Source organism: Glycomyces niveus, assembly GCF_017592475.1.
GTDB classification, from domain to species: domain Bacteria; phylum Actinomycetota; class Actinomycetes; order Mycobacteriales; family Micromonosporaceae; genus Glycomyces; species Glycomyces niveus.
In genome coordinates, this window is the sequence record NZ_JAGFNP010000008.1 from 111,764 (window position 1) to 168,188 (window position 56,425).

Genomic DNA, 56,425 nt, shown 5'->3' on the forward strand with positions numbered 1-56,425 from the left:
TCGAGCTGCGCCTGCACGACCCGCTCGACCGCGACGGCGACCCGCTCCTCGAGCGCATGGTCCTCCCCGCCGACCCGCCCCGGTACATGATCCGCCTCCCGCGCGGCACTCACATCGCGGCGATGGCGGCCGTCAAAGCGCGCGTCCCCGAACCCTGGCTCGAAGCGCCCGACGCCGACTCCTAGGCGGTACGCAGCCACACAGCCGCGTCCGGCGGGAGCCGGTCCCCCTCGCGCCCTTGCAATGCCGCGCTGGCGATGAGCGGTTCGCCTGCGGGGAGCTCGATCTCGTCGCCGGTGAGGTTGACGACGCACCGGAAGCCCGGGTCGCGCTCGAACGCGAGCACGCCCGGCTCGCTCTCGAGCCACCGCATCCCGCCGTCGCCCAGCGCGGGTTCGCTGCGGCGCAAGTGCAAAGCGAGCCGGTAGAGCGACAGCATCGACTCGGGGTCGCCCAGCTGCCGTGCGGCCGTGAGGTCGCGCCACTCCGGCGGCTGCGGCAGCCATGCGCCGCCGGGGCCGAACTCGAACGGCGGCGCGTCGCCGCCCCACGGCAGCGGCACCCGGCATCCGTCCCGGCCCAGGTCGAGCCCGTCGGTGCGCGCGAAGACGGGGTCCTCGCGGAGCGCATCGGGCAGGTCGAACACCTCCGGGAGCCCGAGCTCGTCGCCCTGGTAGACGTATACGCCGCCCGGCAAGGCCATGCTCAGCAGCGCGGCCGCCCGCGCCCGCCGCGTGCCCAGCGCGAGGTCGGTCGGGACGCCGTGCTCGCGTTTGAGGAACGAGCTGTGCGCGCGGCCGTAGCGGGTCACGTGCCGCGTCACGTCGTGGTTCGACAGCACCCAGCTCGGGGGTGCGCCGACACCGGCGTGCGTGGCGAGGGTTCGGTCGATGACCTCCCGCAGCGCCCCGGCCTCCCACGCGCACTTGAGGAACTCGAAGTTGAACGCCGTGTGGAGCTCGTCGGGGCGCAGGTAGCGCGCGAACCGCTCGGGGTCGCGCACCCAGATCTCGCCCACGAACACCCGGTCGGGCCCGTACTCGCCGAGGACGATCCGCCAGTCCCGGTAGATCTCGTGCACCTCGGGCCGGTCCTTGTCCGGCTCCTCGTCGAGGTCGGCGAAGGTCGGCACGCCCTCGAACCGGCCCCGCTTGTCGGGCAGCCCGGCCTGCTTGACCAGGCGCGCGGCCACGTCGATGCGGAAGCCGTCCACGCCCCGGTCGAGCCAGAACCGCAGGATCGACGGGAACTCGGCCCGCACCTCCGGGTGGTCCCAGTTCAGGTCGGGCTGGGAGGCGTCGAACAGGTGCAGGTACCACTGCCCGTCGTCCACTCGGGACCAGGCGGGCCCGCCGAAGCGCGACTGCCAGTTGTTCACCTCGTCGCGGAAGTGGAACCGCTCGCGCGCAGGCGAACCGGGGCCACCGCGCAGCGCCTCCTGGAACCACGGGTGCTGGTCGGAGGTGTGATTCGGGACGAGGTCGACGATGATCCGCAGCCCCGACGCGTGCGCCGCCGCGATGAGCCGCTCAGCGTCGGCGAGCGTGCCGAACGCCGGGTCGATCGCCCGGTAGTCGGCCACGTCGTAACCGCCGTCGGCCATCGGCGAGGCGTACCACGGGTTGATCCAGAGCGCGTCGACGCCGAGGTCCCGCAGGTAACCGAGCCGCGATTCGAGGCCCGCGATGTCGCCGATCCCGTCGCCGTTCCCGTCCGCGAAACTGCGCAGGTACACCTGGTAGATCGCCGCGCCCCGCCACCACGTCACATTGCCTCCCAAGGGATCGTGCGTCGCTCGAGTCGCGAACGCTCGGCCGCGAACGCCATCCGGTGGCTGTCCAAGGCGGCCTCCAGGTCCGTGGCGGCCGCCTCGCCGCCCTCGAGCGCGGTGACGAACGCGTCGACCAGCGCCTCGTCGCCGCCCGAATGCCCCCGGTGGTCCGGCGCGCCGCCGCCCGGCGCTTGCGGGCCGTGGCTCGGCTCGTCCTCCGCCGGTCCGGCGTGGATCTCGAACACCCTGTGCCCCATGGGAGGCCGCGTGAAACGCCGCCCGATCCGCGCCCCGGGCAGCACCGGCAGGACGGCGGCCGGCGAGAACAGGTCGACCTCGAACGTGCCCGTCCGCAGGTTCCCGGCGATCTCCCCCGCCGTCCCGGTGAGCCGCACGGTCCGCGTGTTCTGCCCGGTGAACGCCGAGGTCGAGAGGGTCGCGGTGAGTCCGCCGGGGAAGTCGACGACGGTCTGCTGATGGTCGACGACGTCGTTGTCCGAATGGAACACGCACCGCCCGTACGGCCCGCGCCGCAGCGCCTCGAGGCGGCCCTCGGGGCTCGTGTCGTCGCCGAGGAGCGCCACCGGCCAGCCGTCCCGGTCCGCAAGGGCCTCAACGTAATAGCGGGGCGCATAGAACGGGCAGGAGTCGGCCGCCGGGCAGCCGTCGAGGCAGTGGCCCGGCGCGCCTTCGGGCGCGTTCTCGGTCCGGAAGTAGGTCAGGGACCCCGCGCTGGCGACCGACGCGGGGGACTCGCCGGCGAACCAGCGGATCATGTCGAGGTCGTGGCAGGTCTTGGCGAGCACCATCGGGCTCGAGGTGGCGAGGTTGCGCCAGTTGCCGCGCACGTACGAGTGCGCGTAGTGCCAGAACCCGATGTTCTCCTCGACGCGCATGGTCACGAGCCGGCCGATCGCCCCCGAGTCGACGAGCCGCCGGATCGCGATCCAGAACGGCTGGTAGCGCATCACGTGGCTGATCCATATGCGGGCCTTGCGGTCCCGGGCGGCGGTCGCGAGCGCTTCGAGGTCGCCGGCGGTGGTCGCGGCGGGCTTCTCGAGTAGGACGGGGAGGCCGGTCTCGATGGCGGCGAGCGCGGCGTCCAGATGGAGCCGGTCGGGGAGGGCGATCACGAACGCGTCGAGGCCGATCGCCTCGGCGTCGGCGATGAGGTCGCGCCACTCGGCGTAGCGGTGCGCGCCCGGAACGGTCCCGGCGTCGGCGAGACGGTCGCGCCGGTGCGGCACGGGATCGGCGACGGCCGCGACGGCGGCGCGATCGGGCCGCTCGATCGCCCAGCGGCCGTAGGTGTCGGACCCGCGCGCTCCCGCGCCCAGGATGCCCAGTCGGATTGTCATGCGTCTCAGCCTTTCTCCGCGCCGGAGGTGAGTCCGGTGACGAGCAGCCGCTGCGCCAGGAAGAACCCGGCGACCACGGGGACGGTGATCGCGATCGACCCGGCCATGAGCACTGTGGTGGGCACCGAGAACTCGGTGAGCTGCGCGATGCCGAGCGAGACCGTCCAGCGGTCGCGGTCGGCGACGAGGAAGAGCAGCGCGAACAAGTACTCGTTCCAGGCGATCATGAACACGTACAGGGCGGTGGCGGCCACGCCGGGGAGGGCGAGGGGGAGCACGACGCGGCGGATGAGGGCGAGGCGGCCGCACCCGTCGATCATCGCCGCCTCCTCCACTGAGGACGGGACGGCGACGAGGTAGGTGCGGAGCATGTACAGGGCCACGGGCACGGTCTGCGCGACGTACACGAAGACGAGGCCGACGAGCGAGCCGGTGAGTCCGACCCGGCTCAGCAGCACGAACAGCGGCACGGCGAGCACGATGCCGGGCAGGAGGTAGACGCCGAGGAAGACGACGTTGACCGTGTCGCGGCCGAGGAAGCGCAGCCGCACGGCCGCGTACGCGCCGAGGACGCTGAAGAGGATGGCGAGTGCGGCGGTGGCGAGCGCGACCTGGAGCGAGTTCCACATGTTGCCGCCGAGGCCGTATTCGGCGAGGGCGGTCGGGTAGGAGTCGACGGTGATCTCGTCGAGCGCGGGGACCAGGTCGAGCGGTTCGGAGACCACGGACTGGAAGGGCCGCAGGGAGAGCAGGACCCCGTAGAGCAGCGGCCCCGCGGTGGCGACCACTGCGACGGTGATGACGGCCCACCGGAGGACGCCGAGCACGCGGTCCTCGGCGGTGAGGCGGGCACGCCGGAAGCTCCGCGCACCTCTGGGTTTGGGTCCCCGGTTTCCAGAGTCGCCGACGGGTACGACATTTTCGCCGCCGTCCGACACGATCGAGTGAGTCGAATCTTCCGTGCGAGTCTCGCTCATGCCCGCTCCCGCTTGATCATCCACGCGTAGACCGCGACCACGACCACGAGCATTCCGGTCATGAGCAGCCCGGTCGCCGAGGCGGTGCCGATGTTCGCGCGCACCACCAGCTCCGAGTAGACCCGCACCGCCAGCACCTCGGTGCCGCCCGCGCCGCCGGTGAGCAGGTAGATGTCGTTGAAGTTCTGGAACGACCACAGGAACCGCAGCACCGCGAGCAGCGCCATCACCCCCGCGAGCTCGGGCAGCAGCAGGTGCCGGAAGATCCGCGTCTTCCCGGCCCCGTCGATCTGCGCGGCCTCCTCGATGTCCTCCGGCACCACCTGCAACCGCGCGGTGATGAACAGGAACGCGAGCGGGAAGGTCTTCCACACCTCGAACGCGATCACGCACATGAGCGCCACCGGCACTTCGAACGGCCCGAGGTCGCGGCTCGTCGTCGTCAGGAACGCGATCGGCTCGGCCCACCCGAGCCACTCCACGCCGACCGCGTTCACCAGGCCGTACCCGGGATTGAGCAGGGTCTTCCAGATCGTGGCGGCCGCGACCACCGGCAGCACGTACGGCACGAGCACGAGCGCCCGGATCAGCCCGCGCCCCCGGAACGGCCGTCGCAGCGCCAGCGCGACCCCGAGCCCGACGAGCACCGCCCCGGCCGAGGACGCCGCCGCGTAGGCGACGGTGGTCGTCGCGGCCGACCAGAACCGGGGCGAGTTCCAGACGGCCGCGATGTTGTCGCCGGTGAAGACGAGGTTGTCGATGTACAGGCGCGGGATGTCGACCAGCCGCACGTCGAGGAAGGCGAACAGCGCCACCGCCAGGAACGGCAGCACCGCGAACAGCAGCACCACGATCACGGTGGGCCCCACGAGCAGCCGCCCGTGCAGGTCCTCGCGCCGCGAGAGCGTCAGCGGCTTGCGGCGCCGCAGACCGGTGTCGCTCATCCGCCCAGGTCCTGTTGCGCCGCTTCGACGCTCGCGGCCATGGCGGCCGCGACCTCGGCGGGCGGGGCGCCGTCGAAGAGGGCTTCGGCCTCGGTGGCGAGGATCGTCTGCGAGAAGACGATCCCGGCGAGCTCGGCGTCCGGCGTCCCCCAGCCCCACCGCGTGAACTCCTCGGCCCCGGCCGCGAGCCGCTCCACGAGCGCCGGTCCGTAGACCTGCTCGATCGAGAGCTCCTGCGTCCGGTCGTTGCCGAACGGCAGCGCCGACCACGCGTCCAAGTACTCGGTCGACCCGGCCTCGGGGCCCGGCCGCACCGGGATGCGGCCCTCGGTCGCCGAGGCCAGGTTCTCCACATACCCGTCGCTGAGCATGAACTTCACGAACTCCTTGGCGTCGGCCGTGTTCGCGCCCGCCGGGATGCCGTAGTTCGTCGTCTGCCCGTACTCGACGGGCGCCTCGGCGCCGGTCCCGGTGAAGGTCGTCAGGTACGCCGTGTTCTCGGCGAGGAACCGCGGATTGTCCGCGCACTCGGCGCAGGTCACGGGGTTGTCCACGTCGAGGCCCGCGACCTCGTCGACGATGTGCGAGGAGAACAGCACCATCGCGGCCGATCCGGAGAGGTACGCCGCCCGCGCCGCCTCGACGTCCACTTGCGCCGGTCCGGCCGCGGCCGCGAGCCGCTGGTAGTGGGCCAGGCCCTCGACGCACTCGGGCGAATCGATGGTGACCTGCCCGTCCGTCGCCAGCCGGCAGCCGAACGGGAGCAGCATCGACTCGATGCCCTCCTGCGTGTACACGTCGCCAGGGGTCGTGCCGATCGCGATGCCCGCCAAGCCGTCCGCATCGAGCGCCTCGGCCGCCGCCGCGATGTCCGCGACGGACGCGGGCGGCTCGAGCCCGGCGGCCTCGAACAGGTCGGTGCGGTAGGCGATCGTGTGGCCCCACCCGTCCGAGGGCACGGCGTGCAGGCTCCCGCCGATCGTGACCATGTCGAGCGCCGCCCGGCTGAACGTGTCCGCGCCCAGCTCGTCCACGACCTCTTGCGGCGCTTGGTCGTCGAGCAGGCCCTGCGCGGCCCACGCGGCCGTGCTGGACGGGTTGTGCGCGATCACGTCGGGCACGTCGCCCGACGCGGCCGAAGTGACGAGCGTCTGCCCCGCCTGGTCCGGCTCGAGCGGCACCATCTCCACCTCGATACCCGTGGCCTCGGTGAACGCGTCGATCACGGGCTGCTGCGCCGCGATCCGCTCCGGGGTGGTGTACGGCGTCCAGAAGACGATCGAACCGTCGCCGTCCTCGGACTCCTCTGGGCTGCAGGCGGATACGGCGAGCAGCAGCATTGCGGCCGCCACGCAGGTCGTCATTGTCCTCATAGCCGCTCCTAAGGGGCGAATCGGCGCGAACAGCGTCCAATCCGCACTATAGCGGCGATGAGTGGCCGCGCGGTACCCCTCCGTGTGGGCGAACCGCGGTTCGCCCGAAAACCCCCGGCGTCAGGGGCGGCCCGTACGCTGGCGCGGTGATCGTCTGGCTCGCTTCATATCCCCGCTCTGGCAACACCTTCTTCCGCATCGCCCTCCACCGCCTCTACCAGGTGCCGACCTACGTCGTCTACGACGTCGACGGCGTCGCCGCCCGGATCGGCACCGACCTCATGGACGCCCGCGAACGACCCGCCAGCTTCGACGAGATGCGCGCCTCCGACGAAGTCCACTTCGTCAAGACCCACCGCCAGCGCGGCGACGACGTGATCGCCGAGGACGACCGCGCCATCTGCCTCGTGCGGGACGGCCGCGACTCGGTGGTCTCCTGGGCGCGCCTGAACACCGCCCACCTCTCGGGCGAGCCCGACTACGAGGACCGGTTCGCCGCCGAGGCCCGCGCGATCATCACGCGCCGCACCGGCGGCACGGGCGGCTGGGGTCAGAACGTCCTCTCATGGCGAGCCTCCACCAGTCCCGAACCGGTCTGGATCCGTTTCGAAGACCTCATCGCCGACCCCCGCGCCACCGTCGAGGCCGCCGTCGGCAAAGCCGCCCCCGGCCTGCGGCCCGCCCCTGACGCCCCGATCCCCGCCTTCGACGAGCTCAACGCCCGCGAACCCGGCTTCTTCCGCGCCGGCACCACCGGCACCCACCAGACCGAACTCCCGCCCGACCTGCACGACCTGTTCTGGGACCAGCCCGACAACGCGACCGCCATGCGGCTCAACGGCTACCGGTAATGCGCTGGCGGCCCGAAGCCGCGGGCTGCCACACTGCGACCGTGATCGAGATGCGCGCGCTCAGCGCCGATGACTGGCGCTTGTGGAGGGACCTGCGGCTCGCGGCGCTCGCCGACGCGCCCGACGCGTTCGGCTCCCGCCTGGCCGAATGGCAGGGCGACGGCGACCGGGAGGAGCGCTGGCGGTCGCGTCTGACGATGCCGGGGTCGCACAACCTGGTGGCCGAGGTCGACGGCGCGCCGGCGGGGATGGCGAGCGGCGTGCCCGCAGAGGATCCGGCGGTCAGGGGGCTGATCGCGATGTGGGTGAGCCCCGCCGCGAGAGGCCTCGGCGTCGGCGACGCTCTGATCGGGGCGGTCGCGGACTGGGCGAAGACATCGGGCGCGTCGGAGCTCCGGCTCGCGGTGTATGAGCACAATGCGGCGGCGCTGCGCCTGTACGTGCGCAACGGCTTCGAGGTCGCCTCGGAGTCCGGTGTCGAGCGGTTCATGGTCAAGCCGCTCGGCGATCGCCGCTGACCGGACGGACTCAGATGAGGCCGCGCTTTTCGCGCTCGGCGTCCATGAGTTCCTCCATGAGCGTCCCGGGGTCCACTGTGAACTCCGGTTCCGGGACGGCGTCGTAGTCGTCCGCGTCGAGGGGCAGGCCGAGTGCCGCGAGCCGGGCCGCCAGTCGGGTGAACGCCGCCCTCTTGTCGTCTTCGTACTGCACCGCTTCGACGGCGCACGCTTCGGCGAGGGTCCGGCCCGCCAGACTCCAGAACGTGAACTCGGTGTCGAGTTCGAGCAGCGGCACCGGCTCGTCCGCGGGCTGGTCGGGGTGGAACCAGTAGCCGATCCAGCCTTTGCCGCCTTCGGCGATGAGCTTGGCGTACTCGGCCGTCGCCGCCGCGCCCGCATTGACCGCCTGCATGTCGGGGTCGGCGAGTTCTTCGGGGCGGAGGTAGCCGGTGTCGAGGAGCGGGTTCAGCTGGTCGGGTTCGAGGAACTGGAGGTCGAGCAGGTCGCGGAAGTCGGTGCGGGCCTCCCACTGCGCCAGCAGCATCACGCGCAGGTCCGCGGGGACCGGCCGGCCTCCCAAGTGCCGGTCTGCGAATGCGGTGAGCCGGTCTTCGAACATGTCCACTCCTCGGATCGCCTTGCGCACCACGATAGGCCGCCGGTGCCGACGAGTCGCTGCTCACTCGGCTTCGGCGACCGGCCGGACCTCGTTGACGTGCAGGGTGACCTGGATCGGCTCGCGGTCGGGGTGGTCGTCGAACTCCACGAGGACCGTTCCCGGTACGGCGGGCAGTTCGACAACGGTGCCGACGGCGCCGACTTGCAGCCCGATGCCGTCGATGCTTTCGGCCAGTTCGACCTGATCATCGGGCAGGAACGGCTCCGGCGGGGCGAGCCCGAGCGGCGTCTCCGCCGGGCCGAGGTCGTTGCACCAGGCCCGCGTGTTCCGTCGGGTGAGGAAGTAGAGCAGCAGGATCGAGAGGCCGAGCCCCGCGCCACCGGTGCTCGGGGCGCCTTCCGCCGCAGCGAGGAGGAGGTCGAGGAGGCTGAGCGCGATCGAGGCGGAGCTCAGGATGATGCCGGTGAGGCGCGCCCAGGGCTGCTGCTTCGTGATGCCGATCGCGATGGCGGTGTGGAGGAAGCCGACGCCGAGCAGTACCAGCGCGAACGGCAGGGGGATCAGCGAGAGCGAGAGCAGGACGAAACCTGCGCCCACGGCGATGATCGCCTGCAGCCCGAGGAAGACGACCGCGAGGATCGCGGAACCGGGCATGCGGGGAAGCACAGGGTCAGGGGGACGATTCACAGGATGCTCCTGAATGGACTGGGTCGTGAAGGCTCAGGGGCAAGCGCTTCGGAAACCCAGTTCTAACAGGAAGCCGCCGGGAGGGGTCCCGGCTTCGTCAACTACTTGTCGCTCAGGTGGAACCGCCCTTTTGAATCACCAAGCTCCTGGCCTGAACCTGCCAAGGGCGGGAGACGGCGCTCGGGGACTCATTTCCAACGTTTCGGTTGGTAATCTATGGCTACGCAGCGTGATCCGGATACGTTCGACTTGTCTGGAATGCCGCTGTCCGGCAGCACCGCACGAGGAGTCCCCGAATGGCTGTGACCGACCCCAACGGTTCCACCCCCTTCACCGAGCGCCAGATCGCGATACTGGAGCACTTGGCCGCAGGCCGAACCGATCGGACGACCGCCGCGCGGATGGGGACATCCGAGCGCCAAGTCCGCCGGGAGTGGCGGCGATGATCGCCGCGACCGGAACGCGAGGCCGGATCCCGCTGGTGCTGTGCGCCTGCCGGAAAGGAGTGCTGCCGGCTGCGGCCACGACTCCGCGACCAGGGGATTGACGGCTGTCGGTTCGCGTCAGGAGCGGTGTCAGGGCGGTGTCAGGGGCGTGCAAGGCGGCGCCGACATAGTTGCTTCATCAACGAGGAACACCTCACCGAAACGCTTGAAGGAGCACCGAAATGACCGCCAGCCTCTCCGCCCAGGACCAGATCGCCATCCGCACCGCCGCCTATGGCACCGTCTCTTTGCTGTCCGCCGCCGGGATCGCCGGGTCCGCGCACAAGATCGGGACCGACGCCTCGCTGGCGCTGGTCGCCGCGACGGGGACCGTCGGGCACATCGTCGCCGACGCCAAGGGCCTCAAGCTCAAGGGCAAGTCCACCGCTGAGCTCGCCGACCAGGTCTTCCCCGCGATCACCGAGTCCGTGCGGGTCCTCGAAGCCCACGACCCCGCCGAGGCCGAGAACTTCCGGACCACCATCAAGGTCGTGATCGACGCCGCCAACCGCGCCCACAAGGGCGAGCCCAGCCCCGTCATGGCCGACATGGTCCGCAAGATCGAGGACGCCCTCAACGCCTAGCCCCACCGAACGCCGCCGCGCCACCAGACCCCCGGGCCTGGTGGCGCGGCGGCGTTGCGCCCCAAGACAATGCCGCGAGCGTCCCCGAAGCCGTGACCAAATACCGGGACCGGCGCGCGGCGCGACGCGTGAATGCCGGATTTGCCCGCTTCACCCTGCGATCCTGTTGCGAGCCCGCATCATCGACATGGGAGCAGAGCATGACCGACGACATCCTCACCGCCAAGATCGCGCACGGCTTCGACTACCTCGACGCGAACGGCGACGGGCGGCTCGACGAGCACGACCACGTCGTCCTCGGCCGGCGCACCGCCGCCAACCTCGGATACGCCGCCGGCTCCCCCGAAGAGGCGAAGATCGTCGACGCGTACGTCGCGATCTGGCGCGACCTCCACCTCCCGCACCTGCCGGAAGGCCAGGCGCACATCGACAAGGCGACGTTCGTCGCCGCCACCAGGTCCCTCGCCGAAGACCCGGCCGCCGCCCAGTCCACCGTGGGCGCGCTCGCGCGGGCGTTCCTGTCGATCGCCGACACCGACGAGAGCGGCACGGTCGCCCTGACCGAGTTCGCCGCCTTCCATCGCGGCCACTTCCCCGACATCGACCGCGACGACATCGAGAAGGCCTTCGCCCACCTGGACGTCGACGGGGACGGCTTCCTCTCGGACGAGGAGTTCACCAGGGCGGTCGTCGAGTACTGGTCGAGCAGCGACCCCGACGCCCCCGGCAACTGGTGGATGGGCCGGCCCGTCTACGACCGCTAGCCCGGGGACAGCGAAGGGCGCCGGCCGGAGGCCGACGCCCTTTTCGCTTGCGTCCCTGGATCATCGGGTGGCGGAGATGCTCTCTCCCCGCGACCCTAGATCATCGGGTGGCGGATGATGTTCTCCTCGCGGCCCGGCCCGACGCCGACGACGCTCACGCGGGCGCCGCACAGCTCCTCGAGCCGCTCGATGTACGACTGGGCCGCCGCGGGCAGCTCGTCGAACTTGCGGCAGTGGGAGATGTCCTCGAACCAGCCCTCGTGGTACTCGTAGATCGGCTTCGCGTGGTGCACATCGGTCTGCGTCATCGGCATCTCGTCGACGCGCTCGCCGTCGACCTCGTACGCCACGCAGATCGGGACCCGCTCGAGCTCCGAGAGCACGTCGAGCTTCGTCACGAACAGGTCCGTGACCCCGTTGACGCGCACCGCGTACCGGCCCAGGACCGCGTCGAACCAGCCGCAGCGGCGGCGCCGGCCGGTGGTGACGCCGTACTCGCCGCCCTTCTTGAGCAGGAACTCGCCGAACTCGTCGAACAGCTCCGACGGGAACGGGCCCGAGCCCACGCGGGTCGTGTACGCCTTGATGATGCCGATCGCGGTCGTGATCTTCTGCGGGGCGATGCCGGTGCCCACGGCCGCGCCGCCCGTGGTCGGGTTCGACGAGGTCACGAACGGGTAGGTGCCGTGGTCCACGTCGAGCATGGTCGCCTGCGCGCCCTCGAGGAGCACGTTCTTGCCCTCGTCGAGCGCCTTGTTCAGGATCAGGCGGGTGTCGGCGATGTACGGCTTCAGGCGCTCCGCGTACTGCAGGTACTCCTCGACCACGGCCTGCGGGTCGATCGCCTTGCGGTTGTAGACCTTCACGAGGATCTGGTTCTTCTCGCGGAGGATCTGCTCCAGCTTGATGGAGAGGATCTTGGGGTCCAGGAGGTCCTGGACCCGGATGCCCTGGCGCGCGACCTTGTCGGCGTACGCCGGGCCGATGCCGCGGCCGGTCGTGCCGATGCGGGCGCCGCCGAGGTAGCGCTCGACCACGCGGTCGAGGGCCCGGTGGTGGGGCATGATGAGGTGCGCGTCGGCGGAGAGCTTGAGGTTCGAGACGTCCACGCCGCCCGCGGTGAGCTCGTCGAGCTCGGAGATGAGGAACTTCGGGTCGACGACGACGCCGTTGCCGATCACCGGGATCACGCCCGGTGTCAGGATGCCCACGGGCACCAGGTGGATGGCGTACTTGGTGCCGTCAGGGACGACGACCGTGTGCCCGGCGTTGTTGCCGCCCTGGTAGCGCACGACGTAGTCCATCTCGGCGCCGAGCAGGTCGGTGACCTTGCCCTTGCCCTCGTCGCCCCACTGCGTTCCGACGACCGCGATCGCTGGCATCTGCCCATCCTCCCGGGAAGTTGATCACCCGATTACTTGGTAAGCCTACTGGCATGCGGTGACCTCGTGTCTCACCAGGCCCGAGCGCTATGAGTTGGACCCTCATCACACCGTAGTGTGGGCTCCTGTGAACGTCGTCGTACTGACACTCGTGGAAGCCAACTGCGCGAACCCCGGGCCGCGCACTCAGGCGCTGCACCTGGTGGACGAACTCAAGGCGCGGGGCGCGGTCGTGCGCACCGCCGAGGCCTCCACACCCGAGGAGGTCGACGAGGCGCTGAGCGACCCGGACGAGCGAATCGTGCTCGCCGCGGACACGGACGAGCAGGTCAACGCCGTGATGGCGCGAATCGTGCGCCGGGCGATCCCGGCCCCGAGCAAGCGGCCCGAGGGCCTGCCGGACGGGCGCACCATCCCCGACCTGCCCGCGGTCGCGATCCTGCCATTGGGGACAGTGCCCGGGATCGTGGCGCGGCTGGGCCTGCCCGAGAAGCCGGCCGAGGTCGCCGCGGCGGTCGCCGAGGGAGTGGTGAAACGCACTGATCTGCTTCGTCACGACGGCGGCGGCGTCGCCGTCGACGGCGTGCGGCTCGGCGGCGGGGACCGGCCCTGGCGCGGGGTCGTGAACATCGACGACGTGGTGCTCGCCGACGGCAGCGAGCAGATCCTGGCGTGCGTGGTCGCGAACGCCGACGGGTACGCGGCGGCCGACGACATGGTCCTGGCCGAGCCCGACCCGGCCGACGGGAGGATCGACGTGGCGGTCGCGGTGCCGGTCACGGTGGGCCGCTTGCGCAAGCGCCTCCGCATCGAGGTGCGGCGCGCGCGCGGGCGGGCCGTCGCCGTGCACCCGGAGGACACGGTCACCTTCATCCAGGACGGGCTCGTGAGCGAGCTCGGCCGCAAGCGCACCTGGTGGATCGAACCGGGCGCGGCCGGTTGGTACGCGGGCGCGTAGGCGCCCTGGAACGCACGGCATCAGGCTCGGTTTCGCCTGGTCAGGCCGTCGCGATTGAAACGTTTCGAGAGCTTCGCCACCCGCCTGGAAAACTTTTTAAGATGGGGCGAAAAAGCTGGTCAATAGGGTTGATGCCGTCTGCGGGTTCCCGTAGCCTGGAAGGCGCACCCAAACCCTCCCCCAGCGAAGGAGCACCCCGCATGGCGATCGTCTATGGCGGTGACTACAACCCCGAGCAGTGGCCCCGCGAGACCTGGGCCGAGGACATGCGCCTCATGCGCGAGGCGGGCGTGAACCGCGTCAGCGTCGGCATCTTCTCGTGGGCCCTCTTCGAGCCCGAAGAAGGCCGCTACGAGTTCGCCTGGTTCGACGAGGTCCTGGACCTCCTCGCCGCCAACGGCATCGAGGCCTGCCTGGCCACCCCGACCGCGTCCCCGCCGCCGTGGTTCGCCGCGACCTACCCCGAAGCGGTCATGGTCGACGCCGACGGCCGCCAGCTCACGCACGGCTCCCGCCAGGGCTTCGACCCGTCCTCGGACGTGTACATCGCCAAGGCCCTCCAGATCGCCGAGAAGATCGCCGAGCGGTACGCCGACCACCCCGCGGTCGGCCTGTGGCACCTCCACAACGAGTACGGCTGCCACAACACCCGCTCCTATACGAAGGCCGCCACGGCGAAGTTCCGCACCTGGCTGCGCGACCGCTACGGCGACCTCGACGGCCTCAACGCCGCGTGGGGCACCGCGTTCTGGTCGCAGGCCTACTCGTCCTGGGACCAGGTGTACGCGCCGCTGCCGACCCCGACGATCCCGAACCCGGGCCACGTGGTCGACTGGAAGCGGTTCTCGTCCTGGCAGCTGGTGCAGAACTACCGGGCCGAGGCCGCGGTCATCCGCAAGTACTCCGACAAGCCGATGACCACGAACTTCATGACCGGCTCGCACCCGGAGATCGACCTGTGGGAGTTCAGCGGCGCCGTCGACATCGTCTCCACCGACCACTACCTGGCGGGTGAGGACCCACAGGCGCACGTCAACCTCGGCTTCGCGGCCGACTACGCGCGTTCGCTCGGCGCCGGCAAGCCGTGGATCCTCATGGAGCACTCCACCTCCGCCGTCAACTGGCAGGGCCGCAACCGCGCGAAGGCCCCGCGCGAGATGCTGCGCAACTCGCTCGCGCACTTCGCGCGCGGCGCGGACGCCATCATGTTCTTCCAGTGGCGCGCCTCGAAGCAGGGCGCCGAGAAGTGGCACTCGGGCATGGTCCCGCACGCGGGCACCGACTCCAAGATCTGGCGCGAGGTGTGCGAACTCGGCGCGACCCTGAAGAGTCTGGCCGAGGTCGAGGGCTCCCGGGTGCAGGCCGAGACCGCGATCCTGTGGGACTTCCCGAACGCGTGGGCGCAGGAGCACGAGGCCCGCCCGACGAACGAGTTCACCGCGCAGGGCATCTTCGACGCCTACTACGCGGCGCTGTGGCGCGCCGGCATCACCGCCGACGTGGCCGAGCCCGAAGGCGACCTCTCCAAGTACAAGTTCGTGGTCGTCCCCGCGGTATACCTGCTCTCGCGCAAGGGCGCTGAGAACCTGCGCCAGTTCGTGAACGGCGGCGGAACGGTGCTCGTGACCCCGTACTCGGGCATCGCCGACGAGACCGACACGGTCTACCTGGGCGGCTACCCGGGCGCGTTCCGCGACGTCGTGGGCGTGCGCAGCGAGGAGTTCTACCCGCTGATCGGCGGGAGGGTCGAGCTCGCCTCGGGCGGGCACGGCACGATCTGGAGCGAGGCGGCCGAGCCGGCGGGTGCCGAGGTTCGCGACACGTACGCCGACGGGACCCCGGCCTGGCTGGTCAACCGCTTCGGCGCGGGCACCGCGCACTACCTGACGACCTTCCCCGACCCCGACACCCTCGACCGCATCGTCGCCGCGGCCGCGGTGGACGCGGGCGTCGCGGCGGTGGCCGAGGCCCCCGTCGGCGTCGAGGTCGTGCGGCGCGCGCACGACGACGGCCGCAGCTGGCTGTTCTGCATCAACCACACGGACGCCGACGCGACGGTCAAGGCCGCCGGCGTCCTCATCGACGTGCCCGCGGGCGAGGTCGTCGTCCACCGCGAGCACGCGTAGACGCGACCAGTGAGCGCGCCCGGCTGGACCGGGCGGAACGCGGCGGCGGGAAGCGGTCGGCCAGTCTCGGGGCCGGCGGCCTCCCGCCGCTCTCGCTTGCGGCAGAAGGGCGTTCGCGCAGCGTGCGCGGGCGTCCGATGCACCGCCTGGACGGCTGTGGCCGTGCTCGCCACCTGATCGAAATCCGATCGTTATCTGGGTGAGGCATGCTGGTCAGCGCCCGCGCCGTCACCGCGGCTGAGGGCGTGTCAGTTGGGGACGGCTCAGACGGAGGTGGGGTGCAGTGGCGGCGGAGTACTCGAGTTTCGTAGCCATCGGCGACAGTTTCACCGAAGGCGTCGGTGACCCCGATCCCGGCGGCGACCGCTACCGCGGCTGGGCCGACCTGTTCGCCCACCGCGCCGCCGAGCAGTGGCCGTCCTTCGCCTACGCCAACCTCGCCGTACGCGGGCGCCTCTTCGACCGCATCGTCGACGAGCAGGTCGTCCCCGCGATCAAGCAGAGCCCCGATCTCGTCTCGTTCGCCGCCGGCGGCAACGACGCCCTCCGCCCCGGTTTCAACGCCGTGCAGCTCTCCACCCGCGCCCACGAAGTGGTCCGCCTCCTCAAGGCCTCCGGAGCCGAGGTCATCCTCTTCACCTGCGCCGACATCACCCCGCACATCCCCGGCATCGCGGTCCTGCGCAAGCGCTTCGTCGCCACCAACGACGCCTACAAGCGCGTCGCCAAGCGCCACAACGCGATCCTCGTCGACCTCTGGAACGACAAGGCCTTCGAGGACCCGCGCCTGTGGTCCGAGGACCGCCTCCACCTCAACACCTTCGGGCACCAGCGCGTCGCCTACGACGTGTGCGAGGCCCTCGGTGTCGAGCCCGACCCGGCCTGGAGCGAGCCCCTCCCGCACCTGCCCCGCCCCCGCCGCGAGATGAACGGCGTCCAGTGGGCAGGCAAGCACCTCGCCCCCTGGGTCAAGCGCCGCCTCACCGGCAAGTCCAGCGGCGACACCGTCGATCCCAAACGCCCCGAACTGACCAAGGTGAAGTGATCTCAGATGGCCCTGCTCTTCAAACTCCTGGCCGTCCTGGTCATCATCCTGACCTGCGCCTTCTTCTTCGGCCTCCTCTTCAAGAAGGGCCGCGGCAAGTAGCGTCCCCAAGCGCTTCTCGCTTTTCTTCTCCGCCGCTTCGGGGGTGGGCGTGGCGCTCGCGGGCGCGACAGGGCATCATGGAGAACTGTGGGACTCCTCCAGCGTCTGTTGGGGCGCCGGGACACACCTGATTCAGTGCCAGATCCCGCCGCCCAACCCGAACCTGCCTCCGTGCCCGAGGCCGCGCCCGAGCCGGCCGCCTCTTCCGGCGCCCTTGACGATGCCGCCCCCGGGAGCAGCCCGGCCCCCTCGCCGGACGCCGCCGAGGAGGACAGCATCGCAAGCCAGGCGCCAGTGACCGGCCTGCGGCTCGTGCCCGCGCTCGAGCCCGAACACGAGTCGGAGTCCGAGCCCGCGGGCCCGATCCTCACGGCCGTCCCGGATCTCGAGCCCGGGGAGTCCGCGTCCGAAGCCGACGAGGCCCCCGCGGACCTCGAGCCCGAACCAGAGGCGGCGATCTTCGTGCCCGAGCGGCCCCGCCGCGAACTGCTCACACTGGACAAGCCCGTCCCGCCGCGCCCGCCGACCACCGGCCGCGACGAGATGATGCCCCGCATCGAGGACGACGAGTCGCTCGACATCGCGGGGTCGCCCCGCGCGGAGCTGCGCGCCGCCGGGCTCGCCGTCCCGAAGATGCACCAGCTCGTGCGACGCGGCGACACCGCCATGTGGGCTTTCGCCGTCCGGTCCTCCGAGGCCCTGCGCTGGTGGCTCGACATCCGCCAGGCCGCCGAGCAGACCGGCTGGATGCCCGTCCTGCTCGGCGCGGCCGAGGAGTGGCGCGACAACGGCGAGGCGATCATCCACGAGGGCGACGACGAGCTCACCCGCGCCGACGAGATCGACGCCGCCGAGCTCCTGCACGACAAGGCCGCCGAGGCCGGCGAGCCCGCGCGCGGGGTCCCGATCCTGCCGCGCCGCGGCGACACCGACTTCGCCACGCCGCACGAGCAGCACGGCCTCCTCGGGCTCGTCCGGACCGACGCGGGCTGGAAGATCCCGGCCATGTTCCCGTGGAAGGGCTCCACGAACTGGGAGCTCTACGGCGCCGAGCACGCCGCGGTCCTGCACGGCTGGCACCGCCGCTTCGAGGCCGAGCTGGTCGCCATGACCTACGACGTGATCGAGCTGTACGTCCCGCACCCGCCGGGTGCCGAAGAGGCCCTTGCGGTCGCGAGCGAGGTCTACGCCTACTGCCCGGACCTCCTCGACTCCGGCGTCCCCACCCTCGAAGACCTCGCCGAGCACATGATCAGGTCCAAGGCCTGGTATTTCCGATGGACGTAGTCCCATCGGAACCGGAGGCACCGCCGGTGGACTGAGCGCGGACGGCCTCAGGCCCTGCGGCTGGACTCCATCCGCGGGGCGAGGCCGTCGAGGAAGCGGTCGACGGCGTAGCGCATCGCGTCGTGGCCGGTGATGTCCCAGGCCTCCGGGTCGGTGAAGCGCGCGATGCGCCGGTACCGGCCGGACGCGACCGCGCGTTCGAGGTAGGGGCCCTGCGCCGACCACCACTCCTCTTCGGCGGTCTCGGGCTGCTCGTCGGCGCTGTCGCGGATGAGGTACTGGCGGGCCGTGCCGGTGACGATGTTCATCACGGCCGTGGTGACGAGGTTGACCTCGCGGTCGGGCAGGTCGTGCGCGTCGAACGCGGCGAGCACGAAGTCGTAGCCGTCGAGCGAGTCCGGGCCGAGCACGGGCCGCTTCTGGTTGATCTCCAGCAGCCACGGGTGCTCGACGTACACCTCCCACGTGCTCTCGGCGACCAGTTCGAGGCCCTCGCGCCAGTCGAGTGAGCCCAGGTCGGGCGCCCCGGGGCCGATCTTGGAGAGCCGGTCGACCATGAGGTCGATGAGCTCCCGCTTGCCCGGGACGTACCGGTAGATCGTCATCGCGCCGACCCCGAGCTCGGCCGAGACGCTGCGCATCCCGAAGCAGCTGCCCTCGCGGTCGGCCACCGCGATGGCGGCCTCCACGATCCGGTCGACGGTGAGCTTCGGTTTCGGCCCGGGTTTGCTGAGCCGCGGCCCGAACTCGCGCCAGAGCAGCTCGAGGCTTCGTTTGGGGTCGCCCGCCCCCGTCTGTGGTGTCGCCATAGGGGCCTCATCGTATCGCGCTTGCTAATCGGGTACAGCGTATGCTATTACTGAGTACAACGTACCCGATTGAAGGGCGACCGTCCATGGGAACCACCACCGTCGAGGCCAGCAACCTCGGCAAACGATTCAAGGACACCGCCGCGCTCGACGGCTTCGACCTCACCGCCGAGGCCGGCACCGTCCTGGGGCTCCTCGGCCCCAACGGCGCGGGCAAGACCACCACCGTCCGCATCCTCACCACGCTGCTGCGCTTCGACACCGGCCGCGCCGCGGTCGCCGGGTTCGACGTGGCCCGCGACGCCCGCCAAGTGCGCCGCCGCATCGGCCTCACCGGCCAGCAGACCGCCGTCGACGAACTCCTCACCGCCCGCCAGAACCTCGTCCTGTTCGGCAAGCTCTTCCGCCTCAACAAGACCCGCGCCGGAGAGCGCGCCGACGAGCTCCTCGCCCAGTTCGGCCTCAGCGAGGCCGCGAACCGCCAGGCGAAAGGGTTCTCCGGCGGCATGAAGCGCCGCCTCGACCTCGCCGCCAGCATGATCCTCGCCCCGCAGGTGCTCTTCCTCGACGAACCGACCACGGGCCTCGACCCGGCCGGGCGCCGCGAGGTCTGGGACGCCGTCGAAGGCCTCGCCGCCGACGGCACCACCGTCGTGCTCACCACCCACTACCTCGACGAGGCCGACCGCCTCTGCGACCGCATCGCCGTGATCGACCACGGCCGCAACCTCGTCGACGACACCCCCGCCGGACTCAAGCGCCGCATGGGCGCCGACCGGCTCGAGATCATCGCCGCCGACCAGTCCGACCTCCCCGTCCTGCGGGAGATCATCGCGGTGGTCGCCGACGGCGAGACCGCCGTCGACGAAGGCGCCTCCAGCGTCTCCGCGCCCGTCAAGGAACCCGTCGCGGCCCTCACCGCCGCCGCGACCGCGGTGCGGGACAAGCGCCTCACCGTCGCCGACATCGGCCTGCGCCGCCCCACCCTCGACGAGGCCTTCCTCGAACTCATCGCCAAGGAGGACCAGTGACCACGATCGCCCCGCTCCCCGACGAGACCCTCGCCGGACGCGTCAAGTGGACGCTCCACGACTACCGGGCCATCGTCGGCCAGGAGTTCACCCACCTCGTGCGCCAGCCCGCCAATTTCGCCTGGGGCCTCGGGTTCCCGATCGTCATGGTGCTGCTGTTCGTGTACGTCTTCGGCTCCGCCATGGACGTCACCGGCGAGGGTGCCGGCGTCGACTACGTCGCCTACGCCATGCCCGGCATGTTCGCCATGACCATGGCCTTCGGCTTCACCAACACCGCCTGGGCCGTCGCCGAGGCCAAGCAGAAGGGGTTCATCGACCGGGTCCGCTCCATGCCCATGGCCTCCTCCGCGGTCGTGGTGGGCCGCAACATCGCCGACACCATGCACGCCGCGGTCGACCTGGTCGTCCTGGTCCTCATCGCCCTCGCGATCGGCTGGCGCTCCGGCGGCACCTTCGGCGAGACGCTGGGCGCGTTCGCCCTCCTGCTGTGGCTCCGCTTCGCGCTCATCTGGGTCGGCGTCTGGATGGGGCTGCTCGTCAAGAGCGTCGAGCAGGCCGGGAACCTCTTCGCCGTCGCGTTCCCGTTCGGCATGGTCTCCTCGGTCTTCACCCCGCCCGAGCTCATGCCCGGCTGGCTCGGCGCGATCGCCGCATGGAACCCCGTGTCCGCCACCGCGACCGCGATCCGCGAGCTCTTCGGCAACCCGAGCTCGGCCGGCACCTCCTGGCCCGAGCAGCACGCGATCGCCGCCGCCGTCATCTGGCCCGTGATCATCACGGCGATCTTCTTGCCGCTGGCCGTGCGCAAGTTCAAGAACCTCGGCCGCTAGAGCCTGCAGGAAACAGGAAAGGGGTCCGCGCCTCGGCGCGGGCCCCGCTCGCATACCGGGGCGTTCTCCCGCATTCGCGGCGAACCGCGACCGCCTCGATAACCGTCCACTGTCTCAATTTCATATCGAAGTCCACGGATGAGGGGGAGCGATTCCACCGCTGTGCACGTTATCTGGCTTTTGCAAGGGCGCCTTGGGTGCTCATGCCGGAAATCGGTGTTCTGCGCACCCCGTTGGGCTGCGATAGCTTGAACCCATGCGAGGCCGCGCACTGCAGCGCGGCGACCCCGTACGCACTCGCGTCCTCGCGCACCGGCATCCGGAGCGTTCTCGCTGGGAAGGCTCCTCACGGTCTGTGGTCGGAACCCGACTGTCCAGGACCGCCCAGAATGACCGCGCCTCCTTGGCGTCGCTGACTGGACGCGAATGCCGTCCCTCCCGGCCTTCGATCCCTGCTCCAGCATTCGACGAGGCGCGTCATCCCTCGAATCGAAAGCAGTCTGAACATGACCAAGAGGCGACATCTGCCCGCGCTCTTCGCCACGGCAGCCCTGGCCACCGCCGCCGCCTGCACCGACGACGAGAACCCGGTGGACGGCGACGCGGGCGACGAGTTCCCCCGCGCCAAGACCCTGTACTCGACCGGCACCGCCTGGGGTCCGCCCGGCGACTTCAACCCGATCTCCGCCGGCGGGGTCACCGGCCTCAACGGCCTGGGCTACGAGTACCTGTTCGTGTTCGACACCGTCGAGCAGCGGCTCACCCCCTGGCTCGCCGAATCCGGGGAATGGACCGGCGCGCGCGAGTTCGAGGTGCGCCTGCGCCAGGGCGTGGAGTGGAGCGACGGCAAGCCGTTCACGGCCGAGGACGTGGTGTTCACGTTCGAGCTCGGGAAGATCGAGGGCGTGCCTTACGCGAACGTGTGGGACTGGCTGGACGCGGCCGAGGTCGTCGACGAGCGCACCGTCAGGTTCCGCTTCTCCGAAGCGCGCCAGCAGGAATGGGACAACTTCCTGTACACGCACGTGATCGTGCCGAAGCACGTCTTCGAGGCGTACACCGCCGACGAGCTATTGAGCGGCCCCCTCGACGCCAACCCCGTCGTCACCGGCCCGTACTCCGTGCACGGCTTCGACGAGACCCAGGTCGCGTGGGTCAAGCGCGAGTCCTGGTGGGCCACCGAGGCGCTCGGCCTCGAGGTGCGGCCGAAGTACATCGTGGACCTCGTGACCCTCGGGAACGACGAGATCCTCAACAGGCTCATCGAAGGCCGCCTCGACCTCGCCAACAACTTCATGCCCGGCATCGCCGACTTCCTCACCGGCGAACCCGAGATCACCACCTTCTACGACAAGCCGCCGTTCATGGCGCCGGTCAACACGGCCATGCTCGTCCCCAACACGACGCGCAAGCCGCTCGACGACCCCGAGTTCCGCCGGGCCATGGCCTACGCGATCAGCCCGGGCGAGATCGTCGACTCCGTCTACGCCGCCATGGTGAGCGAAGCCCACCCGACCGGACTCCTCCCGATCTGGGAGCGCTACTACGACGCCGGGGCGGTGAGCGAGCACGGGTTCGTGTTCGAGCCCTCCAGCGCCGTCGAGATCCTGACCGCCGCCGGTTACCAGGACGAGAACGGCGACGGCTTCGTCGAGGACCGCGACGGCGAGGCGTTCGAGCTGCAGCTCGTCGTCCCGGCCGGCTGGACCGACTGGGAGGCCGCCGCCCTCGCCATGGCCCGTGACCTCAGCGACGTCGGCATCAACACCACCGCGGTCTTCCTCGACGCCGCCGAGGTCGACGCCGCCCGCGAGAGCGGCGACTTCGACCTGCAGATCAACAACCGCAGCGGCCTCACCAACTCGCCGTGGAGCCACTTCCGGCACCTGTTCGAGCTCCCGGTGCGGGACACGCAGCGGCTGTCGAACTTCTCCCGCTGGGAGAACGAGGACGCCTGGGAGCTCACGCAGGAACTCGCCACCCTGGCCACCGAGGATTCGCGCTACGCGGAGGTCATCTCCGAGCTCCAGCGCATCGCCATGCGCGACCTCCCCGCCATCCCGGTCTGGTACAACGGCGCCTGGTCCCAGGCCTCCAACGCCGTCTGGACCGGCTGGCCCACCGGCAACGAGGGCGAGCCCGGCATCTACCCCTCCTTCTGGAACGAGATGTGGGGCCTCGGCGCCGTCCGCATGCTCACCGAGATCCGGAGGGTCGAATAGCGCGAGCGGCGACGACGCGGGCGAAACCGCGGGTCGCGGGCGGGGCGTTCGCCCGGCCCGCGACCGAAGCCGCCAGATCCCGGTGATTTCAGGACGGATCGATGAGTCTCGGCAGTCCGCATCGTCATAACCGGCAGCGGCGGGACCAACCGGCGCCCTTCGCGGATCGGAGCGATCATGAGCAAGATCTTCAGCCACATGACGATGTCACTGGACGGGTACATCGCGCAGCCCGACGACCAGATCGGCGAGCTCTTCGACTGGTACTCGGCCGGAGCGGTCGATGTGCCCAACCCCAACGAGACCGTCACCTTCGCCGTCGACGAGGCCAGCGCCCAGATGCTGCGAGACTTGACCGAGAACACGGGCGCGCTCATCGCCGGGCGGCGACTCTTCGACATCGCAGACGGCTGGGGCGACAAGCACCCGGCCGGCGCATCGGTCGTCGTGGTCACGCATGTCCCCCCGGAGGACGCGGCCGAGCGTTGGCCGACCACGACGTTCGTCGACAGTGTCGAGTCCGCGGTCGCCCGGGCGATCGAGATCGCCGACGGCAAGGACGTGACGATCGCCAGTGCGAACGTGACCCAGCAGGCGCTCGCGCTCGGCCTGGTCGACGAGGTGTGCGTCAGTCTCGTCCCGGTGCTGTTCGGCGAGGGCATCCCCTATTTCGGCGAGCTCGGCGGCAAGCACCTGCTCTTGGAAGACCCGGTCGTCGTGCAGGGGAAGCGCGCCCTCCATCTCCGGTATCCGGTCCGCCGATAGGCGGGCGTTGCGCTGCGTGCGAGGAGGCTGGCGGCTGAGCGAGACGGGTCTCGTCTCCGATTCAGTACTGGGACCCTGTTCCGCTCAGCCTCTCAACGAGGCGCCAAACGCCAGTCGACGGGTTCTGGTGGTTCGTCTTGTGCCCAGCGTCCAATGTCCTGGCCCGACGGATCGCATCCGCTTGATGCGGCTGGAAGTCCTCGCAGCGCAGTGCGCTCTTGTCGTAGTCGGGGAGGTGCTTCCGGAGGCGTCGGCGCGCCTCCTTCTGGTTGAGCTCGGAGCCGCACTCCTCGAAATGCAGCAAGAGCCACAATTCGAAGCAAGGGCATGACACTGCCAGCCGGAGGCGTTTCCCGGCAGTCGCGATCGCCTTTTGAAAGGTGCCGCCGTCCTTGTAGTCGTCCTCGTCGAAGACGCACCATGCCTCATCGAAGTCGCCGCTGTCGAACAGCCGGATCGCATGATTCACGACCGTGAGCGGGTCCTTGTTCTTGGTGACGATCTTGACATGTGGGATGGTCGGCGATGACTTGCCTTTGAACTGCTCGAGGTATTGCCGCTCGGTCTCCTCGGCGTCGATGACGACCAGGATCTTGTCTCGGCGCTCACGCTGCCGCCAGTGGTCGGGGCGGGTCCTGTTCCGGGGCAAAGGCCTACTCCGTCTTGTTCGCCGCCGCCACGATCTCGACCAGCGACTCCGGATGAATATCGGGAACGCCGCCATAGCTGCCGCCGAGATAGTGGCGCTCGAGGTTGTGCTCCTTGCGGGGCTTGAAGGAAGTCAGCGGGTACAGCTCACTGGCGCCGTCCTCCTGTTTCTCCACGAACCAGACTTCATCGCGCTTGAGGATCGGCTCCCCGAAGCTGGTCCCGAGCAGTGTCGCATCATGGGTCGAGAAGATCAGCTGTGCGTTCTTGGGGTTGGTGCGCTTGTCCTGGAACAGCTCGATGATCCGAGGGATGATCCGCGGGTGGAGGCTCGTATCGAACTCATCGATCACCAGTGAGGCGCCATCTTGAAGCGCATCAAGGATGCGCGCCATGTACAGCAGGAACGAGATGGTCCCGCGAGACTGATCGCCGGCGGCAAGCGGCTGACCGTGGGACTGGTGATAGAACTCGAGATGGCGGAAGCTGAGAATCTGCTGCCGGATCCGGTTCTGGTCCAAGTCCTCTTCTTCTGAGGCGACCTCGCTCAACAACGATTTAGTCAGTGCCTGGTGCCGCTGATCTCGCCTAGTCTCGAGGAACTCCGTGAGGGCTTCAAGGAGAGTTTCATCTTTCAAGGCAGCAAGGTCCACTACCCGTATGTCAGCGATACCGAGGTCGGCGACCTTGGCGAGTTCAATCAATACCGGATGTCGCTCTATCGCATCAGGCAGTTCGGTAGTAAAGGAACTCAAATAGCTGTGGTCTAGGTTGATTGAGCGGAGCCCACGCTGAAGCCACTGCCAGAAGGGTTGCCACTCAGTGGCTCTGAACATCTCGGCCATGCTCAACGTCGGCGTGTTGGACGGCGTTTCCGATGAGAGTTCCTGAAGAGCCGAGCGGTTGGTCATGGTCGCACCGATCGTGATCCTGTCGCCTGTGCGGTCGAGCAGGATCCGCTTCCGATGTGCTGGGTAGGAGCTCAGGCGCTCATTCACGATGCCTACGCTGGATACTGAGAGTCGGTATTCGTAACGCACCCCGTCAAGCTCGCACTCGATCTCGTAGCTAGTCGAATGCTTCCTTGACCTGCGATCCAGGCGGAAGGGTCGGTGTAGCGGTTCGGTCCAGGCGCCCGCGAGGTTGTCTTTGAAACACAGCGCTTCGATGAGATTCGACTTCCCGGAGGCATTCGCGCCGTAGATCGCGGCGACCGGAAGCGCCTCGAACTCGCTGTCGCGGCGGCTTGGGAGCATCGAGAGTTCCTGCGGGTCGCGGAGCGACTTGTAGTTGGACACCTTGAAGCTGATCAGCATCCCGAACACCTCCTCTTTCAGAGGCTATCACGCAGAAAACCTGCATAAAGCCAGTCGAAGGCTCGGTGGGTCGAAGGACGGGCCCGCACCGCCACCCGAAAGCAGTGCGGGCCCGATCTTTTCTCCTCCCGGCTCCGGAGGAGGGCTTTACCAGCCGATCCAGGCGGTCTGGGCGTAGTCGCCGCCGAGGTCGTTGGATTGGAGGCCGGCGTTGGAGAGGGTCCAGAGCTGGTCGCCGATCACGACGGTGCGCAGGATCTGCGTGTTGTAGGGGTCGACGTCGGCGGCGCTGTGGTCGATCCACGCGGCCTCGGTCAGGGTGTCGGCGCCGATGTCCAGGACGAGGACGCCGGACTGGTACTCCATGTCCCAGTCCGAGACGGGGAGTGCCGCGATCGAGGCGTCTTCCCAGTACAGGAACGCGTGCGGGTCGTATTGGACCGCTGAGTCCGCTCCTTCGCGGTAGTACTGGTCGAGCACTGCCGCTTCCGCTGCGGCCGTGTCGAAGAGGCTCACCTGGAGGCCCGTCGTCTGGCCTTCGGCCGTGGCCTCCTGGCCGACGCCCAGGAGGCGGTCCGGGCCGACCGGGTGGAGGTAGCCCGAGTAGCCGGTGATCTTGAGTTCGCCGGTGACGACCGGGTTCGCGGGGTCGGAGAGGTCGATCGTGTACAGCGGGTCGGTCTGGCGGAAGGTCACCACGTAGCCGGTGTCGCCGATGAAGCGGACCGCGTAGATCTGCTCGTCCACACCGAGATCCGTGACCGAGCCGGTCTCCTGCAGGGAGTCCTCCCCGACCGCGAAGACCGTGACCGTCGATTTCGACGGCTCGGCGTCCTCGCTCGGTTCGCCGCCCCACAGGCAGTCGATCCAGGGGCCGCAGCCGCCGCCGGTCGGGTCCTCGGTGGTCGCGACCCGCAGGTGGCCGTCGAATTCGCTCAAGGAGTACTGGTTGAGGAGGCTGCCGGGGACGGCCGCCTCGCCCGCGAGGCGGGCCTGGCCGTCGTCGAAGACGAAGCGGTAGATCTCGCTCTCGGCCTTCGCTTCGTCGTCGCCCCAGGCGTAGTCGTAGTGCGCCAGGTAGAGGCTGTCGGTGGTGCCGTGGACGGTCTCGCCGTCGACCATCACCGTCTGCGGCGCGGCCTCGGTCCAGCCGCCGTCGGCGGGGAGGGCGAGGACGCTCACCGAGGCGCCGGTGAACCGCTCGGGGTGCGCGACCTCGGCGCAGTCGACCTCGTGCGCTTCGCCGTTGACCTCGAAGGAGGGGAGCCAGTCCTCGAGTTCGGTGTCCCGCACCGCTTCCGCGATGTCGGACTCGTCGGCCTCGCCGGTGTAGAGGGTGTCCCAGACCGGCTGGATGAGCGGCTGCGAGCCGATCGCCAGCCGCACTTCGCCGTCCACGAGCCGGGCGTCCACCATGGACCCTTCCATGGTGAACGTGTCGAGCACTTCGAGCGAAGCGGTGTCGAGCCGCTCGAGCCGGAACTCGTTCACCCACTCGTCGCCGCGCTCGATGCCCAAGCCGGACATGAGCAGCAGCTCGTCGTCGCCGAGGAAGAGCTGGTGGTTCCAGGCGTCGTCGCCGAGGTCGTGCTCGGCGGTGACCTCGCCGGTGCGGACGTCGACCGCGCGCAGCTTGTCGTAGTCGACGACGCTGTAGATGAAGGTGCCGTCGGTCTTCACGATGTCCGGTTCGTCAACGCCCGCAACGGCGTTGTTCGTGCCCGAGAATGCGTCGTCGCCGGCGGCCTGGGCCGGGGCCTCGGCGCTCGTCGCCCCGGAGTCCTCGACGGCGAATTCCTCGCCGCCGTTGCGGGCCAGTTCGTCGAACTCCCATTGGCTGAAAGCCGCGATGGCGGCGTCCTGGATGCCTTCGAGGGCGTCATCGCAGGAGTCGAACGCCGCGAGCTGGGCGGAGACGGGGACCCAGGGGATCGTCTCGATCGTGGGGTCAGGGGAGGGGGAGGTGCACGCGGTCGCGGCGGCGACGGTCGCCGCCGAGGCGCATGCGATGAGGAGTCTGCGGTTCATGTCCTTCGGACGCCGGGGCGGCGCGAACGGTTCCCGTCGGATACAAGACTGGCCCGGGGCGTCCCAATAACCCCGGGCCCGTCTTGGAACCGATCGGTTCAGCCCTTGGTGCTGCCCGCGGTCAGGCCGCTGATGAGATGCCGCTCGGCGAAGGCGTAGAACACCAGCGCCGGGAGCATGGCGAGCATGACGAAGGCGAGCACTTTCGCGGTGTCCGAGGCGAACTGGCCGCTGAACTGGGTGACGCCGAGCGGGAGCGTCCACCACGTCGACTTCTGGAGCACGACCAGCGGCAGCAGGAACGAGTTCCAGGAGCCGACCAGCGCGAGCACCGACACCGTCGCGAGCACCGGTCGCGACATCGGCAGCAGGATGCGGGTGAAGAACAGCCACGGCCCCGCGCCGTCGATCGTCGCCGCCTCCTCGACCTCGCCGGGGATCTGCCGGAAGAAGGTGCGCAGGATGATGATCGTCAGCGGCAGGCCGAACGCCGCCTGCGGCAGGATCACCCCGAAGGGGCTGTTGAGCAGCTCGAACGTCCGCAGGATGATGAAGAGCGGCAGGACCGCCACCGCGAACGGGAACATCATCCCGGCCGCGAACAGCGTGAACAGGCCCTCTCGGCCGCGGAAGGTGAAGCGCGCGAACACGAACGCGATCATCGCCGAGCAGATCACCACGATGAGGGTGGTCACGAGCGCGATGAACACGGAGCTCCAGAGCTGCTGCCAGAACGTGGCCGAGGCGAGGACGTCGGTGTAGTTCGCGGTGTGCCACGGGTTCGGCAGGCCCAGGGCGTTCTCGCGGAGCTGCTGGTTGTCCTTGAAGCCGCCGAGGAACGCGAACAGGATCGGCGTCGCCACGAACGCCGTCGTGATGAACGCGGCGATGTAGAACCCGGTGTGGCGCAGGATTCGGGCGCTGCGCATGGTGACCGTCATGAGCGGGTCCCCCCGGAGGTGGTGATCGACCCCTGGAGGTCGCGGTTGAGGACGAATCGCTGGTAGAACAGCGCGAACACGAGGCTGATCAGGAACATGGCGATCGACAGCGCCGAGGCGTACCCGATCTGGTTGCGCTGGAAGCCCTGCTCGTACATGGTGATCGCGAGGGTCTCGGAGGCGTGGAACGGCCCGCCGCCGGTGAGCACGTACACCAGGTCGAACAGCTGCACGGCGCCGATCACGGACAGGAACACGATCATGCGCGCCGTCGGGCCCATGAGCGGGAGCGTGATGCTGCGGAAGGCCTGGCCCCGCGTGGCGCCGTCGATGGCCGCGGCCTCGTACAGCTCTTCGGGGATGTTCTGGCGCCCGGCCAGGAACAGGATCATGTGGAAGCCGAAGAACTTCCAGGTGAGGATGCCGAAGACGACGAACATGATGATGTTGCGGTCGGACAGCCATCCGATCTGCGCGTCGATGCCGAGGCTCCCCAGCAGGGAGTCGGCGAACCCGCGCCGCGGCGAGAACACCAGCCGGAACAGCACGGCCGTGACCGCCTCGGTGAGGACGTACGGCACGAAGAAGAGGAGCCGGAACGCGGTGCGCCCGGGGAAGCGCTGGTGCAGCAGCATCGCCAGGCCGAACGAGATCGGCAGCTGGACCAGCAGGGACAGGACCACGATGAGGCCCAGGCGCCACAGGTCCCCGAGGAAGACCTCGTCCTTGAGGAGGTTCTGGAAGTTCTCGAGCCCCACGAACTCGGTCGGCACGCCGCCGAGGCCGTTCCAGCGGAAGAACGAGACGTACGCGGCGAACAGCACCGGCAGGATCACGAACAGCAGGAACAGCATCAGGCCGGGGACGATGAACGTCGAGAGCGTCCCCGCGCCGGGGCGCCCGGACCGGCGGCGCGGGCGTGAGCCCGCGCTCCGGTCCGGGCGCCCCGTTACCGGGGAGACCCGAAGGGGCTCCTTGAGTGTCACTGCTCGGCCGCCCAGGCCTCGTTGACCATCGCCACGAAGTCCTCGGGGGTGACCTGGCCGAGGAGCAGGCCCTCGGTGGCGTCGTTGATGACGCCGCCGATGGCCGGCGGGTACGCCTGGTCGAGGTAGAGCTGCGTGCCGGTGGCGCCGGCGAGGGCGTCGACGACCTTCTGGGTGTCCTCGCTCATCTCGGGCGCGACCGACGCGGGGTCGGCGGCGACCGGGGTCAGGTTGCCTTCGGCGACCGCGCGGGAGTAGTTCTCGGGCGCCATGAAGTCGCACAGGAAGTCCAGGGCCGAGTCGGGCGCGTCCGCGGCGACCGCGTAGCCGTTGCCGCCGCCGAGGAACTCGGTGGTGGTGCCCACGCCGCCCTCGACCGAGGGGAAGGGGAAGAACCCGAGGTTCTCGGGGCCTTCGGTGCCGGAGTTGTCGCGCTGGGCCTGCGGGGCCCACTGGCCCATGAGCTCCATCGCGGCGAGGCCCTCGCCCATGATCGCGGCCTGGCCGTCGGCTTCGGCGTAGACCGTGGATTCGAAGCCCTCCTGGAAGGGCTCCATCGCGGCGAGCTCGGCGAGCATTTCACCGGCCTGGACGAACGCCGGGTCGGAGAAGTCGCCGGCGTCGGCCGCGGCTTCGAGGCCGTCGAGGCCCGCGAGGCGCATCGAGAGGTAGGTCCAGTAGAAGTGGCCGGGCCACTTGTCGGCGCCCGCGAGGGCGATCGGCGTGATGTCGGCGGCCTTCAGGGCTTCGACGGCGGCCAGGAACTCGTCCCACGTGGCCGGCGGCTGCTCGATGCCCGCCTGGGCGAAGAGGTCCATGTTGTACCAGAACCCGACGACCCCGGCGTCGAACGGCATGCCGTAGAGCTTGCCGTCGATCGTGTAGGGCTCCAGGGCGATCGGGTTGATCTGGTCGATGCAGTCGAGCTGCCCGGTGAGGTCCTTCACGAGGCCGGCCTCGACCTGCTCGGCGAGGACGCCGCCGCCCCAGGTGTGGAAGATGTCCGGCATGTCGCCGGATTGCGCGGCGGTGCCCATGCGGTCCTTGAACGCCTGGTTCTCGATGGGCTGCACGTCCATCGTGAGGTCGTTCGCGGACTCGAAGTCGTCCGCGAACTCCTGGAAGAGGGACATGAGCGGGTCCTGGTTGCTGATGTGCCACCAGGTCAAGTCGGCGCTGCTCTCGCCGCTGTCGCCGCAGGCGGCGGCGCCCAGCGCGAGCACGGCGGCCGTCCCGGCGGCCACCACCGCCCGCGGACGGAATAGGGGATTTCGCATCGTTGCTCGTCCTCTCGAGGGATGAAGGGGGGTCCGAAACTTTCGGAGCGAGTATCGGAAATTATCGATGCGGTCATACTACCGGTGAGCACATGGAATGTGAAGGGGGTCTCTGTTACCGCTCGCCTCAGCGGCTTGACAGCATCGACGCAGGTCAATGGGGCGGGCCGGAATCACCGGTGGAGACGCGAAAACGGCCGCCCCGGTGAACCGGGACGGCCGTCAAATCCTGGAGCGGGTGACGAGAATCGAACTCGCCTCTCAACCTTGGGAAGGTCGCATTCTACCAATGAACTACACCCGCGAACTCTGGCGAACAGAGCCGATCGAAGTATACAAGGCCGCGGCGGCGGGGCCGGGAGGCCCCGCCGCGCGCCTCGGCTACAGGGTCGCGAGCGCGGCCGTGATGTCGCCGTGGAGCAGCCCCACGTTGGCGTACACGCCCGGGTTGCCCGCCTCGGCGCAGCCGTGGCCCCAGCTGACGATGCCCACGAGCACGCCGTCGGCGACGAGCGGGCCGCCGGAGTCGCCCTGGCAGGAGTCCTCGCCGCCGTTCGCGAGGTCGCCGGCGCAGATCATGCTGCCCGCGTTGAACTCCGCGCCGTAGGCGTCGGCGCATTCGGCGTCGGTGACGTAGGGGACGTCCACGTAGAGCAGGTCCCGCGAGCCCGAGCCGCTCTCAGTGGTGCCCCACCCGGCGACGGTGAGGGTGCCCCAGTCCTTGGTGTCGGCGTCCGCCAGGGGAACGGTGGCGGCGTTGGGGATCGGTGCGGCGAGTTTGACGAGCGACCAGTCGTTGACCATGGTCGAGCCGTCGTAGCCGTCGGCGATCTTGATCTCGGCGACCTCGTACACCTCGGTCTGGGTGATGTCGGTGCCGCCGTGGCGGATCACCATGTCGGCGGGGGCCGTGCCCTCGGTGCAGTGGGCGGCGGTGAGGACGACGTCGGCCGCGATGAGCTGGCCGCCGCAGTAGTTGAAGGAGGGGTCGTTCGCGTCGGCGAGGGCGACGATCCAGGGGAACTGGCCGTCTTCGGCGGGCTGGCCGCCGATGATCTGGGCCTCGAAGTCGCCGTTCGCGGTGCCGTCCTCGGCCCAGGCGCCGCTCGCGCCGAGGGTGAGGGCGATCGCGAGTCCGGCCGTGGCGGCGGCGCCGATCCTGGTGAGGGTTTTGCTGCGGTTCTGCACGCGTAGGTCCTTTCGAGATGGGTGGTCCGAAAGCGGCGGCCGTGGTGCGCCGCCATGTCGTGACCCTACGGGAAAGGCCCTCATATTCATATATTTCCGGCATCACCGGTATTTCAGTGAATATCGCTATCTCTTATGGCATTAAGGACATAGATCGAGCAACGATCCTTTTCGGTGGCCCGTGTGGACGGAGGGCCGGGCGCGCCCGCCCGGCCCCCCGTCGTTCGCTATTCGTTGACGCTCAGCTGGGCGACGGCGATCGCGAGGTCGTCGATGTGCGCGCCGACGCTGGCGTACACCCCCGCGTCGGGCTCGGCGAAGCAGTCGGATCCGAAGCTGACGAGTCCGGCGAGGACGGTCTCGCCGTCGACCTCGGCCATGAGCGGCCCGCCCGAGTCGGCCGGGCAGGCGTTGACCTCGGCACCCGGTTCGAGGACGCCCGCGCACAGCTGCGTCTCGGGGTAGAAGGCCCACTCCTGGGACTCGGCGAGGTCCCCGCACGCGGCGTCGTCGATGTAGGGCACCTCGGCCCAGCGCAGGTCCGGCGAGGTCGGCGTGTGGCCCTGCACGCCCCACCCGGCGACCTGGAACTCGGTCCAGTCGTCGTCGTCCGCGGTAGCGAGCGGCAGGATCTCGGCGTCGGGCACGGGCTCGGCGAGCTTGACAACTGCCCAGTCGTACTCGAGGTCGTGGTCGTATCCGGCGGCGACGATCCAGTCCTCGACGGCGTACGCCTCGGTCTCGGCGTGGGCGACGGCGCCGTGGCGGACCTCGATGTCGGAGGCGGCCACGTCGTCGAGGCAGTGGCCGGCGGTGAGGACGAGGTCGTCTTCGATGAGGGTCCCGCCGCAGTAGTGCTCGGCGCCTTCGACCCAGGTCAGCGAGACCATCCACGGGAACTGGCCCTCGGCGGCCACGTCGCCGCCGACGATCTTCGTCTCCATGTCGCCTTCGGGCTCGGGCGCTTCGGCGAAGGCGCCGGTGGCGTTGAGGGCGAGGGCGGCGGCGCCGAGCCCGGCGGCCGCGAGCGCGCCGATGCGGGTCATGCGTCTCCGGTGCATGTCGGTCCTTTCTGGAGGGTTTTGGAGAACGGCGACGGCCGGGCGGGCTGCGTGTCGCGCGCGGCCCGCCCGGCCGTCGATGAGTGAACTCAGGTGGCCGCCTGCCATGCGGCCTCAAACGGTCGGAGGGTTAGCCCTCCCAGCCCGCCAGGACCTCTTCGATGGCGTCGTTGAAGTCCGCGACCTCGCCGTACACGCCCGGGTTGCCCGCCTCGGCGCAGCCGTAGCCCCAGCTGACGATGCCGACCAGGACCTGCTCTTCGCCGGCCGGGGTCATGATCGGGCCGCCCGAGTCGCCCTGGCACGAGTCGACGCCGCCGTTCTCCAGGTCGCCCGCGCACAGCATGGTCTGCGCGTCGACCTCGTCCGGGTAGGCGGCCTCGCAGTCCTCGTCGCTGACGAACGGCACCTCGACCCACTGCGCGGTGGTCGGGAAGCCCTCGCCGGTGTCGCCCCAGCCGGCGGTCTCGAGGAGGTCGTACTCCTCGGGCTCGGTGGCGAGCGCGATCGGCTCGACGTCGAGCGGCTCGGCGAGCTTGAGCAGCGCCCAGTCGTTCGACATCGCTACGGGCGCGTTGTAGTCCTCGGCGACGTGAAGGTCCGCGACCGCGGTCTCGACGACGTCCTCGGACTCGAGGTCGATCGCGCCGGAGAAGACCACGAGGTCCTCCGCGACCGACTCCTCGACGCAGTGGGCCGCGGTGAGCACGACGTCCTCGGCGATCACCGAGCCGCCGCAGAACTGCCGCTCGTACGGGGTGCCCTCGCCGGGGGAGCCGAGGCCCACCAGCCACGGGTACTGGCCGTCGGTGACGTCGCCGCCGCCGATGATCATGGTTTCGAAGTCGCCCTTGGCGTCCGCGGGCTCTTCCGCGTTGGCGGCGATGCCCGCCCACGCGATGGCGGCGGCGCCGAGTCCTGCGGCTACGCCGGCGCCGAGACGGATCGCTTGCTTCCTCGTTCTGTCCACTGTGAATCCTTTCGGGGTGGATGTGAGGGTTGGGCCGTTTGGCCGTCCTAGCCCGAAAGACGCAGTGAGAGAGTTTCGCGGTTGCTCGCGGCTAAAGAATGTTTTTTCGGTGAATAGCGGCAAACGTCTACCCGTGCAACGCGAACGGCCGGGCAGGCGAACGCCTGCCCGACCGGAAGCCGCTGCGTACTACACCTTCGCGGAGCCGAGCTCCTTGCCCAGGTGGATCGAGCCGTCGGTGCACGCGTAGAACCCGAACGGCGTCACGGGCCCGTAGCCGAGGACCCCGTACATGGCGACGGCCTCGGGCTGGCGCGGGCCGGTCTCGAGGATCACGCGCTTGCGGCCCGCCTCGGCCGCGGACGCTTCGACGGCGGCCACGAGGAGCTTCGCGAGGCCCTGCCGCCGGGCGTGCTCGCGCACGTAGACGCGCTTCATCTCGGCGTCCTCGCCGTGCGAGCGCCAGCCGCCGCAGCCGGCCGGCTCCCCGGCCTCGTCGTACGCGACGATGAAGTCGCCGTTCGGCGGGTGGAAGTCGTCCTCGCCGAGCTGCGTCTCGTCGCCGCCGCCGTAGCGGCGGACGTACTCCTGCTGGATCTCGGCGCAGAGCAGCTGCGCCACAGGGCTGTCGAACCGGGTCCTCGAAAGCGTGTACTGCACGCGTCCAACTCTGGCATGGGCGGGCCGGGCCGTGCCAGCGCTCTCGGTCACGCGGAAACACACCGCAAAGCGGTCGTAAACCGGCTGATCGGACGAGGTGCGAACTGCCCGTTCGGCGTCCGCGGCCGACCGAACGCACAGACTTGTCGCGCACCCTTCCAGCGGCGTCCTCCACGGCCGGTATCGGGTTCCCGACCATTACGATCTTCACATCGGCGATTGGTTGAATCGGGTCCGGCGTCCCGGGCACTCCGTCGCCCCGAACGCACGCGGGCGCGCGCATCCCTCCGGCTCCGGCCGGGCGCGTCCGGGCCCCGTGTCGCGAGCTTCTGCGAACACGCGGGCGTCCGGCCGCGATCCTGTAGGAAGGAGGCATTCACCCATATGCGCGCAATGCTGCGACGGAAGCCCCCGATGGCCCGCGCTGACCGCTGGAACGGCTGGTCGGCGCCTTCGGTGCGGACGGCGTTCACGGCCGCGTTCGCGGTCGTGGTGGTCCTGGTCGGGCTGCGGCTGACCGTGCGCGACGATTCGCACGCGGTCTCGTGGCTGGCGCTGCCTCCGCTGGCGGCCTCGGCGTTCCTGCCGTGGCGGTGGGTGGCCGGGGTCGGGCTGGCGAGCATGGGCGCGGCGTTCGCGTATCTGTGGATCCTGTACGACTTCGCGATGCACGGGGTGGCCTCGCACGGGGTGGACTTCCTGGTCGTGGCCGTGGCGGTGGTGATCTCGGCGGCGGTGGCGATCGTGCGCGAGCGCGACGACGAGCGGATGAAGCGGCTGACGCAGCTGGCCTCGGTGGTGCAGCAGGCGATCCTGCGCCCGATCGGGGAGCGCTTGGGGCCGTTCGACATCGCGGCGCGGTACGTCTCGGCGCGGTCGGGCGCGGAGATCGGCGGCGACCTGTACGAGGCGCTGAACACCGAGTTCGGGGTGCGGATCATCATCGGGGACGTGCGGGGGAAGGGCCTGGACGCGGTGCGGCTCTCGTCGACGGTGCTGGGGTCGTACCGGCATGTGGCGTTCGAGCGGTCGGACCAGCGCTACATGATCAACGACCTGGACCACGCGGTGGCGCGGAACGCGGGCGACGAGGATTTCGTGACGGCGATTCTGATGCAGGAGCGCGGCGGGACGCTGGAGATCATGAACTGCGGGCATCCGCCGCCGATGCTGGTGCGCGACGGGGTGGCGACCTACCTGGAGCCGGAGTCGATGGCGCCGCCTTTGGGGCTCGGCCCTTCGGTGCGCGAGCTGACGGTGCGGCTGCAGCCGGGGGACCGGATCTTCCTGTACACGGACGGCCTGGCGGAGGCGCGCAAGGACGGCGAGTTCTTCCCGATCCGCGAGCGGGCCTGGAGCCTCATCGGGCACGGCAACGTGGGCGACGGCCTGGCGTCGCTGGAGTCGGCGCTGCGCCGCTGGGTGGGCGGCCCGCTGACGGACGACATCGCGCTGCTCCTGCTGGACTACCGGCCGGAGACCGGCTGAGCCCCGGCGTTCGGCGGCTAGACGAGTTTGGCGAGGCGGCAGCGGCGCAGGCGCCGCAGCCGCGAGATCCGCTGGCGGCGCTTGGTGAACCGGACGGGGAGCTGGCGGCGGAACTTCACTGCGCGGCCTTCTCGGCGGGCATGGCGGCGGGCAGCTCGAGCTTGAAGACGCGGTGCAGGACGGGCCTGGCGCGGCGGTGGCGGCCGATGTAGGCGGGACGGGCGCGTGCCGCGATGCGGTCGGCGACGGCTCGGATCATGGGTGTGCTCCAGGTGGGTTCGCACAAGCGGTCGGTCACCCGGTTCAACGAGGCACGGGTGCGCAGGTTACGGCGGCGCGCCGGCGGGATCGGCACGGTCACCCGATCGAAGGAGCGGCGGGTGGCCGGTCCGTCGGAAATCGGACTCGGTTTTCCTGCCGGGAGTACTTTCGCGCCGCGTTTCGGCGCGGCATACTTGAGCTAGCTACTGACGGGTAATATGATGAGGGTTACCACCGAGTAATGGAGGACCCGCAATGACGCACTTCCGCCACAACCTTCGAGACCTGGAGTTCAATCTCTTCGAGGTCTTCGGAGCGGACAAGATTCTCGACGACCCGGCCTTCGCGGACCTGGACGAGGCGACCGCCCGCGAGATCCTGGCCGAGCTGGCACGCCTGTCCCAGGACGAGCTGGCATCCGGCTGGGTGGAGGGCGACCGCAACCCGCCGGTGTTCGACGCCGCAAGCCACTCGGTGACACTCCCCGAGTCGTTCAAGAAGGCCTACAAGGCGTTCATCGACGCCGAGTACTGGCGCCTGGACCTCCCCGAGGTCCTCGGCGGCACCGTCGCGCCGCGCATGCTCTGGTGGTCCCTGGCCGAACTCGTGCTCGGCGCCAACCCGGCGCTGTGGATGTACGCCGCGGGCTCCTCCTTCGCGCACACCGCCCACATCGAGGGCACTCCCGAGCAGCAGGAGTGGGCGAAGCTCTTCGTCGAGAAGGGCTGGGGCGCGACCATGGTCCTCACCGAGCCCGACGCGGGCTCCGACGTCGGCGCGGGCACCACCAAGGCCTACAAGCAGCCCGACGGCTCCTGGCACATCGAGGGCGTCAAGCGGTTCATCACCTCGGGCGACCAGGACATGACCGAGAACATCATCCACTACGTGCTCGCCCGCCCCGTGGGCGAGGAGGGCGTAGGCGGGCCGGGCACCAAGGGCCTCAGCCTGTTCATCGTGCCCAAGTTCCTGTTCGACCCGGCCACGGGCGAACTCGGCGACCGCAACGGCGTCAACGTCACCAACATCGAGCACAAGATGGGCCTCAAGGTCTCGGCCACCGCCGAGCTCACCTTCGGCGAGAAGGCCCCCGCGAAGGGCTGGCTCCTCGGCGAGAAGCACGAGGGCATCCGCCAGATGTTCCTCATCATCGAGTACGCGCGGATGATGGTGGGCACCAAGGCCATCGCCACGCTCTCCACCGGCTACCTCAACGCGCTCGACTACGCCAAGAGCCGCATCCAGGGGCCGGACCTGCTCAAGTCCGCGGACAAGACCTCGCCCCGCGTGCCGATCATCAAGCACCCGGACGTGCGCCGCTCCCTGCTCTTGCAGAAGAGCTATGCCGAGGGCCTGCGCGCGCTCGTCGCCTACACCGCGTCCTGGCAGGACAAGTCCCGCCTGGCCGAGCTCGCGGGTGACGAGGACGGGGCCGAGACCGCGAAGAAGGTCAACGACCTGCTCCTCCCGCTCGTCAAGGGCTGCGGTTCGGAGCGGGCCTACGAGCTGCTGAGCTCGGAGTCCCTGCAGACCTTCGGCGGCTCCGGCTACCTGCAGGACTATCCGCTCGAGCAGTACGTGCGCGACGCCAAGATCGACACGCTGTACGAGGGCACCACCGCGATCCAGAGCCTCGACTTCCTGTTCCGCAAGATCCTCAAGGACAACGGCGAGTCGCTCATGGTCGTCGCCGGCGAGATCATGGAGTCCACCCAGGACGGCCACCCGGCGCTCGAGGAGGTGCGCGGCAAGGTGCTGCGCGCGCTTGGCGACGTCCAGGGCATCCTCGAGGCGCTCCAGCCCGCGCTCATGGCCGCCATGGGCGACGAGCCCCGCGAGCTCTACAAGGCCGGGCTCCACTCCCGCCGCCTGCTGCTCGCCGTCGGCGACCTCATGGTCGGCTGGCTCCTGCTCCGCCAGGCCGAGGTCGCCCAGGCCAAACTGGACGAAGGCGCCGACGACGACTTCTACCGCGGCAAGGTCGCGGCCGCGACCTTCTTCTCCAAGGAGGTCCTCCCGCGCCTCACCGCCGACCGCAAGATCGTCGAAGCCGCGGACCTGACCGCCATGGACCTCCCCGACGAGGCCTTCTAGGCCATCTGGCCGGGCACGACGAGACGCGCGCCCCCGCCGTACCGGCGGGGGCGCGCGCCGTTCCGGGCCGGCTCTCGTACCGTCCGGACGCTACGACGCCCCCGCCGCCGGGTCGAAGGCGCCGAAGTCGAAGTACACGGCGGCCTGGTCGTCGCCGCTGGTCATCTCGGCGAGGGCCTGGTCCAGGCCGTACAGGGTGCCGCGCAGGTACTGCAGGTTCCGCCACATCGCCGCATGGAACTCCAGGTACTGGCCGAGCGCGTTCTCCGCCGCGCCGGGGGCGGTCCCGAACGCGGGCGCCTTGCTGAGGGTCCCGGTCGCCAGGACCGGCAGCACCTCGTTCTCCAACTCCTCGATCAGCTCCACCAGGAACTGCCGGTACTCGCCGATCGACTCGGGGTCGAACACCCGATCCGCCATGGCCTTGCCCTCCGTCGCAGGTCTAGTTGTAGGGGTCCTCGTTGGGCTTCACATAGCCCCAGACGTTCCCGGTCTCGCGCCGCGCCAGGCTCTGCGGCTCTTCCTTCTCCTCGGGTTTCTTCTTGTCCGCATCCGAACGCTCCGAAGCCCTCCCGCCCCGGTTCGGCGCCCCGGCCTGGTTCGCCTGGAACAGGCCCCCGCCGCCGCCGCGCGCCGGGCTCGAAGCCGCGGTCGTCGCGGGCGTCGTCACCGCCGGGCCGAACAACCCCTGCGGCGCACCGCCACCGGTAGTCGGCACCATCGCCCCGCCCGGCGGCCGCCCGCCGGAGCCGAACGAGCCCCCGCCGGACCCGCCGCCGACACCGCCTCCGCCGCCGCTCGCCAGACCGCCCGAGACCTCCTCGTCGTCACCGGCCTCCTCGGCCTCCCACGGGTCGTCCTCGGCCTTGACCGTCCCGTCCCCGCCCGGGGGGACCGGGCTCGGATCCTGGGTCGTCTGCGGCGCGACCGGCGCGGCGGGCCGCTCCGCCTCCGGCACTGCCAAGTCCATATAGGATGCGCTGGCGCTGCTGGGATACGGCCGGTCCGCGCCGGTCGTCCGCACCGCCGCGAGCTCGGCGCTCTGCCCGTCGCGCTTCTCCGCGATCGACTCGTCGATCGCCGCCTGCCGCTCCACGTACGCCGCGATCTCGGCCGCCACCCGCTCGGCGAAGACCTCCTTCGCCTCCTCGCCCACGAGCGCCCGCACCTCCGACACGAGCGTCCCGAGCCCCGAAAGCTGCTGCCCCACACGCTCTTCGATGAAGTCCCGCACCTCGGTCGCCAGCCCCGCGTCGGCTCCCGCCAGCTCCAGTGCCTTCTCGGCCTCCTCGCACGTCATCGTGATGCAGTCCCCGTGCCACCACGCCGGCCGCACATGCAGCGCCACCAGGCTCGACCACTCCCCCTCCGTGCCCACCAGCGGTGCGGGATAAGGGATCTCGCCCGAGTCCCCGCCCTGCAGGGTGTAGATCGCCGCCTCACGGCTGGCGAGTTCGCCCACGGTCGCCTCGATGTCGTCGAGGGCGCCCTCCACCAGCGTCCGCGCCTCACCCGCCTGCACCGCGAACGCGTCGAAGTCCTCCCCTGCCCAGCCCTCCGCCAGCAGCGCCAGCTTCGACTTGAACCGCTCCGGCCACGTCCCCAGCCGTGACCCCACCTCCTCGGTCCAACCGGACCGCAAGCGCTGCAACGAGAACGCGTCGGCATCCTCGGGCCGCACCGCCGTCACCGCCGCCCGGAAGTCCTCCTCGGTCGGGTACGCCATCCCTTCGCAGCGCGGCTTGAACCGGTCCCGCTGCCCCTCCACCGGCACCGCCGAGGCCAGCTGCACCCACGCCTCCTCGGCCGGGTGCGCCACCGGATGCGGGCACGCCGCCGCCGAGCACCCGGCCCGGTCCCCCGAGGTCAGCGCCGACGTGTCGCCGAACGCGATCGTGAACTCGAACGACGGCAGCTCCAGCGCACCGGTGTCAGCGGTCCAGTCCCCGCTTCCGGCGAAAAGCCCATCGGTCATCGGCGGCGCACCTCCTCACGTGGCGGCCCGCGCTCCGGGCCTCGATTGCGTCTGCGCCCCATGGAAAGCGCCGCCGTCACGAATCCGTCATGGGTTGATCAAGCGCGCGCCGGGACCGACCCGTGACGGGCCGCGCGACAGTACTTCCGACGCCGCCGGGCGTCCGCCCGCGAGGGCGTCGACACCTCGAGAAGGAGGAGCCCATGACCGTGCACATGGACGTTGACGATGTGCGAACGGGCGGGACCGGCCTGCGCGGCCTGGCCCCCAACAGCCAGGCCGCGTCGAGGCGGGTGGAGCGCCCGGCGGCGACCGCGGCCGAGCAGAACACCGGCTTCGCCACCGGCGAGGCGGGCCGCCGCTGGCAGGCCGCCCTCGCGGCCGTCGCCACCGGCGTCGAGCGCCGCCTCGCCTGGCAGGGCGACCAGGTCGTCGGGAGCGCCGACGACCTCGACGCGGCCGACCGGGAGATGAGCTCCCGGTTCGGCGGCATCCAGAGCCAGCTCCCCACCACGCCGAAGCCTTAGGAGGACCCATGCCCAGCTACCAGGACGCGCTCTCGGCCCACCCCTCGGAGTTCCTCACGTACGCCTCCGAGATGACCGCCGCCGCAACGGATCTCGCGACCCAGCAGACCGACTACGGCGCCAAGGTCGCCGAAATCAACAGCCACTGGCGCGACAGGGCGAACGACGCCTTCAACGGCGAGGTCGGCAACGTCAACGCCCACCTCACGCAGGTCATCGGCGAGGTCACCGCCACGGCCGGCAGCCTGGCCGGGACGGCCGGGCAGATGCTCCTCGAATGCACCGGTCTCAAAGCCGCCGACGCCGCGCTCAAAGCCGTCGGCTTCGACATCCAGCCCGCCCCGCTGGTGACCCTCGGCCCGGCGCAGCGCACCGCGATCGCCATGGCGGGCCCGTTCGGCCCGATCCTCGAAGCCGCGCTGCAGGCGCAGGCGGCCGCGGGCACGATGGGCCTCCAGACCCTCACCTCCCTCATCAACGCCGCCGACGCGACGGCCGGAGCCGCCCTCAGCCAGGCCGCGGACCTCCTCAAGCCCTTGGACGACAAGTCGACCGGCGGCAAGGACATGGAGCAGCTCAAGGCCGCCGACGACCACTCGTCCAGCGGCACTGCGGGAGCGAACGAAGAGGAGGCCTCCGAAGAGGAGGAAGAGAAGCAGGAAGAAGAAGAGGAAAAGCAGGAAGAACAGGCTGAGGAAGCACAGCAGGACCGGCAGCAGGAGCAGACCCAGCCGCAGGGCGAGCAGCCCGCCATGCCGGAGCACCCCTCCGGCATGGAGGACATGGCGCAGTCCGAGGTGCCCGAGATGGACAACCCTTGGGACGCTTCTGAACTCGAAGACCCTGACGACCTCGCCGGCGGCCTCGCCTCGGGCGGCGGCCTCGGAGGCGGCGGCATGGGCGGCGGCGCCGGAGGCCTGGGCTCGGGCCTGCCCGGAGGCGGCGCCCCGACAGGCGGCGGCATGGGCACCGGCACGATGCTCGGCGCCCCGGTCGGCACCCCCGCGGCGGCGGCCACGGGCGCCAAGCCCGCCGGCGGCGGCATGATGGGCGCCGGCGGCGGCCGCGGCGCCGGAGGCAACCAGGACAACGAGGTCGAGCGCGAATCCTTCCTCACCGAAGATCCCGAAGACGACGTCTGGGGCATCGCCAAGGACGAGGAGACCTACTCCTAGACTGCGCTCCGCGTGCGTCAACCGTAGTTGACGACTCGATGATCGTCAACTACGGTTGACGCATGGCAGACGACAAGCACACGGCGCTCGCGGAGGACGAACCCGACCCGCTGCGAGGCCTGCAGGCCGTGCGGCACATGCGCACCGAGGCCGAGCGGCTCGAATCGGTCATGGTCCGCCGCGCCCGCAACAACGGCGCGAGCTGGGCCCAGATCGCCACGGTCCTGGGGGTCTCCAAGCAGGCGGTCCACAAGAAGCACGGCGGCAAGGGTCGCTGATCGACGGTGAAGGCCGCACCCGTCCTCGGGTGCGGCCTTCACCGCAAGGTCAATCCACGCTGGGGCAGCTGAGGCCGGCGGCCGGGACCTCGCGGTCGATGAAGTAGGCGTCGACCGCCTCGTCCACGCACGTGGACTTCAGACCGTAGACGGTGTGCCCCCAGCCCTCGTACGTCACGAGCGCCGCGCCGGTCTGCTCGGCGACGCTCTCCGACCACGGGTACACGGTCGCGTAGTCGTGGACGGTCCCGACGAGCACGATCGGCGGCGCGCCTTCGATGTCAAGCGGCGCTTGCGGGTTGGTCGCCTCGATGCCGGAGCCCGAGCACATGAGCGGCAAGCCCGCGTAGGGGCTCCACTCGGTGACGGGGTGCTCCTCGGCGAGGCGGTCCATCATCGCGTCCCACTCGTCGAACTCTTCGATGCGGAAGTCCCAGTCCTGGCAGAACATGGCCATCTCCGGGAACTGCCGTACGGCAGCCGCCTCGGTCACGGCCTTGTGCGACTCGGTGGAGACCGAGGTCCCCTCCCGCATCGCCTGCAGCCCTGCGGCGAGCTGCGTCCACGCCCTCGGCTGGTTGGCGGCGAACGCGAAGCGCGTGAGCCCGAAGAAGTCGAGCGGCGCACCGCTCTGCGGGTCGGTCAGCTCCCCGGCCCGCGCCCGCTCCTGCAGGTCCTTGTAGACCGCGATGGTGCCCGCGCCGTGCAGGGCGCAGTCCTCAGTGGCGTCGCACCACTGCGCGAACTCGGTGAAGTTCCGTTCGAACCCGGCGGTGTCGGCACTGATGAACTCCCACATCGTCTCCTGGCTGTGGTCCTGGTTCCCGTCGAGGACCATCGTGCGGACGTGCTGCGGGTACGCCTCGGCGTACTGCTGGCCCATCAGGGTGCCGTAGGAGAACCCGAGGTAGTTGAGGTCGCCTTCGCCGATCGCGCGCCGGATGCGCTCGATGTCCTCGACGACGTGCAGGTTGTCGGCGTGGTCGAAGAGCGGCCCGGTGAGCTCGCGGCAGGACTCGGCGGTCGCCTCGCTGAGCGCCAGGTGCTCCTCGAAGCCCGCCTCGGTCGTGGGTACGGGGTGGGTCTCGAACGCCGCGACGAGCTCGGCGCTGCAGTCGATGGGCGTACTGCCCCCGACGCCGCGCGGGTCGAACCCGATGAGGTCGAACCGCTCGGCGGCGTCCTCCGCGAGCGCGTACTCGCCGTTGATCACATCCTGCACCCCGGACCCGCCGGGCCCGCCCGGGTCCATGAGGATCGACCCGATCCGCTCCTCCGGGTTCGTGGCGGGGCGCCGCGCCAGCGCGATCTCGATCTTCTCCCCGCGCGGGCGTTCGTAGTCGAGCGGCACTTCGACGGTGGCGCAGTCGAACTCGGGCGCGCCCTCGCACGGCCGCCAATCGATGGACCCCCGACCGCCCCCGCCCCCGGCGAACGCCGCGGCGGGAACGAGCGCGAGAACGCAAACCGCCGCGGTACCCGCGGCAATGAGAAATCTGTTGATACTTCGCATACCACGGAAGCTATGCCGGATCGCTCCCGAAAACACTCCCGCCAGCACCCCCAAACCCGGTGGGGCACACGGTAAAACCCGAGGCAGAGCGGCTAGTGCGCAGGGGTGCCGAATCGGTCTGCCAGGAGGGGGCCGGCGACCCGGAGGCTTTCGGTGCGCGTCAGGTGGATGCGGGCTTCGTCGGCGATGGGGCCGCCCGCGGCGATCGAGGCGCCGGTGGCGGTGAGGTCGGCGAAGGTGGTGGCGGGGCCGAAGAGCGCGCCGGTTCGGAGGGGCATCCACACGAGGGCCGCGATGTCCGGGTCTTCGGGGGCGAAGGCGGTCGGTTCCTCGATGAACTCGGCGAGGAACATGCAGAAGTAGGTGTAGGGGCCGGACGGGAGGTCCGGGCGGTAGGGCGTGGTCGGGTCGGGGTTCGGGACGCGGTGCACGATGAACGGCGCGGGGGCGTCGTCGGTGCGGGATTCGCGCAGCTCGTCGGTTTCGATGTCGTGCAGGAAGGTCCGGTCAGCGGGCACGAGCCGGACCGGCATCCCGAGCTCTTCGCGGGCCTCCCGGAGCGCGCACTCCCACGGGTCCTCGCCGGGCTCCTGGCCGCCGCCGACCCCGCCGACGTACCAGTCGGTGCCGGTGGCGTCCACGGCGTCGACTCCGTCGGCGGCGAACGTGGTGAGCACCTTGCCGTCGCGCATCAGAAGGACGCCCGCGCAGAACGGCCGCCCGGCCGTCAACCGCCGGAACTGGACCGCACCGGAGTCGGCCGCCCACAGTCGCGTCTCGCTCGATTCGGTGTCCATCGCGTTGCCTCCCTTAGTGAACCCCGACAGTACGCGACCAGGAGAGAATCCGCTCCGCGCTTGGAGTCAGTCGCCGCCGATGCGTTCGAGCCAGGGGTGGTCGCCGTAGGCGGTGGTGATCGCCTCGTGGAGCCATTGGCGCTGTTCGGTATCGAGCAGGGGGAGGACCTTCTCGAAGTCCTGCTCGTCCTTCGGGCGGCGGCCTTTGGCCTTGTAGAGGAGTTGGATCTCGGGCCGCAGGTAGGGGATGCCGTCGGCGTTCACGCGGCCGATGTCCGTGATGGGCCGCCGGATGCGCGGATGGTGGCGGGAGACCCATTCGGGGCCTTCGGATTCGTCGAGCATGAACTGGAACCGCCAGGGGGAGTCCGCGGCCGGGCGGCACCAGATGTCGTGGACTGCGGCGGGGAGCACTTCGCCGGGTGCCCAGGGGCGCAAGGTGCCCGGGGGATCGGCGGCCCACAGCTCCCAGTCGGGGAGCGCCCGCTGGGCTTCCAGGTGGTCGCGGTGCAGCATCAGGATGTCGACGTCGCCGTGTTCGCGGAAGGGCGTGCCGACCGCGTACTCGATCGCGTAGCCGCCGGCGACCCACCACGGCGCGTCGACGCCTGCGAGCAGGTCCCGGACTGCTTCGGGGAGGGCGGGGTCCCACGGGCCCAGATCTGCTGTCATGGGCCCATCCTCGCGTGCGGGAGCCATGGGGCGCGAGCGGTTTACGGAGGGCCGCATGGCTCCCGGGTTCGTGCCAACCACGACACACCTATTGATTTTCGATAGGAACCGATCGATAATCGATATATGAACAAGCTCTTCACCATCGCTCTCCGCGCAGCCCTCGCCGCGACCTTCCTGTTCAGCCTCTTCGGTCAGATCCTCGTCATCCCGAACTCAGTCGTAGACGAGCTGCGGCGATACCTTCCCCCGCAGTTGGTCGTGGCATACGCGACGCTCGGCATCCTCGGCGTCGTCTGCATCCAGGTCGCGATGGGCGCGGTCTGGAAACTCCTGGCCATGGTCGAACAGGACGCGATCTTCACGCCGAACGCCTTCCGCTGGATCGACGCCATCATCGGCGCCTCGGTCGCGGCCGCGCTGCTGTCGTTCGCCGTCGCCGTGCACCTGATGTTCATCAACATGGACGAGATGGCCTTCCTCGGCGCGTGGCTCCTGGCCGTCGCCTGCGGCGTGGCGGGCGCGTGCCTGGCCATGCTCATGACGATCATGCGCGGCCTCCTCCGCAAGGCCACCGACCTCGAATCCGAGATGGCCGAGGTCGTCTGATGCCGATCATCGTCGACCTCGACGTGCTGCTGGCCGAACGCGGCATGTCGGTAGGCGAGTTCGCGGCGGCCGTGGGCATCACCCCCGCCAACGTCGCGGTCCTCAAGAACGGCAGGGCCAAAGCGGTCCGCTTCACCACCCTCGAGGCGATCTGCCGCGTCCTCGAATGCCAGCCCGGGGACGTCCTCCGCTGGGTCCCCGACGGGAAGTCCTGACCCGCGGGGATCATGGACGCCATGACCCCCATCGAACTGTGCTGCCTCCTCCGGGCCCGGCCCGGCGCCGAGCAGGCCATGACCGCCTACGAGGACAAGGTGACCGCGCTCGTCCCCGAACACGGGGGCGAGCTGCTGTCGCGCGTGGTCGGCGACGGCGCGGACGGCAGCCCGCACGAAGTCCACGTCTACCGCTTCCCCGACCAGGCCGCGATCGACGCGTACATGGCCGACCCCCGCCGCCTCGCCCTCGCCGCCGAACGCGACCGCACCGTCGCGAGCACGGTCCTCTTCCCCGTCCGCGTCGCCTGACACCACAAGGCCCGGCGCAAGCGCGCCGGGCCACCCTTGCGGCTCAATAGGACTCGATGTAGTAGCACTCCTGGTAGGCGGTGCCAGAATCGAGGCCCCAGACCCCGTAGTACGGCGTCACGTAAGGGTCCGTGGCCTTGACGACCATCTCGTACTCGCCCGCGGGCAGCGACACGGTCTCCCACACCGCCCAGCCGTCGGTGCACTGGCCCGTGCAGTCGCTGCACCCGCCGATCGTGAAACTCCCGGTCTCGGGCCCGTCGTAGAGGATCTCGAGCGTGTAACCGGACGCGTTCCCGATCTTGAGCTCCATGCCTCCGCCGGTCGAACCGGCCGGATCGGGGTCGGCGAGGTTGTCGCCGCCGCCGCTCGCCTCGTCGATCTCGCTGCGGATCTCGTCGATGCGGGCCTGCTCGGCCGCCTCCTCCGCCTCGCGCTCGCGCTCGGCCTCCTCCTCGGCTTCGCGCTGGCGCGCCTCTTCGGCCTCCCGCTCCTCCTGGGCGGCGATGTCGTCGAGGATTGCTTGCGCCGCAGCGATGTTCGGGTCGTCGGGGAAGTCGGCGATCAACTCGTTGAGCAGGGTTTTGGCCCGGACGCGGTCGCCGCCGGCGAACGCGTCCTCGCCGCAGTCCAACAGTAGGCCCGGGAGGCGCGCGGTCGCGTCCTCCACGGCGGCCGCGGTGAGCTCCGTGGCGGCGTCGTCCATGGCCGCGATGGCCCAGCCGCTGCGCTGGAAGTAGCCGAGGAAGTCGATCGGCTCGCATTTGCCGGTCGCCTCAGCGGCCGTCACGCCGTCGTCGTAGAGGGCCTGCACCGCCGCCGGGGCCGCCGCGCCCGCACCCGTGTCGCCGAAGTCGGCGGCGAGGGTCGCGTAGATGCCGATCGCTGCGGTGAGGTCGGTGACGACGGTCCTGTATCCGTCCTCGGTCAGCGCGACCGCCTCGGCGAGGTGGATCTCGGACAGTTCCGCGCGGGCGGCGGCCTTCCCGGGCGGATCGGGGAAGGCGAGATAGGCCTCGTAAGCCTCCACCGTTAGGTCGTAGTCGCCCTCGGCGGCCGCCGCGCGCGCCGCGGTCAGCGCCTCGCACTGCTTCCGCCCCTCCGCGGCCAGCGGGAGCACGCCGCTGAACGACAGCTGGAACCCCAGGTCGAGACGTTCGTAATGGCCCTCCGCCGCGACGCAGTCGCCGGTCTCGTGCGCGGCCTGCGCCGCTTCGAACGCGCCGTTCGCGGCGCCGCGCATGGCCAGCACGCCCGTGACGAGCGCGGCGAGCAGGACCGCGGCGACCGCGGTCGCCGTCCAAGGACGGCGATCGGAGACGGGAGGAGCGGGCGGCGCGTCGGCGCGCTCGACCAAGTCGTCGTCGAGCGAGTCCTTGTTGATCCGGCTGAGGAGCGGTAGTTCGAGGTCCGTGGCGGGACCGGGGGCGGGAGCGTCGCCGATCCTCCAAGCGCGCCATGCCATCCAAGACAGCCACAGCACCGCGACGGCGAGCCCGAACCCGGGATTGCCCGCGGCCGCACCCGCGCCGAAGATCCAAACGAGGAGCGCGGTGCCGACGAGGTACCCTGCCGCGGCCTTGTAGCGCCGCAGGTAGAAGAAGCCGAGGCTGAGCCCGGAGAGGTTGAGCAGCGCGGCGTTCCAGCGCCGTCCCGGCCCGCGCCCGAAGCGCCCGCCGGTCACCGGCCGGCCTCGAGGATCTCGCCGAGACGCGCGATCGCCTTCGCCTGGGCCGCTTGGATGGTCGCCGTGGCCTGGACGGAAAGGTCCTCGCACTCGGTGTCGAGGGTCGCGTTCGGCACCAGGAACTTGAACTCCGTCAACCGCCCCTCCACATTGACCTCGGCGGAGCACAGGTCGTCATCGGTCGTGTGCTCGAACCGCTCGTGCGAGCTGCGGGCGATGCGGTCGCGCAGCTCGTCGCCGCCCCGGTCGGGGACGCGCGCGCCCACGAGGTCGGCGTGGGCGCGTTCGAGGACCAGCACGTACTCCGAGCGGGCCGCCTCCGCGGCCGTCCAGGCCGCCTGGATCGCGTCGGCCACCGCCGGGTTGCTCAACCGGTCGATGGTCGGGCTCAACGCCAGGGACTGCAGCCGCCCCAGATAGTCGAGGCGCAGCCACGCCACCCGGTCCGCGTCGGTGCCGTCGAAGCCGCGCCGCGCCAACTCCTCGGTGAGGCCCTCGGCCCGCTCGGCCAGGTCCACCGCCCGCTCGTACCGCTCCCGTTCGGGGGCCGCATCGAGGGCGCGGTCGACGCCGTCGCGCACCGCCCCGGCGGGGAGCCGGGCGGCGGCGTGGCGGCCGGCGGCCAGGCGGTCCTCGTAGTCCTCGGGGATCTCGATCCGGTTCATGGGGCTTGCCTCCTCAAGTGCTGTGGAGGGCATCGTCGCCGCCGCGCTCACGGATCGGTCACCGATCGGTCATGCCCGGCCGCGGCGTTGAGGAATGCGCGGCTTATGGCGTTGTGGGACACTGGGGCCAACCCTGTCCCGGTCCGGATCGAAGGCGGAAACATGCCCCACCTCGACGTGCGTCTGCTTGGGCCCCTTGAGCTCCGAGTCGACGCCGCGCCGGTCGCGATCCCGCGCGGGAACACCGCGACAGTGCTCGCGATCCTCCTGGACGAGGCGAACGGCGTGGTCCCGCTCGAGAGCATCGTGCGCGCCGTCTACGGCCTCGACATCCCCCAGGACCCCGAGACGCAGGTGCAGAACACCGTCGGCGTCCTGCGCCGCAAGCTCGGCGCCGCCCGCGACCGGGTCGAGACCGTCGGCCGCGCCTACCGCTTCCGCGTCGCCGCCGACGAGCTCGACACCTTGCGCTGCAGAGCGAACGAGGACCGCGCCCGCGCCCTGCGCGCCGAAGGCCGCCTCGAGGAGGCCGTCGCCGCCCTGCGCGACGCGCTCGGCGAATGGCGCGGCCCCGCCCTCGCCGACCTCTCCGGCGCCACCGTCGACGGCATCCGCCGCCGCTACGACGAGCACCGCCTCGCCCTCCTCGAACGCCGCATCGACCTCGACCTCGAACTCGGCCGCGCCGCCGAGGTCGTCGACGAGCTGCGCCAGATCGTCGCCGTCCACGGCACCCGCCAGCGCTTCACCGCCCTGCTCATGCGCGCCCTCCACGGCGGCGGCCGCACCGCCGAGGCCCTCGAAGCGTATGCGGCCCTGCGGGAGCGCCTCGCCGACGAGCTCGGCGCGGACCCCGACCAGGCCCTGCGCGACCTCCACACCGCGATCCTGCGCGACGGCCCGCCCCAGGCCGGTCCGGGCGCGCCGCCGCTCGTCGCGGAAGCGCCGTTCCCGCGCCGCGTCCCGGCTATGCTCCCGCGCGCGAACACGCGCTTCACCGGCCGCACCGGGCAGCTGCGGCTGCTGGACGGGCATCTGGCCGCGGCCGAGGGCGCGGCCGGGCTCGCCGTCATCACCGGTATGGGCGGGGTGGGGAAGACGGCGCTCGCGGTGTCGTGGGCGCACCGGATCGCGCACCGCTTCCCCGACGGCCAGCTGTACTTCAACCTGCGCGGGTTCGACCCGCTCGCCCAAGGCGCGGACGCGGCCGCGGTGCTCGGCGAGGCGCTCGTGGCGCTCGGCGTGGAGGCGCATCAGGTCCCGGCGGGGCTCGACGAGCGGATCGGCCTGTACCGCACGGTGCTCGCCGGGCGGAGCGTCCTCGTCGTCCTCGACAACGCCCGTGACGCGGCGCAGGTGCGCCCGCTCCTGCCGGTCGCCCCGGGTTCGTTCACGCTGGTCACGAGCCGCGACCGCCTCGCGGGCCTCGATGCGACCGAGGGCGCTGACACGGTCCCGCTCGAGCTGCTCTCGGACGCGGACGCGTGGGCGCTCTTGGTGCGGCGCATCGGCATGGACCGGGCGATGGACGAGGAGCGGGCGGTGCTGCGGATCGTCGCCTCGTGCGGGCGGCTGCCGCTGGCGCTGACGCTCATCGGGGCGTGGGCGGCGGCGCATCCGCAGTTCTCGCTGGCGTCGCTCGCGGACCGGCTCGACACGACGACGAACGTGTTCCGGGTGCTGGCCTCCTCCGATCCCGCATCGGATCCGCGATCGGTGTTCGCCTGCTCCTACCAGGCCCTGGGTTCGCGCGCGGCGCGCGCGTTCCGGCTCTTCGGGCTGCACCCGGGCGCGGAGGTCACGGTCGCTGGGATGGCGAGCCTCATGGGCCTGCCGGCCGCCGACGCGGAGGCGGCGCTGCACGAGCTCGCGGACGTGCACCTGGTCGACCAGCCGAGCGAGGGCCGGTACACCATGCACGACCTGCTGCGCTCTTATGCGGCCGAACGCATCACCGAAGAGGTCGAGGCAGCCGAGCGGGACGCGGCCGAGACCCGCCTGGTCGACTACTTCATCCATTCGGCCCGCGCCGCCGACACGCTCATCGGCCTCCGCGGCGACGGCGTCGACCTGGGCGAGCCCGGTCCGGGCGTGCTGCGCGAGCCGATCGCCGACCCGCGCGCGGCCGCGGCCTGGTTCACGACCGAAGGCGAGGTCCTGCTGGGGCTGCTGCGCCGCCCGGAGCTGCCGGGCGGGGACGTGAACCGGTGGCGGCTGGGCTGGTGCATGGCCGGGTACCTGACGGACCGCAGCGTCGGCAAGGAGCTGTTCGAGACCCAGTCGGCGGCGTTCGCGGCCGCGCAGCGCACCGGCGACGGGTTCGGCCAGGTCGTCTCGCTCGGCTACCTGTCGGCGGCCGCGATGTTCCTCGGCGACGAGACGGCGGCCGACATGCACCTCAAGCGCGCCATGGCGATGGCGGACGATCTCGAGCAGCCGTGGGCGAAGGGCTTCGTGTGCTTCGCGCACTGCATCCTGACCGCCCGCAGCGGCGACGACGCGGGCGCGGTGGCGTTCGCCCGCCAGGCCGGCGCGCACTTCCGGGCGTCAGGCGACAGCTTCTGGGAGTACCGGGCCGAGTGGGTCGCCGGCTGGCACAGCCTCCTGCTGGGCGACCTCGACGAGGGCCGGGCGGTCTTCGAGAAGCTGCTGGCCGTCAGCGAAGCGCTCGAAATCGTGCCCGCCGTCGCGAACTCGCAGCTCGGGCTCGGTCTCTTGGCGCACAAGGAAGGCCGCCTGGAGGAGGCCCTGGAGCGGTACGCGCTCGCGGCGTCGCTGCTCGCCGATTTCGGCCTGCCGTTGAGCGTCTCGCTCGTGAGCGAACTGGTCGGGGACGTGCTCGAGACCCGCGGGGACCTCGCGGCCGCGGCCGCGGAGTGGCGCAAGGCCGAGCGCGCCTGCGTCGAGTTCGGGGTCCGCTGGGAGCTCGAGCGCATCCGCGGGAAGCTCGCCGCCTCGAGCCGGTAGCCAAAAGGGCCGCGCCCGAAGGCGCGGCCCGAAATGCCTGCGAGTCAGGCGGTCTCGGCGCCGAAGTCGGTCGCGAGGAGCGCTTCGATCGCCGGGTCGTACAGGGCCGCACCGGTTTCGGAGACGCTGGCGATGCCGATGAACCCGTTGACGCCGTCCACGTCGACGACGAGGATCGCGGTGTCCTCGTACAGGTCGGTGGTGTCGGGCGAGGAGGTCCAGGAGTTGCGCCATTCGGCGAGGACGCCGGGGCGGCCGTCGACCTCGACGGGCGTGTACGTGATCTCGCTCTTCTGGTAGCCCTCGACGGTGGAGAATCCGTCGCCGAGCCAGACGTCGGAGGCGCTGAGGGCGCTGGCGTTGAGGTCGGCGGGGTCGTAGACGGCGGCGGCGCCGGAGTAGAGGCCGACGCCGAAGAAGGAGATCCAGCTCTCGGTGTGCTGGATCTGGTAGATCTCGGCGTCGGTGAGGGGCTCGGAGGCGACGCCGGGGCCGGCCGCGTACTGCCATTCCTCGCCCGGGATGGGCGTGACCGATTCGAGGGAGGGCACGGTGAGGTGGGTTCCGGAGGGCACGGGTGGCGCCTCGGGGTCCTGGCCGCCGTCGTCCTCGCCGGTCTCGCCTTCGCCGCCGCCGGGCGTGTCTTCGACGGTGGCGTCGTCGGCGTTGAGCCGGCCTTCGTCGTCGCCGTTGCCGAGGAAGTAGTAGCCGCCGAACGCGCCGACGGCCATCAAGAGGACCACGCCGATGACGAGGATCGCGGTGCCCGCGCTGCTCTTGGTGGTGGCCTGGACGGGCGGCGGCCCGTACTGGCCGTACTGCGCCTGGTAGGCGGCGTTCGGGTCGTACTGCGGGTACGGCTGGCTCCCGGGCTGGCCGGGGTACGGCGGCTGGCCGGGGAACTGGGTGGTCGCGTAGGTCTCGGGTCCGGCCTGGCCGGGGGCGTAGCCTCCCGCGGGCTGCTGCGCGCCGGGTTGGGAAGGCCCGTACTGGCCGGCGGGGTCTTGCGGGGGGTACGTCATGGTTCGATCGTATCCGGCAGCCGCTTCGGCTGTCCCCCTCCGTTCGGTCGCCTTCCGGCCTGGAGACGCTAAACCGGGACGGGTGCCGCGCCCGCCCCGGCTTCAGGGATCTCGAAACTAATCCCTAGTATTCCCGCCCTGTCAAGAGCGGTTTCGTTAGCGGATCACTACTTCAGGACGTGAACACCGCCACGGTCCGGCCGGGGACGGTGAACGTCCCGGTCGCATCGTCGAACGAGGCGCCGGCCATGGCCGGGTCCGCGGATTCCCGCAGCACCGGGTGCAGCGCCGCGCCCGAACCCGCCGCGTCGGCGACGGTCTGCGCGACCGCCTCCGGGCCGGCGTTGAACACCACGGTCACGGTCTCGAACGCGTCGTCCAGGCCTTCGAGGTCGATGCGCATCGTGATCACGCCAGGCGTCTCGTCCGAACCTGCGAGCGGGAACGAGACCCGCTCGGCCACCGCGTCGGCGTCGCCGAGGCTGAACGCGCACGTGGAGGACGAGATCCGCAGGAGCTCCAGGTACCGCTGCTTCGCGAGCTCGATGTCCTCGCACGAGGGCTGGTCCACCGCCGCGATGGCGTCCTCGGCATAGGGCCATTTGGCCTCCGAGGTCCACTGCGGCGGGAGTCCGGCCCCGAAGCCGTTGCTGGAGGTCCCGAACCCGGGCGTGCCCTCGCAGTTCCAGCGGATGGCGTTGAACCAGTCGCCGGAGTCGTACGAGTCGCGGTCGAGGGACTTCGACCGGAGCATTTCGGTTCCGGCCGTGGAGAACCCGGTGCCCTGGCTGAGCACCGCGGTCGCCGTCGACAGCACCTGCATCTGCGCCCGCTCGGTCCCGGTGGCGTCCCCGTTCAGCTTGTAGGCGAGGGCGTCGAACAGGATCTCGTTGTCATGCGCGTCCACATAGTTCACCGCTTCGCCGGGCTGGGCGGTGTACCCGGCGCCGGTGCCGTTGTAGTCGAGGCCGGCGCCGGTCGTCGCGGTCCCGTCCGCGGCGGTGAACTCGTAGCCGGCGAGGTTGCCGACGAGCCCGAGCTTCGTGAGGTCCTGGGCGTGCAGCAGCGCCGCGAGTTCAGCGTCCGTGGCGGTGCCGTCGTTGTCGTCGGTCCATGCGCCCGAGCCGAAGCCCTGCGTGGTCGGGTCGGCGTCGAACGGGCCGCCGCCGCGCACGGCGTCGCGCATCCGGTCGTTGAACGTCCCGATCCCGGTGCCCGCCATGTTCACCTGCGTGGCCTGCTCGAAGAGGGCGTCGCCCGCGACCTCCCCGAAGTTCCAGCCCTCGCCGTACAGCAGCATGTCCTCGTCCAAGGCCGCTTGCACCGCAAGGAGGTTCGACTTCGGGTGGTGGCCCATGAGGTCGAACCGGAACCCGTCCACGTGGTAGGCGTCCTGCCACAGCACGGTCGACTCGACGATGAACTTGTCGAACATCGGCCGCTCGGTCGCGGTGTTCGCGCAGCACGTCGAGGTGTAGACCTCGCCGTCCGCGTCGAGCCGGTGGTAGTAGCCGGGCACGATCCGGTCGAGCACGGACTTGTCGGCGGTGCCCGAGGCGGCCGTGTGGTTGTAGACGACGTCGTTCACCACGCGCAGGCCCAGCCCGTGCATGGCCTGCACCATCTCCCGGTACTCCAGGATGCGCTGCGCCCCATCGGCTCCGGTCGCGTACGAGCCCTCAGGCGCGTTGAAGTGCAGCGGGTCGTAGCCCCAGTTGAACGCGTCCTCGGAGCGCACGGCCCCGACGCAGGCCTGCTGCTCGGCCGAGTCCGCCGCCATCGCGTCCAGGTCGCAGTCCACAGCGGCCTGGTTCGCCTCGGGGATCGAGGCGATGTCGAACGTCGGCAGCAGATGCACGTGGGTGAGCCCGGCCTCGGCCAGCTCCGCCAAGTGCCGCACCGACGCCGAGTCCTCCTGCGTGAACGCCGCATAGGTGCCGCGCAGCGACTCGTCCACCGTCTCGTCGGCGATCGAGAAGTCCCTGACGTGCAGCTCCCACACCTGCGCCGCGGCCGGATCGACCGCGGCCGGCGCGTCCTCGCCGTCCCAGCCCTCCGGCTTGAGGTCGGCGGCGTCCAGGTTCACGATCTGGCTGTGCGTCGAGTCCGCCGCGAGCGACACCGAGTACGGGTCGGTCACCGAATACGACTCCACCGCTTGCGAAGCGGGGTGCCACACCTCGAGCGCGAACCGGTAGTACTTGCGGTCCCAGCCCTTGCCGCCTTTGACCGACCAGACGCCGGTCCGCTCCGAGAACTCCATCTCGTGCACGCTCGGCTCGGTGTCATCGGGCGAGTCGAACAGCTCGAGACTCACCGACCGCGCCGTGGGCGCCCAGAGCGCGACCGCGGGCTTCTTGCCCTTCCACGTCACGCCGAGGTCCGCGTTCAGGGCATCGTCGTAGACCGCGTCGATCACCCCGGCGGTCTGCACGCCCGTGGCGTACCAGGCCGCCCCGGTGTGGTCGCGTTCGACCGCGACGAGCTGCCCGCGCAGGGCCTCCCGGATCGCGTCGCCGTCCGCGTTCACCTTGAACGCCTGGTAGCCCCAGTACTGCGGCCACGCCCGGCGCTGCGCTTCGGTGAGACCGCCCGCGGCGGTGAGACCGATCGTCTCGAAGTCCCCGGTCAAAGCGCCGTCTTGAACCGCAATCGACCCGTCCGCGCTGGCCAGCAGTTCGAAGACCTTCCCATCGGTCGACTCCACATCCAGGGCGATCGTGTCGCCGTCGAGCCAGACCGCCTGCTCCGCAGCGAGGTCGAGCTCGTGCGAACGGCCCGTGGACGCCCCGGCGGGACGCACGTAGCCGGGCGTGGCGGCGGTGATCCAGACTTCCTGGCCGTACTCGGCGAAGTCGAGGCGCTGGTCGGTGGGGAGATCCTTCTCGTCACCGCGGTGGAGGAGGTACGACAGGGCCTCGGCGCCGTCCGCGAGGTCCACTTCGTACACGGCGCCGTAGGCGTCGGTGCGCACGGGCTGCAGCCCGGCGTTCCAGTCGGTCGGGTTCGCCGCGCCCTCCCAGGTGTGGAGGGTCCAGCCGTCGAGGTCGCCGTCGGGGCGCTGGTAGTGGATCACGGCCTTGCCCTCGGCGGCGGCCTGCGAGGCGTGCGCCCCAGTGGAAGTCACCCAGGTCTCGCCGAGCGAGGCGGGCTTGAACAGGACGTCGGAGTCGTACAGCTTCGTATCTCCTGAGTGGACGATCAGGCCCATGTCGGCGTTCACGTCGTCCACCGGCACGTGCCAGTACTCGCCCCAGGCGTCGGTCCCGTCGGGCGCGCGCGGCGCGTCCCATCCGGTCGCGACCCCGTCGGCGAGCGCGTCGCCCCACAGGTGCAGGCCCCAGTCGGTGCCGGCCTTCGGCGAAGCTTGCGAGCCGTCAATGTGCTCTGCGGGGGCGTGGACGGTGACGTACCCGTTCGCTTCGGCGAGCGAGTGGGCCACGTCCCCGGACCCGGCGCTGAGCCATATCTCAGGGGTCGCGTTCGGGTCGAAGGCGCGGTCGGAGGCGTAGTCCTTGTTGCCCTCGCCGTCGATCACGAGGTACCCGACCGAGGCCGCGTCCTCGCCCAGCCGCAGCGACGCGAAGGACCCGTAGGAGTCCTCGCCCGCGAACGCGTTC

General features: G+C 70.4%; 51 protein-coding genes and 1 tRNA gene (2 of these 52 cut by a window edge). 22 read left to right on the forward strand and 30 right to left on the reverse strand.

Features of this window, described 5'->3' with window-relative positions; genetic code table 11:
• A protein-coding gene (locus J5V16_RS15360) for a hypothetical protein (RefSeq protein WP_208497300.1) crosses the window boundary here: on the forward strand, nt 1-185 show its 3' portion. Its footprint begins 403 nt before the window's first position; 185 of the gene's 588 nt are visible here — the last part of the coding sequence; the start codon falls outside the window, past its left edge; it ends in the stop codon at nt 183-185.
• Here J5V16_RS15360 and J5V16_RS15365 read toward each other — a convergent pair.
• From J5V16_RS15365 to J5V16_RS15385, 5 genes are all read right to left on the reverse strand, one after another.
• A complete protein-coding gene (locus J5V16_RS15365) occupies nt 182-1,780 on the reverse strand; it encodes a glycoside hydrolase family 13 protein (protein WP_208497301.1) in 1,599 nt (532 codons plus the stop codon). The two genes, J5V16_RS15360 and J5V16_RS15365, sit on opposite strands and share 4 nt — an antisense overlap.
• Complete coding sequence (locus J5V16_RS15370; RefSeq protein WP_208497302.1) at nt 1,765-3,129, reverse strand: Gfo/Idh/MocA family protein; 1,365 nt, start codon at nt 3,127-3,129, stop codon at nt 1,765-1,767. The genes J5V16_RS15365 and J5V16_RS15370 overlap by 16 nt, the downstream gene beginning before the upstream one ends.
• Nucleotides 3,130-3,134: 5 nt before the next feature.
• A complete protein-coding gene (locus J5V16_RS15375) occupies nt 3,135-3,956 on the reverse strand; it encodes a carbohydrate ABC transporter permease (protein ID WP_208497303.1) in 822 nt (273 codons plus the stop codon).
• 146 nt (nt 3,957-4,102) lie between these two features.
• On the reverse strand, nt 4,103-5,050 hold the full coding sequence (locus J5V16_RS15380; protein ID WP_208497304.1) for a carbohydrate ABC transporter permease: 948 nt from the start codon (nt 5,048-5,050) through the stop codon (nt 4,103-4,105).
• The gene (locus J5V16_RS15385) at nt 5,047-6,423 is read right to left on the reverse strand and encodes an ABC transporter substrate-binding protein (RefSeq protein ID WP_208497305.1); all 1,377 of its coding nucleotides are present in this window, start codon (nt 6,421-6,423) and stop codon (nt 5,047-5,049) included. The genes J5V16_RS15380 and J5V16_RS15385 overlap by 4 nt, the downstream gene beginning before the upstream one ends.
• Nucleotides 6,424-6,569: 146 nt before the next feature.
• On the opposite strand from J5V16_RS15385, the gene J5V16_RS15390 reads away from it, so the two are divergent.
• A complete protein-coding gene (locus tag J5V16_RS15390; RefSeq protein ID WP_208497306.1) occupies nt 6,570-7,274 on the forward strand; it encodes a sulfotransferase domain-containing protein in 705 nt (234 codons plus the stop codon).
• Nucleotides 7,275-7,315: 41 nt separating this feature from the next.
• Entirely contained in the window at nt 7,316-7,792 is a 477-nt protein-coding gene (locus J5V16_RS15395) for a GNAT family N-acetyltransferase (protein WP_208497307.1), read from the forward strand.
• A gap of 10 nt (nt 7,793-7,802) precedes the next feature.
• On the opposite strand, the gene J5V16_RS15400 is transcribed toward J5V16_RS15395, so the two are convergent.
• Both J5V16_RS15400 and J5V16_RS15405 read right to left on the reverse strand, forming a co-directional pair.
• Complete coding sequence (locus J5V16_RS15400; RefSeq protein ID WP_208497308.1) at nt 7,803-8,393, reverse strand: hypothetical protein; 591 nt, start codon at nt 8,391-8,393, stop codon at nt 7,803-7,805.
• 60 nt (nt 8,394-8,453) lie between these two features.
• A complete protein-coding gene (locus J5V16_RS15405; protein ID WP_208497309.1) occupies nt 8,454-9,047 on the reverse strand; it encodes a hypothetical protein in 594 nt (197 codons plus the stop codon).
• 700 nt (nt 9,048-9,747) lie between these two features.
• Here J5V16_RS15405 and J5V16_RS15410 point away from each other — a divergent pair.
• Nucleotides 9,748-10,149, forward strand: a complete 402-nt coding sequence (locus J5V16_RS15410; RefSeq protein WP_208497310.1) for a hypothetical protein — start codon at nt 9,748-9,750, stop codon at nt 10,147-10,149.
• A 200-nt stretch (nt 10,150-10,349) separates the two neighbouring features.
• A complete protein-coding gene (locus J5V16_RS15415; RefSeq protein ID WP_208497311.1) occupies nt 10,350-10,913 on the forward strand; it encodes an EF-hand domain-containing protein in 564 nt (187 codons plus the stop codon).
• Nucleotides 10,914-11,008: 95 nt separating this feature from the next.
• On the opposite strand, the gene J5V16_RS15420 is transcribed toward J5V16_RS15415, so the two are convergent.
• The gene (locus tag J5V16_RS15420) at nt 11,009-12,295 is read right to left on the reverse strand and encodes an adenylosuccinate synthase (protein ID WP_208497312.1); all 1,287 of its coding nucleotides are present in this window, start codon (nt 12,293-12,295) and stop codon (nt 11,009-11,011) included.
• Between the two features lie 127 nt (nt 12,296-12,422).
• Here J5V16_RS15420 and J5V16_RS15425 point away from each other — a divergent pair, with 127 nt between their 5' ends.
• The 4 genes from J5V16_RS15425 to J5V16_RS25530 all read left to right on the forward strand — a co-directional run bounded on the left by J5V16_RS15425 (nt 12,423) and on the right by J5V16_RS25530 (nt 17,813).
• Nucleotides 12,423-13,253, forward strand: coding sequence for a diacylglycerol kinase family protein (locus J5V16_RS15425; RefSeq protein ID WP_208497313.1), 831 nt, complete (start codon nt 12,423-12,425; stop codon nt 13,251-13,253).
• Nucleotides 13,254-13,453: 200 nt separating this feature from the next.
• Nucleotides 13,454-15,379: a beta-galactosidase gene (locus J5V16_RS15430; RefSeq protein WP_208497314.1), complete on the forward strand. Its 1,926-nt coding sequence runs from the start codon at nt 13,454-13,456 to the stop codon at nt 15,377-15,379.
• Between the two features lie 283 nt (nt 15,380-15,662).
• Nucleotides 15,663-16,424, forward strand: coding sequence for an SGNH/GDSL hydrolase family protein (locus J5V16_RS15435; RefSeq protein WP_208497315.1), 762 nt, complete (start codon nt 15,663-15,665; stop codon nt 16,422-16,424).
• Nucleotides 16,425-16,661: 237 nt separating this feature from the next.
• Nucleotides 16,662-17,813 carry a DUF4253 domain-containing protein gene (locus J5V16_RS25530; RefSeq protein WP_208497316.1) on the forward strand — a complete coding sequence of 384 codons (1,152 nt, stop codon included), beginning with the start codon at nt 16,662-16,664 and terminating at the stop codon, nt 17,811-17,813.
• Between the two features lie 47 nt (nt 17,814-17,860).
• Here the strand turns inward: J5V16_RS25530 and J5V16_RS15445 are convergent, their stop codons facing one another.
• Nucleotides 17,861-18,622, reverse strand: coding sequence for a TetR/AcrR family transcriptional regulator C-terminal domain-containing protein (locus J5V16_RS15445; protein WP_208497317.1), 762 nt, complete (start codon nt 18,620-18,622; stop codon nt 17,861-17,863).
• Between the two features lie 86 nt (nt 18,623-18,708).
• Here J5V16_RS15445 and J5V16_RS15450 point away from each other — a divergent pair, with 86 nt between their 5' ends.
• The 4 genes from J5V16_RS15450 (at nt 18,709) to J5V16_RS15465 (ending at nt 23,473) form a co-directional block, all read left to right on the forward strand.
• A complete protein-coding gene (locus J5V16_RS15450; protein WP_208497318.1) occupies nt 18,709-19,653 on the forward strand; it encodes an ATP-binding cassette domain-containing protein in 945 nt (314 codons plus the stop codon).
• The gene (locus J5V16_RS15455; protein WP_208497319.1) at nt 19,650-20,486 is read left to right on the forward strand and encodes an ABC transporter permease; all 837 of its coding nucleotides are present in this window, start codon (nt 19,650-19,652) and stop codon (nt 20,484-20,486) included. Before J5V16_RS15450 ends, J5V16_RS15455 begins: the two co-directional genes overlap by 4 nt.
• 506 nt (nt 20,487-20,992) lie before the next feature.
• Nucleotides 20,993-22,708: an ABC transporter substrate-binding protein gene (locus tag J5V16_RS15460; RefSeq protein ID WP_208497320.1), complete on the forward strand. Its 1,716-nt coding sequence runs from the start codon at nt 20,993-20,995 to the stop codon at nt 22,706-22,708.
• Between the two features lie 177 nt (nt 22,709-22,885).
• The gene (locus J5V16_RS15465) at nt 22,886-23,473 is read left to right on the forward strand and encodes a dihydrofolate reductase family protein (RefSeq protein ID WP_208497321.1); all 588 of its coding nucleotides are present in this window, start codon (nt 22,886-22,888) and stop codon (nt 23,471-23,473) included.
• 61 nt (nt 23,474-23,534) lie between these two features.
• On the opposite strand, the gene J5V16_RS15470 is transcribed toward J5V16_RS15465, so the two are convergent.
• The 11 genes from J5V16_RS15470 to J5V16_RS15520 all read right to left on the reverse strand — a co-directional run bounded on the left by J5V16_RS15470 (nt 23,535) and on the right by J5V16_RS15520 (nt 34,548).
• Nucleotides 23,535-24,122: an RloB family protein gene (locus J5V16_RS15470; RefSeq protein ID WP_208497322.1), complete on the reverse strand. Its 588-nt coding sequence runs from the start codon at nt 24,120-24,122 to the stop codon at nt 23,535-23,537.
• Nucleotides 24,123-24,126: 4 nt separating this feature from the next.
• Nucleotides 24,127-25,437 carry an AAA family ATPase gene (locus J5V16_RS15475; RefSeq protein WP_208497323.1) on the reverse strand — a complete coding sequence of 437 codons (1,311 nt, stop codon included), beginning with the start codon at nt 25,435-25,437 and terminating at the stop codon, nt 24,127-24,129.
• A gap of 147 nt (nt 25,438-25,584) precedes the next feature.
• Nucleotides 25,585-27,465 carry a beta-propeller domain-containing protein gene (locus J5V16_RS15480; protein ID WP_208497324.1) on the reverse strand — a complete coding sequence of 627 codons (1,881 nt, stop codon included), beginning with the start codon at nt 27,463-27,465 and terminating at the stop codon, nt 25,585-25,587.
• Nucleotides 27,466-27,563: 98 nt separating this feature from the next.
• Nucleotides 27,564-28,406 carry a carbohydrate ABC transporter permease gene (locus J5V16_RS15485; protein WP_208497325.1) on the reverse strand — a complete coding sequence of 281 codons (843 nt, stop codon included), beginning with the start codon at nt 28,404-28,406 and terminating at the stop codon, nt 27,564-27,566.
• A complete protein-coding gene (locus tag J5V16_RS15490) occupies nt 28,403-29,260 on the reverse strand; it encodes a carbohydrate ABC transporter permease (protein ID WP_208497327.1) in 858 nt (285 codons plus the stop codon). The genes J5V16_RS15485 and J5V16_RS15490 overlap by 4 nt, the downstream gene beginning before the upstream one ends.
• Before the next feature lie 128 nt (nt 29,261-29,388).
• Nucleotides 29,389-30,669, reverse strand: a complete 1,281-nt coding sequence (locus J5V16_RS15495; RefSeq protein ID WP_208497329.1) for an extracellular solute-binding protein — start codon at nt 30,667-30,669, stop codon at nt 29,389-29,391.
• Nucleotides 30,670-30,899: 230 nt separating this feature from the next.
• Nucleotides 30,900-30,973, reverse strand: a tRNA-Gly gene (locus J5V16_RS15500).
• 77 nt (nt 30,974-31,050) lie between these two features.
• Complete coding sequence (locus J5V16_RS15505) at nt 31,051-31,857, reverse strand: serine protease (protein WP_208497330.1); 807 nt, start codon at nt 31,855-31,857, stop codon at nt 31,051-31,053.
• A gap of 227 nt (nt 31,858-32,084) precedes the next feature.
• A complete protein-coding gene (locus J5V16_RS15510) occupies nt 32,085-32,918 on the reverse strand; it encodes a S1 family peptidase (RefSeq protein ID WP_208497332.1) in 834 nt (277 codons plus the stop codon).
• Nucleotides 32,919-33,048: 130 nt separating this feature from the next.
• Entirely contained in the window at nt 33,049-33,888 is an 840-nt protein-coding gene (locus tag J5V16_RS15515; protein ID WP_208497334.1) for a serine protease, read from the reverse strand.
• A gap of 189 nt (nt 33,889-34,077) precedes the next feature.
• A complete protein-coding gene (locus J5V16_RS15520) occupies nt 34,078-34,548 on the reverse strand; it encodes a GNAT family N-acetyltransferase (protein ID WP_208497336.1) in 471 nt (156 codons plus the stop codon).
• Between the two features lie 414 nt (nt 34,549-34,962).
• Here J5V16_RS15520 and J5V16_RS15525 point away from each other — a divergent pair, with 414 nt between their 5' ends.
• Nucleotides 34,963-36,036 (forward strand): PP2C family protein-serine/threonine phosphatase, encoded by a 1,074-nt coding sequence (locus tag J5V16_RS15525; protein WP_208497338.1) that lies wholly within the window; start codon nt 34,963-34,965, stop codon nt 36,034-36,036.
• A 115-nt stretch (nt 36,037-36,151) separates the two neighbouring features.
• On the opposite strand, the gene J5V16_RS15530 is transcribed toward J5V16_RS15525, so the two are convergent.
• A complete protein-coding gene (locus J5V16_RS15530) occupies nt 36,152-36,295 on the reverse strand; it encodes a hypothetical protein (protein WP_208497340.1) in 144 nt (47 codons plus the stop codon).
• Between the two features lie 257 nt (nt 36,296-36,552).
• On the opposite strand from J5V16_RS15530, the gene J5V16_RS15535 reads away from it, so the two are divergent.
• Nucleotides 36,553-38,391: an acyl-CoA dehydrogenase gene (locus tag J5V16_RS15535; protein ID WP_208497345.1), complete on the forward strand. Its 1,839-nt coding sequence runs from the start codon at nt 36,553-36,555 to the stop codon at nt 38,389-38,391.
• A 90-nt stretch (nt 38,392-38,481) separates the two neighbouring features.
• Here the strand turns inward: J5V16_RS15535 and J5V16_RS15540 are convergent, their stop codons facing one another.
• Entirely contained in the window at nt 38,482-38,811 is a 330-nt protein-coding gene (locus tag J5V16_RS15540; protein ID WP_208497347.1) for a hypothetical protein, read from the reverse strand.
• Between the two features lie 22 nt (nt 38,812-38,833).
• Nucleotides 38,834-40,366 (reverse strand): hypothetical protein, encoded by a 1,533-nt coding sequence (locus J5V16_RS15545; RefSeq protein WP_208497349.1) that lies wholly within the window; start codon nt 40,364-40,366, stop codon nt 38,834-38,836.
• A 203-nt stretch (nt 40,367-40,569) separates the two neighbouring features.
• Here J5V16_RS15545 and J5V16_RS15550 point away from each other — a divergent pair, with 203 nt between their 5' ends.
• From J5V16_RS15550 to J5V16_RS15560, 3 genes are all read left to right on the forward strand, one after another.
• The gene (locus J5V16_RS15550) at nt 40,570-40,893 is read left to right on the forward strand and encodes a hypothetical protein (RefSeq protein ID WP_208497350.1); all 324 of its coding nucleotides are present in this window, start codon (nt 40,570-40,572) and stop codon (nt 40,891-40,893) included.
• A gap of 8 nt (nt 40,894-40,901) precedes the next feature.
• The gene (locus J5V16_RS15555) at nt 40,902-42,068 is read left to right on the forward strand and encodes a hypothetical protein (RefSeq protein ID WP_208497351.1); all 1,167 of its coding nucleotides are present in this window, start codon (nt 40,902-40,904) and stop codon (nt 42,066-42,068) included.
• A gap of 62 nt (nt 42,069-42,130) precedes the next feature.
• On the forward strand, nt 42,131-42,346 hold the full coding sequence (locus J5V16_RS15560) for a helix-turn-helix domain-containing protein (RefSeq protein WP_208497352.1): 216 nt from the start codon (nt 42,131-42,133) through the stop codon (nt 42,344-42,346).
• A gap of 49 nt (nt 42,347-42,395) precedes the next feature.
• Here the strand turns inward: J5V16_RS15560 and J5V16_RS15565 are convergent, their stop codons facing one another.
• The 3 genes from J5V16_RS15565 to J5V16_RS15575 form a co-directional block, all read right to left on the reverse strand.
• Nucleotides 42,396-43,697, reverse strand: a complete 1,302-nt coding sequence (locus tag J5V16_RS15565) for an alpha/beta hydrolase (protein ID WP_307792984.1) — start codon at nt 43,695-43,697, stop codon at nt 42,396-42,398.
• A gap of 254 nt (nt 43,698-43,951) precedes the next feature.
• The gene (locus J5V16_RS15570) at nt 43,952-44,656 is read right to left on the reverse strand and encodes an NUDIX domain-containing protein (RefSeq protein ID WP_208497354.1); all 705 of its coding nucleotides are present in this window, start codon (nt 44,654-44,656) and stop codon (nt 43,952-43,954) included.
• Between the two features lie 66 nt (nt 44,657-44,722).
• Nucleotides 44,723-45,328, reverse strand: coding sequence for a nucleotidyltransferase domain-containing protein (locus J5V16_RS15575; RefSeq protein ID WP_208497355.1), 606 nt, complete (start codon nt 45,326-45,328; stop codon nt 44,723-44,725).
• 126 nt (nt 45,329-45,454) lie between these two features.
• Between J5V16_RS15575 and J5V16_RS15580 the strand changes: the two genes are divergently transcribed.
• The 3 genes from J5V16_RS15580 to J5V16_RS15590 are packed head-to-tail and all read left to right on the forward strand — an operon-like array spanning nt 45,455 to nt 46,464.
• The gene (locus J5V16_RS15580; protein WP_208497356.1) at nt 45,455-45,937 is read left to right on the forward strand and encodes a DUF2975 domain-containing protein; all 483 of its coding nucleotides are present in this window, start codon (nt 45,455-45,457) and stop codon (nt 45,935-45,937) included.
• Complete coding sequence (locus J5V16_RS15585; RefSeq protein WP_208497357.1) at nt 45,937-46,152, forward strand: helix-turn-helix domain-containing protein; 216 nt, start codon at nt 45,937-45,939, stop codon at nt 46,150-46,152. The genes J5V16_RS15580 and J5V16_RS15585 overlap by 1 nt, the downstream gene beginning before the upstream one ends.
• A 21-nt stretch (nt 46,153-46,173) precedes the next feature.
• Nucleotides 46,174-46,464 carry a DUF1330 domain-containing protein gene (locus tag J5V16_RS15590; RefSeq protein WP_208497358.1) on the forward strand — a complete coding sequence of 97 codons (291 nt, stop codon included), beginning with the start codon at nt 46,174-46,176 and terminating at the stop codon, nt 46,462-46,464.
• A 43-nt stretch (nt 46,465-46,507) separates the two neighbouring features.
• Here J5V16_RS15590 and J5V16_RS15595 read toward each other — a convergent pair whose 3' ends face one another.
• Both J5V16_RS15595 and J5V16_RS15600 read right to left on the reverse strand, forming a co-directional pair.
• Nucleotides 46,508-48,148, reverse strand: a complete 1,641-nt coding sequence (locus J5V16_RS15595) for a hypothetical protein (protein ID WP_208497359.1) — start codon at nt 48,146-48,148, stop codon at nt 46,508-46,510.
• A complete protein-coding gene (locus J5V16_RS15600; RefSeq protein ID WP_208497360.1) occupies nt 48,145-48,816 on the reverse strand; it encodes a hypothetical protein in 672 nt (223 codons plus the stop codon). Before J5V16_RS15600 ends, J5V16_RS15595 begins: the two co-directional genes overlap by 4 nt.
• Before the next feature lie 162 nt (nt 48,817-48,978).
• Here J5V16_RS15600 and J5V16_RS15605 point away from each other — a divergent pair, with 162 nt between their 5' ends.
• Nucleotides 48,979-51,783 carry an AfsR/SARP family transcriptional regulator gene (locus J5V16_RS15605; RefSeq protein ID WP_208497361.1) on the forward strand — a complete coding sequence of 935 codons (2,805 nt, stop codon included), beginning with the start codon at nt 48,979-48,981 and terminating at the stop codon, nt 51,781-51,783.
• 44 nt (nt 51,784-51,827) lie between these two features.
• On the opposite strand, the gene J5V16_RS15610 is transcribed toward J5V16_RS15605, so the two are convergent.
• Nucleotides 51,828-52,805: a hypothetical protein gene (locus tag J5V16_RS15610; protein WP_208497362.1), complete on the reverse strand. Its 978-nt coding sequence runs from the start codon at nt 52,803-52,805 to the stop codon at nt 51,828-51,830.
• Nucleotides 52,806-52,977: 172 nt separating this feature from the next.
• A protein-coding gene (pulA, locus tag J5V16_RS15615) for a pullulanase-type alpha-1,6-glucosidase (protein ID WP_208497363.1) crosses the window boundary here: on the reverse strand, nt 52,978-56,425 show its 3' portion. 2,213 nt of this gene lie beyond the right edge of the window; 3,448 of the gene's 5,661 nt are visible here — the last part of the coding sequence; its start codon lies beyond the right edge, outside the window — the gene reads right to left on this strand; its stop codon occupies nt 52,978-52,980.

Bases quoted from the DNA above. Each gene is read 5' to 3' on its own strand.
- J5V16_RS15590 (WP_208497358.1), top strand. From the start codon at position 46,174: ATGACCCCCATCGAACTGTGCTGCCTCCTCCGGGCCCGGCCCGGCGCC.
- J5V16_RS15450 (WP_208497318.1), top strand. From the start codon at position 18,709: ATGGGAACCACCACCGTCGAGGCCAGCAACCTCGGCAAACGATTCAAG.
- J5V16_RS15605 (WP_208497361.1), top strand. From the start codon at position 48,979: ATGCCCCACCTCGACGTGCGTCTGCTTGGGCCCCTTGAGCTCCGAGTC.
- J5V16_RS15410 (WP_208497310.1), top strand. From the start codon at position 9,748: ATGACCGCCAGCCTCTCCGCCCAGGACCAGATCGCCATCCGCACCGCC.
- J5V16_RS15580 (WP_208497356.1), top strand. From the start codon at position 45,455: ATGAACAAGCTCTTCACCATCGCTCTCCGCGCAGCCCTCGCCGCGACC.
- J5V16_RS15490 (WP_208497327.1), bottom strand. From the start codon at position 29,260: ATGCTGTTCCTGCTGTTCGTGATCCTGCCGGTGCTGTTCGCCGCGTAC.
- J5V16_RS15510 (WP_208497332.1), bottom strand. From the start codon at position 32,918: ATGCACCGGAGACGCATGACCCGCATCGGCGCGCTCGCGGCCGCCGGG.
- J5V16_RS15525 (WP_208497338.1), top strand. From the start codon at position 34,963: ATGGCCCGCGCTGACCGCTGGAACGGCTGGTCGGCGCCTTCGGTGCGG.
- J5V16_RS15560 (WP_208497352.1), top strand. From the start codon at position 42,131: ATGGCAGACGACAAGCACACGGCGCTCGCGGAGGACGAACCCGACCCG.
- J5V16_RS15575 (WP_208497355.1), bottom strand. From the start codon at position 45,328: ATGACAGCAGATCTGGGCCCGTGGGACCCCGCCCTCCCCGAAGCAGTC.
- J5V16_RS15545 (WP_208497349.1), bottom strand. From the start codon at position 40,366: ATGACCGATGGGCTTTTCGCCGGAAGCGGGGACTGGACCGCTGACACC.
- J5V16_RS15380 (WP_208497304.1), bottom strand. From the start codon at position 5,050: ATGAGCGACACCGGTCTGCGGCGCCGCAAGCCGCTGACGCTCTCGCGG.
- J5V16_RS15535 (WP_208497345.1), top strand. From the start codon at position 36,553: ATGACGCACTTCCGCCACAACCTTCGAGACCTGGAGTTCAATCTCTTC.
- J5V16_RS15480 (WP_208497324.1), bottom strand. From the start codon at position 27,465: ATGAACCGCAGACTCCTCATCGCATGCGCCTCGGCGGCGACCGTCGCC.
- J5V16_RS15550 (WP_208497350.1), top strand. From the start codon at position 40,570: ATGACCGTGCACATGGACGTTGACGATGTGCGAACGGGCGGGACCGGC.
- J5V16_RS15460 (WP_208497320.1), top strand. From the start codon at position 20,993: ATGACCAAGAGGCGACATCTGCCCGCGCTCTTCGCCACGGCAGCCCTG.
- J5V16_RS15430 (WP_208497314.1), top strand. From the start codon at position 13,454: ATGGCGATCGTCTATGGCGGTGACTACAACCCCGAGCAGTGGCCCCGC.
- J5V16_RS15530 (WP_208497340.1), bottom strand. From the start codon at position 36,295: ATGATCCGAGCCGTCGCCGACCGCATCGCGGCACGCGCCCGTCCCGCC.
- J5V16_RS15585 (WP_208497357.1), top strand. From the start codon at position 45,937: ATGCCGATCATCGTCGACCTCGACGTGCTGCTGGCCGAACGCGGCATG.
- J5V16_RS15415 (WP_208497311.1), top strand. From the start codon at position 10,350: ATGACCGACGACATCCTCACCGCCAAGATCGCGCACGGCTTCGACTAC.
- J5V16_RS15405 (WP_208497309.1), bottom strand. From the start codon at position 9,047: ATGCCCGGTTCCGCGATCCTCGCGGTCGTCTTCCTCGGGCTGCAGGCG.
- J5V16_RS15570 (WP_208497354.1), bottom strand. From the start codon at position 44,656: ATGGACACCGAATCGAGCGAGACGCGACTGTGGGCGGCCGACTCCGGT.
- J5V16_RS15465 (WP_208497321.1), top strand. From the start codon at position 22,886: ATGAGCAAGATCTTCAGCCACATGACGATGTCACTGGACGGGTACATC.
- J5V16_RS15400 (WP_208497308.1), bottom strand. From the start codon at position 8,393: ATGTTCGAAGACCGGCTCACCGCATTCGCAGACCGGCACTTGGGAGGC.
- J5V16_RS15370 (WP_208497302.1), bottom strand. From the start codon at position 3,129: ATGACAATCCGACTGGGCATCCTGGGCGCGGGAGCGCGCGGGTCCGAC.
- J5V16_RS15475 (WP_208497323.1), bottom strand. From the start codon at position 25,437: ATGCTGATCAGCTTCAAGGTGTCCAACTACAAGTCGCTCCGCGACCCG.
- J5V16_RS15420 (WP_208497312.1), bottom strand. From the start codon at position 12,295: ATGCCAGCGATCGCGGTCGTCGGAACGCAGTGGGGCGACGAGGGCAAG.
- J5V16_RS15485 (WP_208497325.1), bottom strand. From the start codon at position 28,406: ATGACGGTCACCATGCGCAGCGCCCGAATCCTGCGCCACACCGGGTTC.
- J5V16_RS15600 (WP_208497360.1), bottom strand. From the start codon at position 48,816: ATGAACCGGATCGAGATCCCCGAGGACTACGAGGACCGCCTGGCCGCC.
- J5V16_RS15610 (WP_208497362.1), bottom strand. From the start codon at position 52,805: ATGACGTACCCCCCGCAAGACCCCGCCGGCCAGTACGGGCCTTCCCAA.
- J5V16_RS15445 (WP_208497317.1), bottom strand. From the start codon at position 18,622: ATGGCGACACCACAGACGGGGGCGGGCGACCCCAAACGAAGCCTCGAG.
- J5V16_RS15555 (WP_208497351.1), top strand. From the start codon at position 40,902: ATGCCCAGCTACCAGGACGCGCTCTCGGCCCACCCCTCGGAGTTCCTC.
- J5V16_RS15385 (WP_208497305.1), bottom strand. From the start codon at position 6,423: ATGAGGACAATGACGACCTGCGTGGCGGCCGCAATGCTGCTGCTCGCC.
- J5V16_RS15540 (WP_208497347.1), bottom strand. From the start codon at position 38,811: ATGGCGGATCGGGTGTTCGACCCCGAGTCGATCGGCGAGTACCGGCAG.
- J5V16_RS15495 (WP_208497329.1), bottom strand. From the start codon at position 30,669: ATGCGAAATCCCCTATTCCGTCCGCGGGCGGTGGTGGCCGCCGGGACG.